Genomic DNA, 56106 nt, shown 5'->3' with positions numbered 1-56106 from the left:
CTAGGTGTGTTGCTCCTGAACATGCATGAACAGAAGGGGAACCTCTAGAGTGGAAAGTCAATGAGGCATCTTTTTTTGAACATGAAATCGGATTTTGGTGAAATTTGCTTGCCATTTTTCACTTCCTTTTCCAAAGCTGGCAAAACAGCTCTTCACACAGAGGCTCAGCGCCGTGCCACGCTCATCTGTCCTGGGACAACGACCAGGGCACCCCTACAAAAAAGCCTATGACTGGTGGCCGCCCCCTGGGCGCGCCTTTTTGGGCTGACCCTTCAGCCTCTTACCACCCTTTTACCTGTCTAACATGCCTGCGTGCATGCTTTTTTATGGAGGCCTATCCATGGCCAATGCCTCTCTTCGCTCTGACGAGTCCCTTGTTCACGTAATCTTTCCCGATGGTAGCAGCGCTGATTTTCCCTATATCTGGTTGCGCGACAATGATCCTGCCGGCTTTCACCCACAGACCCAAGAACGAATTGCAGATCTGACCGCTATCCCGCTGGATGTGACCCCTGACAAAATCGACACCACTGACACAACCCTCACAATTTGGTGGCAGGGGGAGAAAACCGTATCGACCTTTGATCTCAACTGGTTGAGCGCACACCGCCCGGGTCAGTATGCCGCCGATCCCGCCCGCACCGGTTTTACCCATTGGCGTAAAGATCTTGGCGCTGCGGGGGTGCCCCGTGCCCAGGCAGATGCAATCCTGAATTCAGACCAAGCCTTGCAAGACTGGCTTGTCCAGACCCAGAAATACGGGTTGTCCATTGTTGAAGGACTGGCTGACAGCACTGAGGCGGGCATGGAGGTCGCACGTCGTATCGGTTTTTTGCGGGAAACCAACTTTGGCCTTACCTTTGAGGTCCAATCCAAACCCAACCCAAACAATCTCGCCTATACGCCCATTGCCCTGCCCCTGCACACGGATCTGACCAACCAGGAACTGCCGCCCGGCTTTCAATTCCTGCACTGCCTGGCAAATGAGGCCATGGGCGGTGGCTCGTTGTTTTGCGACGGCTACGCCATCGCCGAAGACCTGCGCGGCGCGGACCCAGAGGCCTTCTCTCTGTTGTCCACCGTGTCGATCCCGTTCCGTTTCCACGATCAGGACACAGACATCCGCAACCGCAAACAGGTTATCAATCTAGACGAAGACGGCGAGATCATTGAGATCTGTTTCAACGCCCATCTGGCAGACATCCTCGACCTCGCACCCGATTTAATGACCCGCTACTACCGCGCCTATCGCCGGTTCATGGTCCTAACCCGCAGTGTCGACTATCTGGTCACGCTGAAACTCAAGGCTGGAGAGATGGTGGTCTTTGACAATCGCCGCGTCCTGCATGGGCGCGAAGCTTTTGATCCACAAACAGGGTTCCGGCATCTGCACGGCTGCTACATCGATCGCGGTGAATTTGAAAGCCGCCTGCGCCTGCTGGCCCGCTAAGGAAAAACGGCCGGGCGCAAAGCCCGGCCCAGTCCAACAGGGAGGTGCATGTCATGACCCGGACATGCGCGGGATGCGAACACCACTAAAGATGTGCAGAAAATGTGTCTTTGATCCATGTCAAAATGCACTTTTTAGTTGATTAATCGATATCCACCTGACTCCGTGACTAGAATTCTGGCATTTGATGGATCAGGCTCGATCTTCTGACGCAGGCGGTAGATATGGGTTTCCAATGTATGGGTTGTAACCCCTGCGTTATACCCCCAGACTTCATGTAGCAGCACATCCCGTGCAACCACACCATCAGTGGAGCGATAAAGGAACTTCAGGATATTGGTCTCTTTTTCGGTGAGACGAATCTTACGGTCATCCTCTGTCATCAACATCTTCATCGCAGGTTTGAACGTGTAGGGCCCAAGCACAAAAACCGCATCCTCGGATTGTTCGTGCTGGCGCAGCTGGGCACGGATACGGGCGAGAAGCACCGGGAATTTAAAGGGCTTTGACACATAGTCATTGGCGCCGGCATCCAGGCCCAAAATGGTGTCTGAATCGCTGTCATGTCCAGTAAGCATCAAGATCGGTGCCTTCACACCCTGCTTGCGCATCAGGCGGCACAGCTCACGGCCATCCGTGTCGGGCAGACCGACGTCCAAAATCACCAGATCATAAAGCGCCTCTTTGACACGCTCCATGGCGCCTTGGCCGTTCTCGGCCTCAAAGACATCAAAGTCTTCTGTCATGATAAGCTGTTCGCTCAGGGCCTCCCGCAGGTCCTCGTCGTCATCCACCAGTAGAATTTTCTTCAGTTGCGCCATATCTCTACTCTCCTGCCTCTGGTCTCCTGTTTCCGTGACTGACAGATGCGCCTCCCGCATGCAAAGGACAAGATATGCTGCAAAACATTCACGCCGACGTGTCCATAGCAAAGGATTTGTTTCACTTCCGTAGAAATTGGGCCTAGGAAAGGCCCGTTATTGTGTTCCAAACCGCTGGATCTGCCACATGAGCCTGATGCCCACCATGATCGAATTGTTAGCTCGCGCGCGGGTCGATCTGCGCATGGGATTGCCCGTTGTGTTGATCGAGGACGGTCAGGCCGCACTCGCCATCGCCGCCGAAAGCCTGTCCCAGGAACGGCTGGAGGACATGCAGGCACTGGGAGAGATCACGCTGGCCCTGACGGCACGGCGGGCCGAGACTCTGAAAGCCCGTGCTTATGATGGCGACATCGCTCGCATCCACCTGCCAGAAGCGGCGAGTCTCAGCTGGATTCAGGCCCTGGCCGATCCGGCAGATGACCTCAACTCCCCGATGAAAGGCCCACTGACCAGCCTCCGCGACGGCAATGCCGCGGCGCACCGCCTCGCCATCGCTCTGGTGAAATCCGCTCGGCTTCTGCCAGCGGCGCTCTTGGTGCCGTTGAAAGAGGCAGGCGCGCAATTCGCGGCCGATCACGGGCTAACCCTTTTGCCACAGGCCGCAGCAGAACCGTTGATGAGCCAAAGCTCACCGCTCCACGCGGTCGCCGCTGCACGTCTGCCAATACAGGCCGCCGAGGCCGGGCGACTACATATCTTCCGCCCCGAGGATGGCGCAGAAGAACACTATGCAATCGAAATAGGCCGCCCGGATCGCAGCGAGCCGGTTCTGGCACGACTGCATTCGGCCTGCTTCACAGGAGATGTGCTGGGCTCCCTGAAATGCGACTGCGGCCCGCAGCTCAACGCGGCCCTGGCACAGATGGGAGCAGAGGACAGCGGCGTCTTGCTCTACCTCAACCAGGAGGGCCGCGGCATTGGGCTTGCCAACAAAATGCGGGCCTATTCGCTTCAGGATCAGGGGTTTGACACCGTAGAGGCCAATCATCGCCTGGGATTCGAGGATGACGAACGGGATTTCCGCCTGGGCTCGGCCATCCTCAAAGAACTGGGTTTTTCTCAGGTGCGGCTGCTGACAAACAACCCCAACAAGATCGCGATGATGGAGAAGACAGGCATCAAGGTCACCGAGCGGGTCGAGCTGAAGGTGGGCGAGAACGCCTTTAACGCCCAGTACCTGGCCACCAAGGCGGCCAAATCCGGGCATATGCTGTGACCCCCCGGCCCTATTCCCCCGCGGATCTGGTGCTGACCAGGCAAGGTCTGCGCTTTGCCGGACGCCTGTTACCCTGCAGCATCGGCAAGGGTGGAATTTCGGATCACAAGCGTGAAGGCGATGGGGCAACCCCCACCGGTGTGCATCATATCGTCGGAATGCTCTATCGTCCCGACCGCATGCCCCCGCCCAATGCCTGGGCGCATCCCATCCGGCCCCGCGATCTGTGGTCCGATGACGGGCGAGACAGTCAGTACAACAGGAAGGTCACCGCCCCCTATGCCTATAGTCATGAACGCCTGCGCCGATCAGATCCGCTATATGATCTGGTGCTGATACTGGATTGGAACTGGCCCAATGCCGAACCTGGCAGGGGCTCAGCCATCTTTATCCATCAATGGCGTCGTCCGGGCTTTCCAACCGAAGGCTGCATCGCTTTTGCCCGGCAAGATCTGCATTGGCTGGCCGCCCGTGTCGCACTGGGCAGCCGGGTCATTGTGCCCAAGCTCGACTAGACCGCTTCAGGCCTGAGCATAGGCGCGGGCCCCAAAAATAGCAGAGCCAACCCGCACATGGGTGGCCCCATGGGCAATGGCCTGCTCAAAATCACTGCTCATCCCCATCGACAGACCGTCCAACCCATTGCGCGTAGCCATCTCCGCCAGCATGGTGAAATGTTTGGCTGCAACCTCGTCCACCGGCGGGATGCACATCAGGCCTTTGACAGGCAGATCCAGTGTTCGACATTCAGCGATGAAATCATCAGCCTCAGCTGGTAGGATCCCTGCCTTTTGCGGCTCTGCCCCAGTGTTGATCTGGATAAACAGATCGGGGCATTTACCCAGCTCCTGAGCCAGCCTTGCCAGGGTCTTGGCCAGTTTGGGGCGGTCCACTGTATGAATGGCGTTGAACAGCTCCATTGCCTGACGCGCCTTATTGGTTTGCAACGGGCCAATCAGATGCAGATCCAGATCGGTGTAGGTTTCGGCAAAATCAGGCCATTTGCCCAAAGCCTCCTGCACGCGGTTCTCACCAAAGCAGCGCTGGCCTTCGTCCAGCACCGCAGCAACCCGGTCGTTTGGCTGAACTTTGGAGACCGCGATCAGTGTTACTGATCCTGCGGGACGATCAGCAGCAGCCTCTGCCGCTGTGATACGGGTTTTGATTTCTTGCAGCGACATTTTGCATTCTCCGGTTTTAACGCCAGATCAACACTGTTTGGCAGCAAATGTTAAGAGCCAAACGAAAAGGGCGAGCTCTATTAAGAGCCCGCCCCCAATTCACGCTAAGCGTAGTTCAGCTTAGAAGCTGAAGTATACACCAGCCTGGAACTGGTTGTCGTTGTCTGCTTCGTCAACGTAGCCAGCAACGAAGGTAGCGCCGCCACCCAGGTCGTACTGGTAGTTGATGCCGAAGGAGGTGCCGTCAGCTGTGTCAGCTGCGGTAACAACACCGGAAACGTCGGTGGAGTTAACCCAAACCAGGATGTTGGAAGCAGCGCCGATGTCCATGTTACCTTCGAGGGTAACCGAGTCAGCCGCGTCAGTTGTACCGTAAGCGATTTTCGCGCCGAATGCACCGAAGTCACCGCCAGCAGCAACGAAAGTGATGTCGTTTGCAGCAACCGAAGAGGACTGAGCAGCAGCAGTTACATAGTAGTCCGAGAAGGAGTATGTAACCATGACGCCGGTACGGTCTTCACCGCCAGCTGTACCCAGAACGACACCGCCGTTACGCTGGGTGTAGGAAACGTGACCGGTGAAGCCGCCTACGGAGTACAGAGCTTCGATGCCGTTTACGCCGTTGCCGCCGGAGGAATATGCATCCCAGTTAAACGCGGTGCCGGTGCGGGATTTGATCGCCAGCGAGTGGAAACCCATGCCGTCGATGCCAGTGCCAGCGGAACGAGTACCGGTGGTGTACAGGCCAGGTGCGTTTTCAACAGCACCGATGATGTTGCCAACGTTGACAGCCAGGCCGCCGTAGGTCACGCCAAAACGTGCACCGTTAGCAGCGGTACCGCCAAATGCGCCACCGGATACAAGGCCATCACGGCTTTCGGACTGCAGACGGAAGCGAGCGTTGAAGCCAATGCCGCCGTCAGCTTCGGTGGACATGTCGAACTGCAGACGCAGACGGCTGGTGATGTTGGTTTCGGAAACACCAGCAACACGCTCGTTTGCGGAGTTATAGTCCAGGCCGAAACGGCCGTAGCCGGACATACGAACGTCGGCAGCTGCTACGGAAGCAGTGGCGATCAGCGCGGTAGTCGCGAAGAGAACTTTTTTCATCGATTTTTCCCTCGGTTTTCAATTCTGATGCCCAAACCGGGGAATCCGGTGTGGGTATGACAAGGGGTTTCGCTTTTTCACCCCCGTTTTGGCAAGAGCGCCCCATCCGCCAGCCAGCATTGCACTCGGGGATGGTGCAGCTTTGCCACAGTCTTATCCGCTGCCCCCCGCTTCGCAGGCTGAATCACGCAATTTCACGAACAAAGCCGCATTTTGCAGCCCAGTCCGCAGCCAGGCGCCCTCTTCCGTTTCTGCCCGCAATGGGTTGTGACCTATATATAACTGTCCGCCTGCACGATTCGCAGGAAGCTGCCTGCAGATGCTAAAGCCCTTGCTCCATAACCCGCCGATACGATAGGAGTTCCGCAAGATACTGGCGCCGGGAGCGACGATGACACTGCATAAGATAGTTAGGACGACCCTTGTTGGGGCTTTGTGCTTTGGTGTGGCAGCCTGTGGCGGGCGCGCAGACAGAACCGCCCCCCGCGGAACCGCACCACAGGAGTTCAACAACGACATTGATAGCGCGCAAAGCAGCAAGTCCTCGATCTGGGATCTGTTCGGCGGCACGCCGGATCAGAAGGTTCAGGTAAACCGCTACCTGTGGAATGCGTCCCTTGATGTTCTGGAATTCCTGCCCGTGCAATCTGTTGATCCATTCACTGGCGTCATCGTAACCGGCTATGGCACCCCGCCTGGCAGCGGCCGTTCCTATCGGGCTACCGTCCACATCAAGGATCCGGCACTGGATGCGCGCTCCCTGAATGTCTCGCTGCAAACAAAGGGTGGGCGCCCTGTCAGCGCATCGACAACCCGCGCTGTCGAGGATGCGATTCTATCCCGCGCACGCCAGCTGCGCATCGCTGACAAGAACCTCTGACACCCAAGCCACGAAGCTCTGGCACAGAGATCAAAACAACAGTATTACATGCGCCGGGTTACCACCCGGCGTTTTCATTCTTAAAGGACCAGTCGTGATGTCGCGCTACGCTGCCACCAAAATCGAAGAAAAATGGCAAAAGGCCTGGGATGAGGCTGGCATTTTTGAAGCCAAGCGTACGCCTGGCAAAGAGAAATACTATGTGCTCGAGATGTTCCCCTATCCATCGGGCAAGCTGCACATGGGCCACGTGCGCAACTACACCATGGGCGACGTGGTGGCGCGCTACAAGATGTCCACTGGCCACAACGTGCTGCATCCCATGGGCTGGGATGCCTTTGGCATGCCCGCAGAAAACGCAGCCATGGCGAGCGGCGGTCACCCCAAGGACTGGACCTACGCCAATATTGCCGCGATGAAAGAGCAGATGAAGCCTCTGGGCCTCTCGCTGGATTGGTCGCGCGAATTTGCCACCTGCGACGAAGATTACTACGGCCAGCAGCAGGCGCTGTTCCTCGATTTCCTCGACAAGGGGCTGGTCTACCGCAAGAACGCTGTGGTGAACTGGGATCCGGTCGATATGACCGTTTTGGCAAACGAACAGGTCGAAGCGGGGCGCGGCTGGCGCTCTGGTGCGCTGGTGGAACGGCGCGAGCTGACCCAGTGGTTCTTTAAGATCTCCGATTACTCAGAAGACCTGCTCTCGGCGCTGGAGGGGCTGCACGACTGGCCTGCCAAGGTGCGTTTGATGCAGGAAAACTGGATCGGCAAATCGCGCGGACTGCAATTCGGGTTTGAACGCTGCGATGGCGGTGCCCCGATTGATGTCTACACCACCCGCCCCGACACTCTGATGGGTGCCTCTTTTGTGGGTATCTCGCCAGATCACCCTATTGCCAAAGAACTCGAAACCAACTCAACTGAAGTGGCTGCATTTGTTGCGGAATGCCGCAAGGGTGGCACCACCGAAGAGGCCATCGAGACCGCAGAAAAGCTGGGCTACGACACTGGTATTCGGGTCAAACACCCGCTGAACCCGGATTGGGAACTGCCCGTCTGGATCGCCAATTTCATCCTGATGGATTACGGCACTGGCGCCATTTTTGCCTGCCCGGCGCATGACCAGCGTGACCTGGATTTCTGCCGCAAATATGACCTGCCGGTAAAGAATGCCTTTTACGCATTGGATGACGCCGTTCCTGTGGCGAATGAAGCCCTGGTCCCTGCCAAGTCAGAGAAGGTTCGCTGGGTCGATCACTTTGCCGGCCTGACCGAGGCCACCGGCGAAGAGGCGATCAACACCACCGTCGATTTCGCAGAAAAAGCGGGCTGGGGCGAAGGCGTCACCAAATACCGTCTGCGCGACTGGGGCCTGTCGCGTCAGCGCTATTGGGGCTGCCCGATTCCCGTCGTCCACTGTGAAGACTGTGGCGTGGTGCCGGAAAAGAAAGAAAACCTGCCGATTGCTCTGCCCTATGACGAAGACGGCAAGCCGATTGACTTCTCGGTGCCGGGGAATCCGCTGGATCGTCACCCCAGCTGGCGCAACTGCGCCTGCCCGGCCTGTGGCAAACCGGCCCAGCGCGAAACCGATACCATGGATACCTTTGTGGATTCGTCCTGGTATTTCAGCCGCTTTACTGCGCCACATGCCAAAACACCGACAATTCTACCTGAGGCTGAATACTGGATGAACGTAGACCAGTATATTGGCGGCGTGGAACATGCGATTCTGCACCTCCTCTATGCCCGTTTCTTCTCGCGGGCGATGAAGATCTGCGGTCACCTGCCGGATGGCTGTGAGGAGCCCTTTGACGCGCTGTTTACCCAAGGCATGGTGACCCATGCGATCTATCAAAGCACAGATGACACTGGCCGCCCGGTCTATCACTACCCAGAAGAGATTGAGCTGCGCGACGGTAAAGCCTTCCTCAAAGACAGTGGCGCCGAGGTCAAAACAATCCCCTCCGCCAAGATGTCGAAGTCCAAAAACAACGTGGTCAATCCGCTCTCGATCATCTCCTCCTATGGTGCCGATACAGCGCGCTGGTTTGTGCTGTCCGATTCTCCCCCCGAACGGGACGTGGAATGGACCGCCTCCGGTGCAGAGGCCGCCTATAAGCACCTCAACCGGGTTTGGAACCTCTGCGACAAAATCGGCCAGATGGAACCCGGAGCCACCGGACAGGGTGACGAAGAGTTGCTGCGTGAAATGCATAAAACTATTCGCGACGTGACCCTGGGTGTTGAAAGCTTTGGCTTTAACGCCTCCATTGCGCGGCTCTATGGGTTCACCAATACCCTGGCCAAATCCAAGGCCGGCCAGGCCGCGCAGAAACAGGCCATCATGACCCTGGCGCAGCTGATGTCGCCAATGGTGCCGCACCTGGCGGAAGATATCTGGGCCCATCAGGGTGGGACCGGCCTGATCACCACAGCCCCCTGGCCTGTCGCGGATGAGGCGATGCTGGTCGAAGACAGCGTCACCCTGCCGATCCAGATCAACGGCAAGCGCCGCGGCGAAATCACCGTGGCTGCCGATCTCGACAAAGCAGAGGTTGAAAAAATCGCCCTGGCACACGAAGCTGTACAAAAGGCGCTGAATGGCGGCGCCCCGAAAAAGGTCATCGTCGTGCCAGGTCGTATCGTCAATGTCGTTGCTTAAACAGCCCTTGCTTATCCTCACGCTGATCACCTCTTTGGTGGTCAGCGCCTGTGGATTTACGCCAGTGAATACACCTGGGGGCACCGGAGATGCGCTCTATGGAGAGGTCGTTATTGCCTTTCCCGACCTGCCCGATTCGACTGGTGACAGAAATGCCTATTTTTTAGTGCGGGATCTGGAACAACGTTTGGGACGGACCAGCAGTGGTAACTACCAGCTGGACCTGACACTCGCGACCAGAACGGAAGGCCAGGCGATTACCGCTGACAACTCAATCACCCGCTATTCGATTATCGGATCTGTCGGCTATAGCCTGACGCGCCAATCAGATGGCACGGTGATGGCCAGCGGAAGCGAGACCAATTTCACTGGCTACTCCGCCACCGGATCCACAGTGGAAACCCTGGCTGGTGAACGCGACGCTTTTGAACGCCTGATGCGTATCCTTGCGGATCAGATCGCCGCACGGCTGCTGGCAACAGCGGATCTGGCCACCCCAGCCGCCGAATGAAGCTTTCGCCGCGCGACACCGAGGCCTATTGCGCCAAGCCCGATCCCTCCAAGACCGGGCTGTTGATCTATGGCGCCGATGCCATGCGCGTGGCGCTGAAGCGGCAGCAGATGCTGGCAGCCCTGCTGGGCCCCGGCGCGGATGAGGAAATGCGCCTCAGCCGGATGCCCGGCTCCGATCTGCGCAAAGATCCCGCTCAGCTTTTGGATGCGGTCAAGGCCGTGGGCTTCTTTCCTGGCGCCCGCGCCGTCTTTGTGGAAGAGGCCAATGATACCGCAGCGCCTGCAATTCTTGCCGCCCTTGAGGAATGGCAGCCAGGGGATGCGCAGATCATCGTCACGGCAGGACAGCTCAAAGCCACCTCAAAACTGCGCAAAGGTTTTGAGGCACATAACAACGCCTATGCCACCGGTATCTATGATGATCCCCCATCGCGCGCGGAAATCGAACGTATTTTAAGCGGGGCGCAGATCCGCGATGTGCCAAGTGACAGCATGTCGGCGCTGACCGATATTGCAAACGACATTGGACCCGGTGATTTCTCGCGGATGATCGACAAGCTTTCGCTCTATAAACATGGCGATCGCGCCCCCCTATCTCTGGACGACATCCAGGCTGTGGCACCGCAGTCGACTGAGGCCGCCTTGGACGATGTGCTCAATGTGGTAGCAGAGGGACGCACCCCCGAGATCGGCCCTCTGATCAGCCGCTTGCAATCGCAAGGCACCAATGCGGTGACACTTTGTATTGGCGCCACCCGCCATTTTCGCACGCTTTACACTGTTGCCGCCGATCCTGGCGGCCCAGCCCAGGGCATCGGGCGGTTGCGGCCGCCCCTGTATGGAAAACGCCGCGACAGAGTGCTGCGACAGGCGCAGGGCTGGGGTGCTGATCGTCTGCAACGGGGCCTGACCATTTTGACCGACACCGATTTGGCGCTGCGATCCGCTGGCCAAACCGCACCCGCTTTGGCGCTGATGGAGCGTGCGCTTATCCGGTTGTCAATGCTGGGCCGCGCCCGTTAGAGCCGCAGATGCTCACTCCCAGACTATTGTGCCCTTGACCTATCGCCCGCAGACTTCATCTTAGCGGCAAGGAACAACAGGGAGAGATCATCATGTACACTGTCATCGGTACACCTATGTCGCGGAGTTTTCGGGTGCTGTGGACCCTTGAGGAGCTGGGCCAGCCTTATGAGCTGAACCCCGCTCCCCCCCAAAGCCCTGAGATCCTGCAGGTCAGTGCCTTGGGTAAAGTCCCGGCCTTGATTGAAGGCGACGAGGTGATCACCGATTCGACTGCGATCATCACTTATCTCGCTGATAAACATGGTGGCCTGACCGCCAAGGCCGGCACATTGGCCCGCGCCCATCAGGATGCCATGACACAGCGTTTTCTGGATGAGCTGGATGCCGTGTTGTGGACAGCGGCGCGCCACAGCTTTGCCCTGCCCAAGGATCAGCGCGTGCCCGAGGTGAAACCCAGCCTAAAATGGGAATTCAACCGAAACCTCGACCGGATCGAAGGTCAGATCAAAGGCCCCTATGTCATGGGAGAGGAGTTCACCATTGCAGACATCGTACTGACCCACTGTCTGAACTGGGCCTTTGGGGCCAAATTCCCGGTCGAGAACGAAGCTTTGCTGGCATATGGTAAGACGATGCGGGCGCGCCCTGGGCATCAACGGGTAGCTGCCCTCATGAAATAGCGGCAGACTCTGGCTCAAAGCGCAGCGAGATAACGTCTTGCGCCCTGCCCGGCCCAGCGTCCGGTGGCAAGACAAGCGGTCAAAAGATATCCGCCTGTCGGGGCCTCCCAATCCAGCATCTCTCCGGCACAAAACGTGCCGGGGCGTTTGACCAGCATCAGGTCCCTATCCAGCTCTGACCAGAGAATCCCTCCAGCGGTCGAAATTGCCTCATCCATGGGACGCAGACCTGCATGTTTCACCGGCAGCGCCTTGATCAAAGCAGCCAGGTCACCCGGTTCCTGCGGCAGCGGACGGCCAAATTCCTGTAGCAAAGCTGTCCGGCCCACCCCCAATTTCACGGCGCGGCGCAGATGCGTGGCGAGACTGGCCTTTCCACGGGGGCGCGCCAGGCGGGTCGCAACCTCCGCCTCCGAGAGATCAGGTAACAGGTCAACGCTCAGATCGGCCCCATCGCGCACAGCGGCACTCACCGTGTAGATACCTCCGCCCTCCAGCCTCCGCGCCGATATGACCGCCTCACCACGAGAGCAAATGTCGCCTGCCTGCCACTTCACGCCCTTTAGGGGCTGCCCCAACAGCGCCTGCATATGGGTTGACCAGTCGACGACCAGCCCCGCATTGGCAGGTTTGAACGGTGCCAGAGAAATCTCCTGCGCCGCCAAGATCTCGCTCCAGGCTCCATCCGAGCCCAGCCGCGCCCAGCTTGCGCCGCCCAGCGCCAGAACAGTACAGCGGGCCACGAGCTGCTGCGGGCCATGCGCTGTGTCAAAACACAAATCATCTCCCTGCCAGCCAGTCCAACGCCAGCGGGTTTCCCAGGTCACACCCTGGTTCTCCAGACGCGCCAACCAGGCGCGCAACAGGGGCGAGGCCTTCATCTTTTCCGGAAAAACCCGTCCGGTGGAGCCGGTAAACAGCGCCTCTCCCAAGCCCTGCGCCCACTCTTGTATCGCTGCGGCATCAAAGGCAGAGATGATTGGTGCGAGAGAGGTCGAGGCTCCCCTATACTGCGCGAGCAATCGCTCCAGGGGTTCGTCTTTGGTCAGGTTCAACCCGGATTTACCCGCCATCAGAAACTTGCGCCCCAGTGAGGGCTTGACCTCGACCAACAGCACGCTATGGCCAGCAGAGGCAAGCTCACCCGCCGCCATCAACCCCGCAGGCCCAGCGCCAATCACCACCGCATCCCATACCTGTCGCTGCTTCATAAGGCTCTCTTTCCTGACTGCTCTTCCAATCGCCTAGTCCAGGCATCTACGGCAAGTCGTAGCGAAAGACGAGGCTCCTATACCCCAGGAAACAGGCCTCAGCTCTGGCACATCTCAAGGATACCCCTGGCAATCTCAGGCTTGGCGGCCAGTGAATCAGACAGCAAGGCCTGCGCCTGTGCCATCAGTTCATCCGGTTCAATCAGGCGATCGACCAGCCCCCATGCGCAGGCCTCTGGTGCTTCGATCTTTTGCCCCGCTGCAAGTATCATCTTGGTCCGCGCCGGGCCAATCAACGCGCGCATCCGACCCGCATCGGAAGGCTGCGGCAGATAGCCGAGCTTCATCACCGGATAAAAGAACTTAGCCCCAGGCACCGCCAGACGGATATCACAGGCCAGCGCCATGCCATTGGCCCCCCCGGCCAAGGTGCCATTCAGGGCAGCGATCTTGAGGCAAGGCACAGCGGCCAACCCCGTTGACAGCCGTTCCCAAACGGTGGACGTCGCCAGCCCTGCGCGGGCTTCCTCCAGATCTGCCCCAGCGCTAAACACTTTACCGCTGCCTGTGAGGATCAGCCCCCGAGCCGCCTGCGCGCGGGTCACGATCTCGACGAGTTCTTCGAGCATCTGTGCTGTCAACGAATTGGCCTTTTCAGGCCGATTGATGGTAATGGTCCAGAGCCCCGCCTCGGATATATCCAGATCGATCATACCAAGCCAACCTTGCGACGGACCAAATCCAGACGCAAAGAGACCTCATCCCCTACAAATTCATCCGCATCTGGGCCACACATCCACAGTAGGGTCTTGGCTGGCCATTCCGCTGGAACGTGATCCTTCCAGTCAATTTGGCTCACCGGATTGATACCACTGGATTTAATCGCACGCTGCATGTCAGTGGCCACGGTGCCGGGCGACAGGCTGAGCACCCGAATGCCATTCTCTGCCTCTTCCAAATGCAGCGCCTTGGTCAGCATCAAAACCGCCGCCTTTGAGGCGCAATAAGCGCTCCAGCCCTCCAAGGCATTATAGGCCGCGCCAGAGCCGATATTGATGATGGTGCCCCCGGACCCAGACTTCATCAGAGGCAGGGCCGCATGGATACCGTTGAAGACGCCCTTGATGTTGACATCCATCAATTGACCCCAGGCTGCGGGATCGGCATCTTCGATGCGGGCGATCGGGTCGATCACCCCGGCATTGTTGATCAGCACATCCAGGCTACCAAAAGCCAGATGCGTCTGTTGCAGAGCCGCAGCCACCGCAGCAGGGTCCGAGACATCGCAAGCAAAGGCCAGCGTGTTTCCGCCGATCTCCTCAGCCAGGGCCGCCAGACTGTCGGCACTCCTTGCCAGCAAGGCCAGATTGGCGCCAGCCTGTGCAAATACACGCGCCGCATCCGCCCCAATGCCACGACTCGCACCAGTGATGACAACTGTTTTGCCCTTGATATCCATCAGGTAAATCTCCAAGTCCACTCATTCCAAATGTGGTAAACTGCTTAGGGGGAACGGTCCAGCCCCTGGCCCCTTGACGCCCTTCACGATGCGGTTGACCATAAGGACCATTGTATTTGCGTATAAGCAGAAAGGTTATCCTATGACAGTTTCCCTCGCGCGCGGCACGGGTGCTGCTGCGGTACTTATCATCTCAGCCCAAGGTGCATTTGCGGATGTCACTGCCCAGGATGTCTGGTCAGACTGGAAAGCCTATATGACCGGCACTGGCTACACTGTGACCGGCACCGAAAGCCAATCCGGTAATGTGCTGACGGTCAGCGACATTTCCATGACCATGCCTTTGCCCGATCAGGACGGCACCGGCGGGCTAACCATGCCCGAGATCCAGTTCATCGAGAACGGCGATGGCACTGTCAATGTGATGCTGCCGAAGGACTTCCCGATGACATTTGCCGGGGAAGGGGATGGCGAGATATTCTCAGCTGAAATCCTGTACTCCCATGACGGCAGCCCAATGGTTGTCTCAGGCGACACCTCTGCCATGACCTATGATTATGCCACCAGTCAGGCGACAATCACACTGGGTAAACTCATCGGTGACGGCGAAGAAATGCCTGAAGGCGCCCTAAAAGCCTCCGTTATGATTAGCGATTTCGCGGCCAATACCGTGATGCAGATCGCCGACCAGCGCAGCTATACCCAGACCTCCTCCATGGCCGAAGTCACCTACGACCTGGCGTTTCAGGACCCCGATTCTGACGATGCGGGCACTGTCACGGGCAGCCTGAAGAACGTAACAGGCACCGCCGTCAGCAGCATTCCTTCAGGATTGGACAGCCCTGAGATGCCTGCGCTGATCAAGGCCGGGCTAAGTGTCGATGCCAATGTGGCCTATACCGGTGGCAACAGCGCAATTTCCGTGACCGGCTCTGACAGCTTTGACATGCAAAGTACCTCTGCAGGGGGGAGTTTTGGCGTCACCATGAGCAAGGACGGATTGTCCTATGACATTGGTCAGAAAGATATCTCTGTAAATGTCTCCGGGTCGGAAATCCCCTTCCCACTGGCGCTCTCGATGGCGGAAACCGGGTTCAAACTGTTGATGCCCGTCAGCCAGTCCGATGAAGAACAAGACTTTGGTCTTGGTATCACACTGCGCGATTTTGCCGTCCCTGAAATGCTCTGGGGCATGGTCGACCCCACCGGCACCCTGCCACATGATCCGGCGACGATTGTGTTGGATCTGGCTGGTAAAGGCAAACTGCTGTTTGACATGTTCGACCCGGAATCGATGAAGGCCATGGAACGTGGTGCGCAAAAACCGGGTGAGTTCAACGCCGTCACCATCAGGCAACTGCTGGTAACCGCCGCTGGCGCCAAGCTGACCGGAACCGGTGACTTCACTTTCAATAACGAGGACCTGGTGACCTTTGACGGCATGCCTGCCCCTGATGGCTCCGCCAATATCGAACTGGTTGGTGCCAATGGGCTGATCGACAACCTGATCACAATGGGCTTGCTGAGCGACAGCGATGCCATGGGCGCGCGCATGATGATGGGCATGTTTGGTGTTCCTGGCGAGGGCGAAGACACCCTGACCTCGGAAATCAAGGTCTCCGAAGACGGCCAGATCCACGCCAATGGCCAGCGCATCAAATAAGCGACCGTTCTTTAAAAAAACCGCAATCAGGGCCGCCATGCGCGGCCCTTTTTTGTGCCACACCCTTGCGGCAAGTCTCGGGTCTGGCTAGCTCTTGTAGCAATCCAAATTCAGTAGGTGCCCATGACCCAGTCTCCCGAAGCGCTCTGCCACGCCCTGATTGACGCCGCCAAACGCGCTGGTGCCAATGCCGTAGATGCCATGGCCACCGAGGGCCGCTCCCTTAGCATTGAAGTCCGCGAAGGCAATCTGGAGCACGCCGAACGCTCAGAAGGTACCGATCTGGGGCTACGTGTCTTTATTGGCCAGCGTCAGGCGCAGGTCTCCTCTTCTGACAGTCGTCCCGAAACACTCCTGGCTATGGCCGAACGCGCCGTGGCCATGGCCCGCGAGGCCCCGGAAGATCCCTATAGCGGTTTGGCCAGCGCCGAACAGCTGGCCCAGAACTGGGATCTGGACGCGCTGCAACTTTGTGATCCCAGCCCAGAGCCCGCACCAGAGGCCCTGCAGCAGGACGCGCTTGCAGCCGAGGCCGCCTGTGCCGACATCGACGGTATCAGCCAGGTGCAGGCCGCTGGGGCCAGCTATGGCCATCATTCGGTCTATCTCGCCACCTCTAACGGGTTTGCCGGTGGCTACCAGCGCACAGGGCGTTCGCTGTCTTGTACTGGTATTGCAGGAACCGGCACCGGGATGGAGCGCGACTATGACGGTGATTCCCGCACCTTTCAAAGCGATCTGCGCAGCCCAGAGGATATTGGCCGTCTTGCAGGTGAACGCACCGTTGCGCGGCTCAATGCCCGGCGTCCACAAACCGGCAGCTACCCCGTTCTGTTTGACGAGCGCGTCTCCTCTTCGCTGATTGGTCATCTGCTTTCAGCCTCCAATGGTGCAGCTATCGCCCGTGGCTCATCCTGGCTGCAAGGCGCAGTGGGCGAACAGATCCTGCCGCAGAGCCTCTCGGTCATAGAGGACCCGCATCGCGCCCGGATTTCCGGCTCACGCCCCTTTGATGGCGAAGGCCTGGCAACACAGCAACGTTCGATCATTGAAAACGGCGTCCTAACCGGCTGGACTTTGGATCTGGCTTCGGCCCGGAAACTGGGCCTGCAAAGCACCGGAAATGCTGTGCGTGGTGTCGGATCGGTCCCCACCCCGTCAAACTGGAACGTCGCCCTGACCCAGGGTCACCAAAGCCGTGCAGAATTGATTGCAGAAATGGGCACCGGTCTTCTGGTAACCTCGCTGATCGGCTCGACCATTAACCCCAACACCGGAGATTACTCACGGGGGGCCTCAGGCTATTGGGTGGAAAACGGCGAAATCGCTTATCCGGTCAATGAGTGCACGATCGCGGGCAATCTGCGCGACATGCTCAAAACCCTTGTCCCGGCGAATGACGCCCGCACCTACCTGTCACGGGTGGTGCCCTCGCTCTTGGTCGAAGGAATGACCCTTGCCGGCAGCTGAAGACCTCACGCTCCTGATCCGGGCCGCCAAGGCCGCTGGAGACATAGCACTCAAATTTTCGGGCCCGACTGCGCAGCGGTGGGACAAGCCCGACGGCCAAGGTCCGGTGACCGAGGCCGATCTGGCGGTGAACGCCATGCTGGAAGACATGCTGCCAAAGGCGCGGCCCGCCTACGGCTGGCTGTCGGAGGAAAGCGAGGACAACGAGGCGCGATTGGGTAAGGACCACGTCTTTATCATTGATCCCATTGATGGCACCCGCAGTTTTGCCGAGGGCTCGGCCACCTGGGCCCATTCGCTGGCTGTGGCCAAACGGGGCGAAATCACTGCAGCAGTGATTTACCTGCCACAACGCGATCTGCTGTATACCGCTTCCAAAGGCGGGGGTGCCTTTTGCAACGGCGATAAAATCTCCGTCGCCGCCCCTTCGTCGCTCAGAGCCGCCCGGGTCCTGACTGCCAAACCTAACCTTGAGGCCCAGCACTGGCTGGGCAATGCCGCGCCAACTTTTCACCGCAGCTATCGCCCCTCACTGGCCTATCGGTTGGCCCGTGTCGCCGATGGTGGTTATAGCGCCATGCTGACACTACGGCGCAGCTGGGAATGGGATATTGCTGCCGGAGATCTGATCCTGCGCGAAGCCGGCGGGCTGATCAGCGACCGGCTCAATGCGCCCCTGTGTTTCAACAACCCCACACCCCTGCTGAACGGGGTTGTCGCGGCAACCCCCACAACCCATCTGGACCTGTTGCAAGCCCTGGATCCAAAGGGCCCCGGTATCGCCGGACAATGACTTGCGCAGATGACTGAGCCCCACTCCCTGTCCTCCCCCCCGCGCCCGCTAGGCGAAGTACTTTGGGTGCATGCCACCAGCATTGAACGCTTTATGGCGCTTTGCGATATTGGCCTGCGGCTCAAGGCGATGCGACCGGATCTGGTGGTACTCGCCACCTGGGAGGCCGAAATGGGAGAGGTTCCAGAGGCGGGCGGCTGCGACTTTTTGATCGGCCCCCTGCCTAGCGACCAATCCAGCGAGGCAAAGGCTTTCCTCGCTCAATGGCAGCCAGACCTGTGCCTCTGGGCTGGCGGCAACCTGCGCCGAGGTCTGTTGCGGCAAATGCGGGAACAGGGAATTTCTGCCCTGTTGGTGGATATTCTAGACCGTGAAATGCCCGCCCGAAAGCTGCGTTGGTTGCCGGATCAGCGCTATCGAATTTTTAGCGGCTTTGATGCCATTTTCACCCCGTCACAAACCGTGCGCAACCAGCTGTTGCGTGGGCCGTTGCCTGCTGACCAAGTGATGCTGACCAGTCGCTTGCGGCTCTCTACCGTGCCGCCCGGATGCGACCACGATGCACTCTCGACCCTCCAACAAGCCCTCGGCAGCCGTCCCGTCTGGCTGGCCGCACGCGCCCAATTGGAAGAACTGCCAACCCTGCTGGAGGCCCATCGCACGGCCCTCAGGATGTTGCACCGGATGCTGCTGGTTGTTGCCCTGGACGACCCCCAAAGCCGTGCCCGCGCCCGCAATCTCATTGTGGCCAGCGGGTTGCAATGCGCTGATTGGGACGCTGGGGAGGAGATGGATGACTACACCCAGATCCTGATTACAGACAGCACTAACCTTGGGCTCTGGTACCGACTGGCTCCTGTCTCTCTTCTGGCCTCCAGCCTGGCACCAGAGATGCCAGGACAAAATCCTCTGGATGCGCTTGCACTGGGATCGGTGGTGCTTCATGGGCCAGCCAGCGGCCACCACAGCGCAATCTATGATCAACTGGCGGCGCTGAAAGCCACTAAACAAGTGAGTAGCGCAGAGGAGTTGGCCGAAATGGTGATCCATCTGTCTGCCCCTGACATGGCAGCCAAGCGCGCCCTGGCCGGCTGGACCGTCGTGACCGAGGGCGCGGAAATGACCGATCAACTGATAGAGAGAGTTCAGGACATCCTGGACCTGCGCGAGGACCAAAATGCGACCTCCTGAGTTCTGGAACAAAGCCCCCAATCAGTTTGATCTGCGCCGCCTATTGCTGGCACCGCTGGGATGGATCTATGCCGCTGCAACTGCGAAGCGGTTACGTGCCCCAGGCTATCAGGCCTCTGTTTCGGTGATCTGCGTTGGCAATCTCAATGCCGGGGGGACCGGCAAAACTCCGACGGTAATATGGCTCCTGGAGGCCCTGCGCGCCCTAGGGCATGAGCCCCATGTGGTCACCCGCGGCTATGGGGGGCGTTTGCAGGGACCGATAGCCGTGGATCCCGGCAAACACCGCGCCCAGGACTGCGGCGACGAACCGCTACTGCTGGCGGCCTTTGGCGAGGTCTGGGTCGCTCGTGATCGGGCCGCAGGTGTCCAGGCGGCAGAAGCCGCAGGGGCCACGGTCATTCTGCTGGACGACGGATTCCAAAACCCCAGTGTGACCAAAGATCTGTCGCTTGTGGTAGTGGATGCCGCCCGCGGTTTTGGCAATGGTTCCTGCCTGCCTGCAGGCCCCCTGCGCGAACCTGTAGAGCCGGGTCTGCGCCGTGCCGATCTGGTGCTTTCCATCGGCGATGAGACGGCTCAGGAGAGCTTCTCCAGTATGTGGGGCAACAGCCTACAGGGCCTCCCCCATGCACAGGCCGCACTGGAACCGCTGCAAACGGGAATGCCCTGGAAAGGCACACCTGTGCTGGCCTTTGCCGGCATTGGGCACCCGCAAAAATTCTTTGATACCCTGCGGAGGCTGGGCGCCAAGATCATCCACGCCGAGGCACTGGATGATCACCAGCCGTTGTCTACGGCACTGATGACCCGGCTGGAGGCTGATGCCAAAATGCGGGGTGCTCAGCTGGTCACCACCGAAAAAGACGCCGTGCGCCTGCCTGCAAGTTTCCGTCATAAGGTGATCACCTTGCCTGTTCGCTTGCAGATCCCCGATGACCAGGCTCTCATCGAGCAGCTCAAGACTATTGCCCCAGCACCTTAACCATCCGTCCTGAGCCAGCCCCATGATCCCCAAAAACAAAGCCCGAGGTTTCCCCCGGGCTTTGGCATCCATGTGATCCAGTGGCTGGGTTAGCCTTCCAGTTCGGCGTCAATCAGGGCTTTGAAGTCTTCATAAGACTGATTGGAAATTCTGGTGCCGTTCAACACAAAAGAAGGAGTAGCTTCGACACCGTCCGCTGTTGCGTTTTCCTGATACCAAGCAACCAATGTCTGCGCCTTCGTGCCATCCTGCAAGCAGGCCTCGACCGTATCTTTGTCAAGCCCGGCAATACCACCGATTTTACGCAGCGCGTCGATGATCTCTGATGCGCCACCTGCGCGGCTCCAGTCGGACTGACCTTTGTAGATCAGGTCGCTGATACCAAAGAACTTTTCAGGTCCACCACAGCGCGCAATCATAGAGGCCCAGAGACCGTAGCGATCAAAGTAGACCTCACGGTAGATGAGTTTCATCTTGCCGGTGTCGATATACTCTTCCTTGAGCTGCTTCAAAACACCGGTGTGAAAATTGGCGCAATGGGGACAGGTGTAGGAGGCATATTCGATCAGGGTGACAGGCGCGTCTTCTGCTCCCATAACCATTTCGGTGATGGTGGAGGTGTCAACCTCGGCCTCTTGTGCAGAGGCAGCCCCCACCAGGGGCAGATCAGGCAGGCGGGTTTGGCTGTTGTAACCAGTGACCGCATAGGCTCCGGCAGCAAGCGCCACCGCAGCAAAAACACCAGACATAAGACGGGTCATTCATACCTCTTTCGTTCAGTTTTCTTCTTTGTCAGAACATTGCGCCCCAACCGCTCCAGCGCGGCGCGCAACTCTTCGTTTTCAACCCCTTGAGCAGCCTGCGCGGCCGCAGCCTGATCCTGCGGATCAACAGGCGCCAGTTTTTGCACTTTGGGGGCGTGTTTGAATTCTACCTGGCCATCGGAAAATCCGGTGGGCGCCGTCTGGGTGATCCATACCTTTGAGATCGCATTGTAGCCATAGACCGCGTTTACCTTTTCGCGCAGGCGTTCTTTTTGCATCTCCAGTATTGGCGCATTGGCGCCATTGGTCAGCACCGTCAGGGTGGCACCAAAGGAACTGCGCCCGTAGCCGACCTTGACGGGGCGGGCGATCGTCGCGATGTCGGGTCCAGCGATCTCTTCCCAATGGGTCAGCAGACGCGACACTGCAAAACCACGACTTTCGCCCGCCTTGCGGATCTGATCCGAAAGGAGTCGAGAGGTGCGAGAGAACCCGCGCGTGGTGCTGCGCCTAAATGCCATAGATATGGTTTTGCGTGACTGGTCCCCCTATTGTAAAGGGGCGACAAACAACCGTCAGCAAAACAACGCCATCGAGGGGTAAAGAATGCGTGATATGGACAAGTTTCCGGCCCCAGTTGCGACACCGCAAGCAGCAGAAACGGAGTTGAACCAACAGTTGCTCGGCTGGTATGACCGCAACGCCCGCACCATGCCCTGGCGGGTCTCTCCGGCGGATCGCGCCCGTGGGTTGCGCCCAGACCCCTATCGGGTCTGGCTCAGTGAGGTGATGTTGCAGCAGACCACGGTTGCCGCCGTAACAGAGTATTTCCAGCGGTTTACTCGGCGCTGGCCCTCAGTTCTGGATCTGGCCGCTGCACAGGATGCCGAGGTGATGGCCGAATGGGCCGGGCTAGGCTATTATGCCCGCGCTCGTAACCTGCTGAAATGTGCCCGTGTGGTGGCCCAGGAGCTGGAGGGCACTTTCCCGGACAGCTATGATGCACTGCTGAAACTGCCCGGCATCGGCCCCTATACCGCAGCCGCAGTTGCTTCGATCGCCTTTGACCGCGCCGAAACAGTGCTGGATGGCAATGTAGAGCGAGTGATGGCACGACTGCATGACATTCATGATCCGTTACCCGCCGTAAAACCGGTTCTAAAAGAGCACGCAGGCGTCCTGACACCGCAGCTCCGTCCCGGCGATTATGCCCAGGCGGTGATGGATCTGGGCGCGACCATCTGCACCCCCAAAAACCCTGCCTGTGGGATTTGCCCCTGGCGCAGCCCCTGTCAGGCGCGGATTGCAGGTACCGCCCCGGAGTTGCCGAAAAAGACCCCAAAACAGCCTAAACCCACACGGCTGGGTCTCGCCTATCTTGCCCGCCGTGCTGATGGCGCCTGGCTGTTGGAGCGCCGCCCTGACAAAGGGCTGCTGGGGGGTATGCTGGGCTGGCCTGGGTCCGAATGGAACGCGGCCCCAGACCCCCGCCCCCCGTTTGAGGCGAACTGGCAGGATCTAGGGGGAGAGGTGCGCCATACCTTCACTCATTTTCACCTGATTCTGCAGGTGAAGCTGGCCGAACTTCCCTCTGGGTATAATCTCAGCCCCGGGCAGGAGCTGCTGACGCGGCATGCGTTTCGCCCCCAAGACCTCCCTACCGTGATGCGCAAGGCGTTTGATCTTTGGGCTGGATCAGAATTCAACCCAGGTCCAAACGGTTAACCCCGGACAGAGAGCTGCCCACTGCAACCATTGGTCACCCTTCAGCCCCCTTGGGTTTCGCTCAGAACAGGCCTAGTCTCAGCCCCATCCCACATGGAGCCTGGTCTCAGGCCGCTGATTTTGGAGTCTGACCGATGATCGACGCTGATATCCTTCCGCGCTGGCAATCTGCCCTGCCCTTTTGGCTCTCCTTTTTGCTGCTGCCGCTGATCTGGATGGCCGCCCTGTTTGGCGGCTGGATCATCCTGCTGCCGCCGCTGGTAACCTGGTATCTGTTTGCCGTGTTGGATGGTATCCTGGGGCTCAACCTAGAAAATGCAGACCCGGCAACACCCGAAGACGATCTGGACTGGTACCGCAGGCTGACAACCGCCTGGGTGCCCTTGCAGTTCCTCACTTTGTTTGGCCTGATCTGGTATGTCAGCGATGCCAGCCACCTGTCCGGGTTAGAGAAATTCGGGGTGTTCTTTGGGACCGGCGTGATCACCGGAACCATTGGCATCAACTACAGTCACGAGTTGATGCACCAGCGCAACCGGCTGGAACGTAACCTGGCAGATCTCTTGCTGGCTATGGTGCTCTATTCCCATTTCCGCTCCGAGCACTTGCTGGTGCACCATCGCTATGTGGGCACCCCACGTGACCCGGTCACTGCGCGCTACAATGAAGGGTTTCACCGGTTCTACCCGCGGGTTCTGCAGCAATGCTGGCTATCAGCCTTTCGCGCCGAAAAGGAGAAACTCGCCAAAAAGAACCTGCCCTGGACCAATGGCAAGAACCCTTTCTTTCGTTACTGGGGATTGCAGGCAGCCATGCTGGTTCTGGCTGTGATTTTAGGGGGGCTATCGGGTTTGGTGCTGTTCTTGGTACAGGCCGGAGTGGCCATCTGGCAACTAGAACTGGTCAACTACGTGGAACACTACGGTCTGACCCGCAAACACATCGGCGAGGGTAAATACGAACATGTTCGCCCACACCATTCCTGGAATGCGGCCCATAAAGCCTCGAACTGGTTGCTGATCAACCTGCAACGCCACTCTGACCATCACTACCGCCCGGATCGGCGGTTTCCGCTGCTGCAGAACTATACAACGGCCGATGCCCCGCAGCTGCCCTATGGCTATCCAGTGATGACGGTGATGGCGATGATCCCACCACTGTGGCGACGCGTAATGAACCCAAGGGTTCGACGTTGGCGCCAGATGTATTACCCAGAGATCACTGACTGGAGCGGCTACAACAAGGCCAAAACCCCAATGCCACGCTCCTGAGTTGGAGTGCCATAGGCGCAGAAACGAAAAGAACACCGACCCGCCCAAGGGTCAGTGTTCTTTCGCAGCCCCTTGGCAAGAGACTTTAAGGAAGCACAGGTTGAAAGTGGACTTGGACGGACAACTCTCTCGCTGTACAGCAACAGGGGCATCCTGCAATCACAATCCTAACAGGATGATAACAAACAATATCAACCTAAGGGTGAATATGTAAGTGCTTGAATTTGATACACTAAATATTCAGCTCACCCATGACCCACAACTAACAACAGTGAGAATACCTTTGGGTTGTGGTAGAATCACCGTTTCGCCCAAACCTTCATAACATCATCCAGACCACGTACTTCCTGATCAGGGTGGCACTCAAAACCGTTGCCGATATCTGAGGTCGGCTGTTCATGCTCGGCTTGCAAGCGCAGCTCATCACTCATCACAATCGAAGTCTGCAACCGCCGGGTCATCTCCTCCAGCCGGGCAGCAACATTCACGGCGGTGCCAATTACTGCGTATTCTAAACGGTTGGCGCCAATATCCCCTAGCAGGGTCTCACCGTAGTGAATGCCAATCCCAGCCTGGATTTCCGGCTCCCCCAGACGGCGCCGTTCCCGGTTCCAGATCTCGAGTGACTTTTGCATCGCCAGCGCGCAGTCCAGCGCATTGCTGGCGTCGCGTTCGCCGGCCGAAGGGGTGCCAAAAGTCGCCATCAACCCATCGCCCAGATATTTGTCGAGCGTCCCATTATGACGGAACACTTCACGCTCCATCCGGCCATGGAATCCGCGCAACAAGGCAATCACCTGATGCGGGTCACGCCCGGCGGCAAGTCGGGTAAAGCCGATGATATCAATAAACAGAACCGCAACATTCTGGATCTTTACCTGTTTCAGCGGCTCATCATTTTGCGATAGTTGATCAACCACATTGGGCGAAAAGTAGCGAGACAGGTTTGCCCGCTCCCGTTCAAGCCCTGCGTTGTTCAACAGCAGGATATTGGTACGGCGCGCCGATATCGCCAGGGTGATGGCCACGATAAGGAAGACAATGACCTCCTGGATCCGCAACTGAAGGACGTAGCTGTTGGGATCCAGAAACTTCAACATACTGGAGTCAGCGCCAATGGCCTCAACCACTGCCTCAGTAAGTCCCGGCGTGGGTGTAGTAAACCACCACGACAGGGCCATAGCTCCCAGCCACATGACAAAGGTCCAGACCCCGATGGCAATAACTGTGCGCCAGGAATAGGCCATAGTGCCCACTGCCAGAATCACAAAGAAATAAAGGAAATTGTCAAACCGGTACTGCATCGCCAGCGGCATGGTATCGACGCTCAGCGGGTTCGGCCCAACCATCCCCAGAGTCATCAGGAAAAGATCGATAAAGATCAGCAACAGTTCCAGGCGTGACCGCCCGACGCGCCCGACACGCTGGATAAACCAGCCATTCAGGCACAACAGCGCCATAATGCCGATGTGGTAAATCACTTCAAAATACGGATGGACGATAACAACAAAGACGGCAAAAATTGCCATCGCGACCCAGCGCGCTCTCACCGCCAGCTCCAAACCTTCGCGTTTGTGATTTTCCAGCGCAGTCAAGACATATTGGGTCTCAGGCGTGTCTTCGACCTCCGCCGCCCGCGACAAATCGATCAATCTGGATTTGGTCGGTGTCATTGCGGTGTCAGTCATCAGGCGATCCCTATTGCTGCGCCCTAGATAGGCAGTCTGGCACCAGCATACATCCCCCAAGTGATCCACAACACGAAAAAACCCCGCCAGAGTGGCGGGGCAAGGTGCGGTCTGCGTGTTTCAAGCTGCGTCACGTTAGTGACACAGGCACGCAGACCGTCAGTTAACTTGGATGATTGTGAAAACAGTGGCAGGCCTAGTTCTGCATTTCGGCCCTGATCTGCTGGCGCAACACATCGATGGGCACAGTCTGGCCATCACGTTTGAAACACCAGTAGGTCCAACCATTGCAGGATGGCGCGTTTTCCAGATGGGCGCCGACCTGATGGATTGAGCCTTTGACATTGTCACCAATCAGCGTGCCATCGGCGCGCACCTTGGCTTTATGCCTTTGGTTCATCGAATAAAGCTCATCTCCAGGGCGCAGCATACCGCGTTCTACCAACTGGCCAAAGGGCACCCGCGGTTCGGCACGTTTGCTGGTCGAGACCTGCAATGCCTCGCGGTCGAACTTGCGCACGGACTTGATCCGCTCGGCTGCCACTTTGCGATAGCTCTCTTCCTGTTCGATACCGATGAATTCACGGCCCAGCATCTTGGCAACTGCGCCGGTGGTGCCGGTGCCAAAGAAGGGGTCAAGAACCACGTCACCGGGGTTGGTGGAGCCCACAAGGATGCGGTGCAACAGGGATTCTGGTTTTTGGGTCGGATGGGCTTTTTCGCCATCCTCGTTCTTTAGCCGTTCATGGCCGGTGCAGATCGGCAGCACCCAGTCCGAGCGCATCTGAATACCCTCGTTCAGGGCCTTCAGCGCTTCGTAGTTAAAGGTGTATTTGCCACCCTCAGATTTAGACGCCCAGATCATCGTCTCATGGGCGTTGGTGTAACGCTTGCCACGGAAGTTCGGCATCGGGTTCGACTTGCGCCAGACCACATCATTGAGGATCCAGAAGCCCTCGTCCTGCATCGCGGTACCGACGCGGAAAATGTTGTGATAGGAGCCGATCACCCAGATCGCACCATTGGGTTTCAAGATCCGACGAGCCTGATGCAGCCAGCGGCTGGTGAAATCATCATAGGCCGCAAAGCTGGAGAACTGATCCCAGTGATCATCCACCGCATCGACCTTGCTGTTGTCGGGGCGGTGCAGCTGGTTCTTCAATTGCAGGTTATAGGGGGGATCCGCGAAGATCAGATCGATGCAGTTGTCCGGCAACCCGGCCATCACGTCGATACAATCGCCGTCAATAATCGTGTTCAAAGGGAGCGCCGCGGCGCCCTTCGTCATTGTTTTAGTCATTTGCTCTGCCTCAAAACCATTCGGCGCATTTTTGCGCTCATTTTGGTTATCCACAGGATGAGTCATCCTGGATTCGAGGTCAATTTGTTTTTTAGATCAGCCCTCTGCGGTTCACTCTTGATACAATATCTTGTGTACCGGCTTAAAGGACCTGCGATGATGTGGTGTCACCCCCAATTCGACAAGCGCCTCTCGGTGTTGCTTTGAGGGATATCCGGCGTTCTTCTCCCATCCATATCGTGGAAACTGTTGCGCCAAATCCACCATGAGATTATCCCGCGCCTCTTTTGCCACGATCGAGGCTGCCGCTATTGAGACTGATTTGCCGTCTCCTTTGACCACTGCTTGCGCGTCAATTGTCAGGTCACGCGGGATCAAATTGCCATCAATCAGAAGGTAATCGGGCGGCGGATCCAAGGCCGCAACAGCACGTTCCATCGCCAGATGCGAAGCGCGGAGTATGTTAATGGAATCAATCTCTTCAACGCTGGCCTCAGCAATCGACACCTGCGCGCGGGCAAAGATCTCCTTTGCCAAAACCACGCGTTTTTTGGCGCTCAGTTTTTTGGAGTCATTCAACCCTTCGGGCAGGTCAGCCATATCCAGGACAACGGCTGCCGCCGTCACCGGTCCGGCAAGGGGGCCGCGGCCAACTTCGTCGACTCCGGCAACCCGCAGGTAGCCCTTTTCGTGGGCGGCGATCTCTAGGGAATTATCTGGCTGTTCCATGGTCTTGTCAGACCCAAATTTCGCAGACTTTGCAAGCGCCCCAACAGAAAACTGCACAAACAACCCACAAAAAGAAGGGGGCCAAGGCCCCCCAAGTCTGCTCGACATGTTGCGTTTGGGCCACTTATGGCCATGCCCCCTAGCGATTGACCATGCGATATCCATGCTTGTTCAGGCAGCGTGGCTTGTAAGCGGTGCGATTATTGTGGCCGTTCCAGAAGGTCACTTTGCAGCTTTGTGGCAATGAGCCCACGTGGTCATAATTGCGACGCAGGCAGCCCAGCGCCACCAGGGATTTACCGTTTCTGTAGTTGGGGGCAAACTTCATGCAATGCGCCGGCAGATCATAGCGACCAAAGCGGTGCGGCAAAGGGCGGGGTCTTGGCGTCGGGTGGGGGCGATGCGGGCGGGTAACGGTATCATGTCGCCGGTCACGCGTGTTGTGATCATGGAGTGCGGCCCCAAGAATACCCAGGACTGCCAGCCCCGCCACTACCTTGCCAAAGTCCTCTCCGGCCTGGGCCGGCCCGGAAGACACACCGGTAATGGCCAGCGCAGCGGCCAGAATGATGGCGATGAATTTGCGGTGCTGTTTAGGTTGGTGGCTCTGTGTCATCGGAGTGTTTCCTTGTTATCTTCTGTCTGTTGATGCCCCTTTCGAGGGCGACAAACCCGCTGTGCTTCAGCTGTTTTGGCGGGCTCAAATCCTATGCCCTCACAGTCGGCCAATGCCGTTCAGACAGGCAATAACAGCGCTATGATATCGAATAACCATGGGCTCAAAGAGCTGTTGTTATTGAATTTCACCGGTATTTCGGCGCAGGGTGACGATATGAAACACGCTCTTGCCATACCCATTATATGTGCCGCCCTGCTGATGGCGGCTGCGCCTGCACAGGCCGCCGATTGCTATGCCGATTACAAGGCCAAGCAGAACAATCCGTTGAAACTGCATTACGGGGTCATTCAGATCCGGGGCGCTTGTAACAAGGCCGCTGCCCAGGGGGAGATTCAGTCTCGAATCGCGGCCTCCGGCTGGACCCTGCTCAATGTTATGTCCGTCTTTGGTCCCGAAGGCCTGCAACGAAGGAAGGCCAATGCCGGACCTTACTATCTCCGTTTCTGAGGCCCGCTCCGCAGGCAGCCGTATCATTACCTTTGGTATCGTGTTCATCGCTGCGCTACTGGCTATCGCTGGGACAGTGCTGTTGCTGGCTTTGCCTGATGCGAATGCGTTTAACGCGCGGGTGGAACGGCTCTTTATCGAAAACGATCTGACCACCCAGGCCGAAATCAAGCTGCTGGAGATCCTAGCCCAATCTGGTACCGCCTTTGCCGATACCCTCGCCAGCTATCGGGTGGTGATCTTTGTCCTGCTGATCTTTGCAACCGCGATGATGATCGTCGCCCTGGTGGTGCTGGCGATGCTCGTCCTGCTCAATCGGCGTATGGCCCAGATTGAACGGGCCGGCATCCAGGTGACCGAGCTGCTGATCAGTCGCGAGGAACATACTGTCTACCTCAACAATATGGGCTTCAAACTCACGGCAGCCGCGATGGAGACCCTATCGGCCCTGGCTGAAGCCCGCATGGATGATGATGTGCTGTCGGGGGCCGAGATCGAGGCGGTGATTTCCGGCAAACACAGCAGCGATTGCGAAGAAGCCGCAGGCGCCACCCGTATCAAACGGCTGCGCGACACATTGGGGAACCAGATGGTGAGCGAATTATTGGTCAAAAACATTGCCAAACGTGGCTATGTGCTGGCGATCAGCAAGGATGTGATCCGCATGGTGTGACCAGAACTTCACCCTAACGGATACAGGTCGCTCTGGTCACATCTGTGCGAGGAGGGGCCGATTTGGCATCAAAACACAGGGCCTGTGCACAGATGATCCTTCCAGCCACTGGAAATTCATCTCTTTGGCCCCACATATAGGCCTGCCTCCCAAGGGGAGGCGCCTTGGGGAATCTGTCACTGCCCTGAGGCTCCCACAGGCCTCTCGGACAGCGGGGGGACAAGAGGATAGCTCTGATGAACGCCCATGTTCCCTCCCCCCCAAACAGTGCCGGCCCACAGAAACGTGGACCGCACAATCGTGGCTACGGCATCTTGGTTGAACCACTGCGCGGCGAGGTCCAGGTGCGACGCGGTGGTACTCTCTTAGCTCAAAGCCGCCGCGCAAGAGTGATGTATGAAACCCGGCTTCAGCCCACCATTTATGTTCCCCGTGACGATCTGGTGGTGGATATCTCCACCAAGGTGGGGTTGCAGACGTTCTGCCCTTTCAAAGGCACTGCATGCTATCATGATCTTAAACTGGAGGATGGCCGCGTCGACAATGCGGTATGGATCTATGAAAATGCCCTGCCAGAGGCGCGCCAGATCGAAGGACATGTGGGCTTTGTCGCAGACCCCAATACCGAAATAGACCTCGGCACCAACCAAATTGCGCCGCCCGAATATGGCAATATCTCTGGGCCATTGATCGACTGGCTGCTGCGCGAAGCCGCTTTTCTGCCAACCCCTGAGGACTTCACCAAGGCCTTTTCCCAAAAACTACTGGAGCAAGGGGTTTATCTCTCGCGGCTTTCTGTGCTGGCCTGGTCTTTGCACCCGCAGATCGCCGGCAAAAACTTTATCTGGGAAAAAGCCAGTGATGAGGTGACCATCTACGCCCCCAGCTATGAAATCTACGAACACCCCGCCTACAATGCCAGCCCCCTGCGCCATGTCTCCAAGGGATTGGGGGGCGTGCGCCACCGCATTGATGACGAAGACAGCGAGGATGCCTTTCCCATCCTCAGCGATCTGCGCGCAGCCGGAGCTACAGACTATGTCGCTATGCCGCTGCCCTTCTCTGATGGTCGGATCAACGTGCTCACCGTGGCATCTGATCATCCAGATGGGTTCTCCACTGCCAATCTTGGGCTGATCTTTGAATGTTCCGCCGTTGTCGCCCGCTATTACGAAGTTTTCATGCAGCGCGAAAACGCCCAGTCCCTGTTGGAGACCTATGTAGGTAAACGCACCGGTGAGCGCGTTCTGGGTGGCAAGATCCGTCGCGGTGAAGGCGATGAGATCGACGCCGCCATCATGTTCTGTGACCTGCGAGGTTCGACGCTGCTGGAGGAGCGGCTGGGGCGGAGGGCCTACATCAAGCTGCTGAATGCCTTTTTTGAAACCGCCTCGACCATTGTGCATGACAATGGGGGCGAGGTGCTGAAATTCATCGGTGACGCGGTGTTGGCGGTGTTTCCTGTCAGGACTGCAACCCGTGAGGAAACCGGCGTGGATGCAGATTTGGCGCGGACCCAAGCGCTACATTCTGCCCGCAGCATTGCTCCGGCTCTCACTCAGGTTGCGGCAGAGCACGACCTCGCGGAGCTCGCATGCGCCAGCGGCATCGCCTATGGAACCGTCACCTATGGCAATGTTGGCTCACGTGAACGGCTGGATTTCACCGTCATTGGCCAGGCCGCCAATATTGCCGCCCGTCTAGGGGACTACGGTAAGACAGTGGGACAACAGATCATTGTAAGCCGGAATTCCCTGCCCGGAAGCTGCCAGGATTCCACAGCCTTGGGTGCCCTGAACCTCCACAATGTCAGCCAACCAGTAGAAGCCTATGCTGTCAAACCGATGCGCGTGGCGCCCGCGGTGCAGCCTCAGGACGGTCCTAACGGACCACCACCTGCCCCGGAACCTGTCTCTCGGTGAGTATTGCGGGCCCCTGCAGGCCACAGCTAGCGACGGGGAAGCCCCGGCTTACCCTCGCGAGGGGGGCAGCAGTAGGGGGCCTTGCCCCCTCGCGTCATTAGACGCTCACCCCCAGGATATTTTTGGCCAAATGAATAGGTACTAGGCTCTTTAACCAGTTTTGGCTGATCGGTTTTCGGTGGTTACCAGGCTGCGCTGTACTGCGTCGCCCATGGAAATCAACACAGGCGAGGAGGCCTGACGCAGCTTGAAACCGGCCTTATCCGACATCCCCCGCCAGTCCTGATGCACCAGAGACTGCGCGACGGCCCCGCCCAAAGTGGTCCCGGGTCCTGTGACGATAAACAGATCCGGGGCAAACTCCTGTGCGGCCACCTGGACCGCGCGGGTAAAGTCATAGCTCTCCACCACCTGATGCCCGAGGGTATAGTCCCAAAGCGAGGCCAGATCGCTGGATTCCGGTTGCCAGATTGCACCGCGCCCATCCACCAGAGGCACCGCAGGCTGCGTCAGCATAGCCCCGTCTAGGCGGTCACGCCCTTCGGCCGCTACTGGTGCCTGCAAATGTGTGTGGAACCCAGCATGGTTGGCCAGCCGCATCGGAAAACGGTCTTCGATCTGGGGCACGACGCTTTCAAAGGCCGTCAAGCCGGCCTCATCCCCAGCCAGCACCAGCATGCCGCCGAGATCAATCGAGAGGGCCAGCGTGTGGGATTCGCGGGCATTGATCTGATCCACCAGCGCCAGGAGTTCTGCCTTGCGTGCCGCATCTGGGCGCCAGTCATCACCCGTAAAGGGATAGACCAGCTGCCCGCCAATCAGATGCTCCTGCATCAAGGTTCCCATGGTGTTCACCAACTCAAACCCATCCTGCGCCGACAGCGCCCCGGCGACCGCCAGTGCGATGTACCACCCCATAGAGTTTCCAGTCACTGCCACCACTTCAATATCATCCGCCAGGGACTGTGCATCCGCCAAAGCGCTGGCATAGATCAACGGCGAGGCGATATCGCCGCGCGAGTATTTGGAGACCGAGAACCGCGTCGCCCCATCCAGAGCAGTGACCTCTTCTTGGCCCGCAGCAGCCCGCGCCGCATCAAAACCCGCAAACAGGCCGGCTTTGTCGGCATGGTGGCGGTGCAGATAGCCCAACTCAGGCTTATTATAGGTGCCCCTGCCTGGGCAGATGAGAACAGCGGTACGGGTCATGCGGTCTCTCCTACCAGGTTGAGCGCGGCGGCCAGGATGCTTTCTTTGGAGGGCAGTGTGGCGGCATAGGCCGGGCCGGTGGCAATAAAGCAATCACCTGCCGCATGGCGGGCTAGCGAAGAGATGCCTTGCTCGACGAAGAGCGCCATCAGTGCTTCGGATTGGCTACCGGTAGTTCGGCATTCGTCAACGATGAGTACATGTTTGCAACCCTTGGCAGCAGCAATCAACGCCTCTGCCGGCAATGGAGCCAGCCAGCGCAGGTCTATGATGCGGGTCTTGATGCCCCGCGCCTCGAGATCCGCCTGTGCCTGGGTCGAGAGGTAGCGCCCATTGCCATAGGTCACGATGGCCAGATCACTGCCTTCCCCATGCTGACCGACCTCACCCAATGGGATGCTCTGGTCGGGCGCCGGATAGGGCCGCATCCAGCCGCCGTCCTTGGCTGCGTGAAGATCCCGCATCGGGTAGAGCGCGATGGGCTCAATAAAGACCACCACCCGCTGCTCTTCGCGCGCCAGGCGCACCGCCTCACGCATCATCAGTGCGGCTTCGGCTCCATCCGATGGGCAGGCAATGATAATCCCTGGGATATCGCGCAGCACCGCCAGGGAGTTATCGTTGTGAAAATGGCCGCCAAAGCCCTTTTGGTACCCCAACCCCGCGATGCGCAGCACCATCGGGTTGCTAAACTGACCATTGGAGAAAAACGGCAGCGTCGCCGCCTCGCCGCGCAGCTGGTCTTCGGCATTGTGCAGATAGGCCAGAAACTGGATTTCCGGCATCGGTACAAATCCATTGTGGCCCATGCCGATGGCGAGGCCCAGAATGGATTGCTCATCCAGCAGCGTATCGATCATCCGGTCTGGGCCAAATCGCTGATGCAGCTTTTGCGTGACGCCATAGACGCCGCCCTTGCGGCCCACGTCCTCGCCCATCATGACGATCTCGCCATGCTGCAGCATCAGATCGGTCAGTGCCCAATTGATCAGGCGCGACATCGGTTGCGGATCTGCCATGGCACGGATGTCGCTGCCAAAGGCCTCGGCCCGCGCTTCTTCGCTGGGGCCGTTGCTGGACGCGCAGGCACGTTTGGGCGGGATCAGGCTGGCCACCACATCCTCGCCGGTCTTCAGATGCGGCCGGGTCACGACCTCGGCGCGGATGCGTTCCACCCGGGCGCAGGTATCCATGTAGATCTTCAACGCCTCTTGCGGCTTGAGTGCCCCGGCCTCATCCAGCAAGCGCACGGTATGCAGCAGCGGATCGTTTGCCTCATCCGCCTCAACCTCGGATTTGGGCAGATAGGTGGTGGGCACATCGGCGCCCGCATGGCCATATAGGCGCACTGTGCGCAGATGCAGAAAGGCGGGTTTCTTACGGCGGCGCACATAGTTGGCGGCCTCCTGCGCCACGGCATGGGCGGCATAGATGTCCAACCCGTCGGCCTGGAAGTATTTGATGCCGGGGCGCGCCCGCATCGAGGCCTCAATCCAGCCCTGCGGAGTTTTGGTTGAAATGCCAATGCCGTTATCCTCGCAGACAAACAGCAGCGGCAGCGGTGTCGACTGTACCGAGGTCCAGCCTGCCGTGTTTATAGCCCCCTGAGCGGTGGAGTGGTTGGCCGAGGCATCGCCAAAGGAACACATAACAATGCTGTCGTCGCGCAGGACCCGATGTTCGGGCGCGTGGCGTTTGGCAGCACCGATGGAATAGGCCGCCCCAACGGCCTTGGGCAAATGGCTGGCAATGGTCGAAGTCTGCGGCGGGATCATCAGCGCCTTGGAGCCCAGCACCTTGTGACGTCCGCCGGAGGTAGGATCTTCGGAAGAGCATGCAAAGGACAAGAGCATATCCCAGGCGATCCGCTGCCCCGGCACCTGGTCGGCGCGGGCAATCTGGAAGGCCGCATCACGGTAGTGCAGAAAGGCCATATCATCGGGGCGCAGCGCCCGGGCCACTGCCGCCATACCCTCGTGCCCAGAAGAGCCGATCGTGTAGAAGCCCTGCCCTGCCTTTTGCATCGCTCGGCTGGTGATATCGAGCGCCCGGCTCAACACCTGCGCGCGATATATGCCCACGGCCTGTTCGGGTGGGAGGCCAGCCAATGGTGCTGTGCCCGGTGGCAGGTCACCGCGGCCAACTCGGTCCAGGAAGTTTTGATGCACGATCTGAGCACGATCCAATGGCAACCCCTTTGCTGTTCTGACCTGAGTTATCGGTCAGAACAGTCATGAATTCCAATGAGTTTAACGGCTCAACTCATGCCGTTTCCGCATGATTTGAGCCTAAATCTCTTAGAGCTGGGAATGCCAGTCCTTGATCGCCTGACCGATTTCATCCGGGGAATCCTCTTGAATGAAGTGCGAGCCCGCCACGGTGACCTCTTTGAGGTTGGGAAAGCTGCGCACAAAGTCCCGCACAGGTCCGGCGATCAGCGCGCCAGGCTCGGCATTGACAAAAAGCTTTGGCACCGATGTTTCGCGCAGCCAGGCGGAATAGGCCTCGACGATTTCTGCCACATCCGCCGGGTCGCCGCCAATCGGAATTTGCCGAGGCCAGGTCAGGGTGGGACGGCGATCTTCGCCTGCGTTGGCAAAGGGCCGACGATATTCAGCCATTTCCTCCTCATTCAGATCGCGCAGAATGGATCCCGGCAAGATGGCCTCAACAAAAAGATTCTTCTCTAGCACCATCTCTTCGCCCGCCTCAGAGCGCAGGCTTTGGAACATCGCACGCGGCGCTTCAGGGAAGCTGTCCCAGCCCGGTACAGGCGCCACGATCCCTTCCATAAAGGCGATGCCCTTTAACGCTTTGGGGTGCATATGCGCCCAGTGAAAGCCCAGACCAGAGCCCCAGTCATGGATCACCAGCGTGACATTTCCAGTCACGCCCAACTGCTCCAACAGGGCGAAAAGATATTTGCGGTGTTCGACAAAGGTATATCGATCAGGACCGCTCTCTTCGAGTTTTTCCGAATCACCCATACCGATCAAGTCCGGCGCAATCAGACGTCCGCGCCCGGCCAGATGCGGCAGGATATTGCGCCAAAGATATGAGGAGGTCGGATTGCCATGCAAAAAGACAATCGGATCCCCTTCGCCCTCTTCAATATAGGCCATCTGTTTGCCAAGCACGGTGGCGAATTTCTTTTTGTCTCGAAAATTCTGCACCATCTGTCATTCTCCACTCTTGATGATCTCCCTGGTAAAAAGTTATTGGAACGATCATTCCAAAACAAGGATGGATATGGCCCGCGCAAAATCTCCCTCACGTCACGCCCTGGTGGATTCGGCTCTCAAACTGTTTTGGAAACGAGGCTATCACAGGGTTTCCATGGGCGACCTGGTGCGTGAAACCGGCGTCAGCCGGGGCAGTCTCTACAGTGACTTTGCCGGCAAGGAAGCGCTGTTTCACGCCTGTCTGGACCGATATCAGGAAACGGTGGTGACCCCCGCCTTTGGGGTGGTTGAAACCAAGGGCGCTGGGCTTGCAGAAGTGGGGCAATATCTCGACAACCTGCTGGCCCGCAACGCCGCCCATCCTGATGCAAATACCGGCTGTCTGGTGCTCAACACCCTAGCCCAGATCACCCCGCAGGAGAGCGATACAATGACGCGCCTCAGCGCCCATGGAAGACGCCTGCACAAAGGGCTGCATCAGGCTCTCTGGCAGGAGAATCAAAAACATCAAAAGCTGGATGAGGCAGAAATAGAAGCCCTGGCCCGTTTTACTCTGATATCGATTCAGGGGCTCTGGGCCCAATCGCGCGGCAGCAGCGACAGCGCCGCCCTGCGCCAGTACTGCGAAACCTTGCTATCGCTGCTCGCCAGTCGGATGGGCGTTGAACCGCTGCACGGCACATGACGGATCATTCGGTTGCCGCAACCCTTCCCAGCGGCCCCTTTCGCTTTATCGCGCTGGATGTGGAAACCGCTAGCCGCGATAGCGCCAGCATCTGCCAGATCGGAATTGCCTGCGTCTGTCATGACAACCACATCAGGAGCTTTACCACCTATGTGAATCCTGAGCAGAGCTTTGCCCCCTTCAATACCGAGCTCCACGGGATCGACGCTCAAACCGTGGCCACTGCCCCGCGCTTCCCCGAGGCCTGGACGATGCTTAAACCCCTGTTGGAACTGCACCATTTGGTTCAACACAGCAGCTTTGACAGCAGAGCAGTTTCCGCCGCCTGTCGTGCCTATCGCATGCCCAATGCAGACCTGAGCTGGAGCGACAGCGTCAAAATAGCCCGCAAAGCCTGGCCCGAGTTCAAGGGCAATGGCGGCCACGGGTTGGCAAATCTAAAACAGGAGCTGGGCCTCAGCTTTCAGCACCACGACGCTGGCGAAGATGCCCGCGCTGCCGCCCAGGTAGTGCTCCTCGCTGAGAACCGTTTGGGGCAGAGCTTTGATCTGATCAGCGGCACCACCCGCAAAGCGCAATTTAATCTGCCGCTTGGGAGGAGCTAAGGAATTCTCGGTGTGAGCACAGTATGGATATCTGAACAGAGACTGGCCAGCTCCGCTCTAGAATTCACCCCAATTTGAAGAATTACCCACGACCAATCACGCAGAAAATTAACTCGATATTTCACCCCAGCAAATTACCGTTTTCGCACAATCTGATGCCTCAATAGGGCGATAAATCGAGGAATGTGAATGGAACTTAATGGTAAAGCGCGGGCCCTGGCAGCTGCAGTTATGTGCAGTGCTTCGTTTTTGGCCTCCGAATCGATGGCAGAATCAGTACAGCTCACCACTTTGGAATGGCCGCCCTATGTAAATGCAGATGGATCGGGCAATAGCACGGATAGGGTCCTGGAAATTCTTGCGGGTATCGGGATTGAAGGCACTGTGAAGGTCTTCCCTTGGAACCGCGCCGTAAACTTGGCTGCAAAGGATCCCGCCTGGTTGGGTGTCTACCCTGAATATTATTCTGAGGCAGATGATGCAGACAAAGGTGGGGAACGTTGCTTCTACTCCAAATCCTTTGGCACTAGCCCGGTCGGCTTCGTGCAGCGCACTGACGCACCTATCACCTGGTCCGACCATGCCGATCTGACAGGATACACCATTGGGGTTGTTGCAGGCTATCTAAACGAATCGCGTTTTGATGCCATGGTTGCCAGCGGTGAGATCCAAACCCAAGAGGTGACAGCAGATGATGCGAACCTCAAAAAGGTTGCAGCTGGACGTATTGATGCTGCTGTGATCGACCGCGAAGTCATGGCACACCTGCTTGCCGAAATGCCAGCAATCTCCGGTCAGTTGGAATTCAACGCCACTCCCTTGGCGGAACACGGCCTTCACATCTGTTTTGAAAACTCAGAAGCGGGCCGTGCCCTTCGGGATCGGTTCAACGCGGCTTTCTAAGCTGCTTGACGGCACAACCCAAGGCAAAGGGCTCAGATTCATCTGGGCCCTTTTTGCTATCCCACGTCAAACCAATTGGTCTTTTTCGGAAAATTGAGCCCCAAAACGACGAAAGCCTCAGGCGTTTCCGCCTAAGGCTTTGGTAAAGTGGTGAGCCGTGATGGGTTCGAACCATCGACCTACTGATTAAAAGTCAGTTGCTCTACCAGCTGAGCTAACGGCCCACTTTATAGTCGCGGTCTAAGTGATTTATCCAAGAGGATCAAGCGCTTAATTTGCTGCCGAGATGCAAGTCCGTATCGTTCTTGCCGCCTCGATTGGCGGCTGTCTACGGTTAGGACGGCGACTGGTCAACCCCTTTTTTGAACTTTATGCGTCACAGACTGGATTCATTTTCTCTGCAGGTCTATATGCCCGATATGAGCATGTATTCAGAACCACAGTTTCCCTTCATGAAGATGCACGGGCTTGGCAATGACTTTGTTGTTGTTGATGCGCGAAGCCATCCATTGGAAATCACCCCTGCCCTGGCGCGGGGAATCGCCCATCGCCAGTTTGGCGTTGGTTTTGATCAACTTGCGCTGATTGAACAGGGCAAGGGGGATGCGCATCTCACCTTTTTCAACGCAGATGGCTCGACCTCTGCGGCCTGCGGCAATGCCACCCGTTGCATTGCCCGCCACCTGATGGATGAGAGCGGCAAGTCAGAGCTGCATCTTACCACAGATCGCGGTGACCTGTTTGCCTGCGACGCCGGGAATGGCCTCACTTCCGTCAATATGGGGCATCCGCAGCTGGACTGGCGGGACATTCCCCTGCGCGAAGAGACGGACACGCTCGAGCTGCCCATTGAAGGCGGACCAACCGCCACCGGCATGGGCAATCCTCATTGCACTTTCTTTGTAGAGGATGCCGGCCTCATCCCGCTAACGGACTTTGGTCCACGATACGAGCACCATCCGCTCTACCCTGAGCGGACCAATGTGCAGGTGGCCCACCTGGTCGGCCCTGACCACATCCGCATGCGCGTCTGGGAGCGGGGGGTGGGTGTGACACTGGCCTCTGGCTCCTCTTCCTGCGCCACCGCCGTAGCCGCCGCGCGCCGGGGGCTCACCGGGCGCCGCGTACAGATCGACTTGGATGGTGGCACGCTCTGGATTGACTGGCGCGACGATGGCGTCTGGATGACTGGTCCGACCATGCATGTCTTTTCCGGCACGTTTACCGCCGCCTTTCTCGAAAGTCTCTGAGCCATGTCTGCGCCCAAGTTCACCACCCTCGGCTGTCGCCTGAATGCCTATGAGACCGAGGCTATGAAAGAGCTGTCCCAGGCCGCTGGCCTGGAGGATCTGGTGGTGGTGAACACCTGTGCGGTCACGGCAGAGGCTGTGCGCAAATCCCGACAGGAAATCCGCCGGTTGCGCCGCGACAATCCACAGGCCCGCATTGTGGTCACCGGCTGCGCCGCCCAGACCGAACCGGAAACCTTTGCCCAGATGGAAGAGGTCGATACCGTTTTGGGCAACACCGAAAAGATGCAGCCGGAAACATGGAACGGCATGGCCGCCAATTTCATCGGCGAGACCGAAAAGGTCCAGGTCGATGACATCATGTCGGTGACAGAGACCGCCGGCCATTTGATCGATGGTTTTGGCACCCGGAGCCGTGCCTATGTACAGGTGCAAAACGGCTGCGACCACCGTTGCACCTTTTGCATCATCCCCTATGGCCGCGGCAACTCCCGCTCGGTTCCGGCGGGCGTGGTTGTGGACCAGATCAAACGCCTGGTTGATCGCGGCTACAACGAGGTGGTGCTCACCGGCGTCGACCTCACCTCTTGGGGCGCCGACCTGCCCACCACGCCAAAACTCGGCGATCTGGTGATGCGGATCCTGAAGCTGGTTCCCGATCTGCCCCGGCTACGGATTTCATCCATTGATTCGATCGAAGTGGACGAAAACCTGATGCAGGCCATCGCAACCGAGCCCCGCCTGATGCCGCATCTGCACTTGTCGCTGCAACATGGCGACGACATGATCCTCAAACGCATGGCCCGCCGCCACCTGCGCGAGGATGCTATCCGCTTTACCGAAGAGGCGCTGAAGCTCCGCCCGGAAATGACCTTTGGCGCCGATATCATCGCTGGCTTCCCCACCGAAACCGAGGCGCATTTTGAAAACTCGCTCAAACTGGTCGAGGATTGTCAGCTGACCTGGCTGCATGTCTTCCCCTATTCCAAACGCGACGGCACCCCGGCCGCCAAAATCCCCAAACAGGTCAATGGTAATATTATCAAATCCCGCGCTGCCCGTCTGCGCGCAGCGGGCGAGGCCCGGGTGCAAAGCCATCTGGCAGCACAGATCGGCAAGACCCATCAGGTGCTGATGGAAAACCCGCATATGGGCCGAACCGAACAATTCACCGAAGTCAGCTTTGCCAGCCCACAACAGGAAGGTCAGATCGTCACCGCGATGATCCGCGGCCAGGACGGCAGCCAACTCACCACCTGACAGCCTGCTTTTTTCCTCATCATCTTTCCCCAAATATTCCGGGGTGAATGCGCGCCTTGCGCGCAGAGGGGCAGCGCCCCTTTGTTCCTGAGAACAAAACAAAAAGACCCCCGCAAGTCTCCTTGCGGGGGTCAATGATCATTTTGGGTCGTCAGCCTATCAGGCTGATTTTTTACCCTTATGAGGGGCCCAAAGCTGTTTGTTGGTCAGATAGAGCAGAACCGACAAAACAGTCAGGATCAGAACCCCAACAAAACCGGTTTGCTTACGCGCCATCATTTTAGGCTCAGCAGTCCACATCAGGAAGGCCGCAACATCCTGCGACATTGCCTTAACAGAATTGTCGTGCCCGTCGGCAAATTCGACCTGCTCATCCGACAGAGGCGGCGCCATTGAGATCCAGCCACCTGGGAAGGCGGTGTTCTCATAAAACAGGGTGCCTGCTTCTTCCTTTTCCTCACCAGTGTAACCGTCCAGCAGGGAGGCGATGTATTCCGCGCCACCAATGCCTTTGAACAGCTGGTTCATACCAGAGCCATAAGGGCCGTGGAAACCGGCGCGGGCCTTCGCCATCAGGCTCAGGTCAGGTGCACCAGCTGCGGTATTGGCAGGGAAGTGATCTACCGGCTTGGCAGGCACGTCCTCATCCAGTTCCGCGTCATAGACGGTGAAGTTTTCTGCCGCATAGGCCCGGACCTGATCGGCGGGCAGCGCAGGCCCCCCTTCATCAGCCAGGGTACGCAGAGGTACAAACTTCAGCCCGTGACAGGCCGCGCAGACTTCGGTGTAGATCTGCAATCCGCGCTGCAGCTGGTTTTGGTCATAGGCGCCGAAAGGTCCCTCGAACGAGAACTGGAAGTCCTCGACATGGCCGCTACCGCCTGCCGCATGGGATGCAGCAGGGATAAGGGCCAGAGCGAAGGCGGCACCGATTGCGAGTGTCTTCAACATTGGTAGCTGTCCTTCTCTCTTACTCAGCAGGCGTGGCTGCGTCGGATTTCTCGCCGTAGTGCGCGTCGAAATCTTCTTCGATTGTAGCAGGCTCTGCCAGGGGCTTCTCGATGACACCCAAGATCGGCAGGATCACCAGGAAGTACCCAAACCAATAGGCCGATGCGATCAGCGAGAAGGATGCATAGGGCTCTTCCGCCGGCATCGCGCCCAGCCACATCAGGGCAAAGAAGTCAAAGACCAAGAGGTAGAACCACCATTTGAACATTGGGCGATAGCGACCGGAACGCACACGCGAGGTGTCGAGCCATGGCACCAGAGCCATGATGGCAATCGCGCCAAACATCGCCAGAACCCCAAAGAACTTGGCGTCGATGATGCCACCAGTCACGAAGGAGGCAATCTGCACGACCCAGACTTCAGAGGTGAAGGCCCGCAGGATCGCGTAGAAGGGCAGGAAGTACCATTCAGGAACGATATGCGCCGGTGTCACCAGCGGGTTCGCCTCGATATAGTTATCGGGGTGGCCCAGGTAGTTTGGCATAAAGCCAACGATGGCCCAGAAGATCACCAGAACGACGGCCAGACCCAGGAAATCCTTGATCACAAAGTAGGGCCAGAACGGCAGGGTATCTTTTTCGACTTCTTCTTTTGACCCTTTGCGAACATCAACACCAGTTGGGTTGTTGTTGCCTGTGGTGTGGAAGGCCCAGATATGAACCACAACCAGCGCCGCGATAACAAAAGGCAGCAGATAGTGCAGAGAGAAGAAGCGGTTCAGCGTAGCGTTGTCCACCGCAGGTCCGCCCAGCAGGAATGTCTGCAGTGCTTCACCCACAAAAGGAATGGCGCCAAACAGGCCTGTAATCACGGTCGCACCCCAGAAGGACATCTGGCCCCAGGGCAGAACGTAGCCCATAAAGCCGGTTGCCATCATCAAGAGATAGATGATCATGCCGATAATCCAGGTGATCTCACGTGGGGCCTTATAGGAACCGTAGAAGAGACCGCGGAAAATGTGGATGTAAACAGCCACAAAGAACAGCGAGGCGCCGTTTGCATGAATGTAGCGCAGCATATAGCCGCCATTCACGTCGCGCATGATATGCTCAACGCTCGCAAAGGCCAGGTCAACATGCGGCGTGTAATGCATCACCAGGACGATGCCGGTGACAATTTGCAACACCAGACAGAACGCCAGAACGATGCCCCAGATCCACCACCAGTTCAGGTTCTTGGGAGTGGGGATCATGATTGTGTCGTAGATCAGGCCGACGATAGGCAGACGGCTATGCAGCCACTTTTCTGCGCCTGTCTTCGGCTCGTAATGGTCGTGCGGAATACCGGACATAGGTACGTCTCCTTATCCCAGCTTGATGGTTGTTGCGTCGGTGAACTCAGCGACGGGCACATGCAGGTTCTGCGGCGCAGGGCCTTTACGGATCCGGCCAGCGGTATCGTAGTGCGACCCGTGGCAGGGGCAGAACCAACCGTTGAATTCGCCTGCACCATCGCCCAGCGGCACACAGCCGAGGTGGGTACAAACGCCCATCATTACCAGCCATTCACCGTTTTCATCCATGGCGCGGTTTTGGTCCGCGGCATCGGTGCCAGGCTTGTTGGGGTTTTCCGAAGCGGTATCAATCAGGCCTGCGACGTCAACCGCGCGGGCTTCGTCGATCTCTGCCTGAGTACGACGGCGGATGAACACGGGTTTCCCCAGGAACATCACACTGATCTGCGTTCCAACTTCTACACCGCTAATATCCACGAGAATCGAGGACAAAGCTTTGACGTCGGCCGAGGGATTCATCTGATTGACCAGGGGCCATACAGCGGCACCCGCAGTCACTGCCCCGGCGCCGGCAGTGGCGTAGTAGAGGAAATCTCTCCGGGTTCCTTCGTGGTCTTCTGCGTGGGACACGAGGTTTTCTCCATTTCCAGCGCCCGTTTAGGGCAAACATGCGCATGCACCACGATAAACGCGGTGACTCATGGCGGGTCATAAACGGGTGAAGCGCTTTCGTCCAGCGGTCAAAGGCGCACATGCCACTCCAGTTTCAAGTTTCTTTGCAACGGCGCTCTGAAAGCCACAGAGGAAAGGCGTCTCCCCCCAGATTCATAAAGGAAAACTTAACCCTCTGGCGGCTGCGTCGCCTGCATCGCGTCACGCGATTCGAAGGTCTTGAACCAATCCGCCAGGGCCTCATTTCCAACCCGCCAACCTGCATCCGGGTGGCGAAAATCGACATAAGCCAGTGCGCAGCCCACGGCGATCTGACCCATGTCCAATGGCCCCTGCAAGTGACTCATCCAGCGCGCATTGAGCGCCGAGCAAGCCCCCAGTACCTTACCCAGCTGCGCCTTGATCCAATCAGGCGATTGCTGCGCTTCTGGACGCAGGCGCATCTCATAGGTCATCAAAACGGCCGCTTCCATGATGCCATCGGCCGTGGCCTCCAGTACCTTGCTGTCCCAACCGCCGCCATAAAGATCACTATCGGCGCGCGCGTTCAGGTATTCGCAGATTACCCGGCTGTCATACAGCGCCGGCCCATCCGCGCGTTCGAGCGCCGGGATTTTTGCCAAGGGGTTACTAGCCTGAACATCAGCACTGGGCGCATAGGGGGTGGTGGCAACATTGTGAAGCTCCACGCTGTCCAGCGTTTCGGTCTCATGCAGCAAGACCATCACTTTGCGCACAAAGGGGGAAGTCGGGGCATAGTGCAGTTTCATCGCGCTCTCCTCTTTCAATTGATCGCAGCCTAGCCACTCATGGGCAAATGGAAAGCCCAAGTCGCCTCACTTGCCCAAACAAACCCATGTCGCGCTGCGTCAGCCTGCCGTTCTTGTCTTGCACATTTCAGCTCTTCTTGGCAGGGTCGCGCTGTTCTCAGGGCGGGGCGAAATTCCCCACCGGCGGTATGCGAGGGGTCTCCCTTTGCAAGCCCGCGAGCGGCTTTTGCTGTGTCCACGATCCAAAAAGTGGGAACCGGTTTTTGGATGAATTGTGGAACACCAGCAAAAGTGTCAGCAGATCTGGTGTGATTCCAGAGCCGACGGTCATAGTCCGGATGGAAGAGAACGTGCGACAGGGATGCTTTTGGCTCAGGCCGGATGCAGTTTTGCCGTTCGTTATCGCCTTGGGTGACGTGTCAAACCTATAGGAGATAACCATGACACACACCCGCTACGCCTTTATCAAGGCACAATGGCATGCCGATATTGTTGATCAGGCCTTGCTTGGTTTCACCCAGCTTATCCCAGCCGAACAGGTGGATGTCTTTGACGTACCCGGCGCGTTTGAGATGCCACTCATGGCACAAGACCTAGCCAAGACAGGTGCCTATACCGCCGTCGCCTGCGCTGCATTTGTGGTCGATGGCGGCATCTACCGCCATGATTTTGTCGCCCAATCCGTCGTCGATGGTCTGATGCGCGTTGGGCTGGACACCGGCGTTCCTGTGCTATCGGTCTCGCTGACCCCGCACCAGTATCAGGAGACGGATCATCACAATGCCATCTACCGCGCCCATTTTGTCGACAAGGGCCGCGAAGCGGCTCAGGCTGCGCTGATGATCGCCAAGTCGCGTCAGAAACTGGCTGCTGTCGCATAAATACGCAAATGGCGGTGGGTTGATCGCCCACCGCCCTAGCCCAAATAGGCCCTCAGAGCTGGCGGTGGGTTATCCAACAAGACACTTGTGGGCTGCGGCGGCTGCGCCGTACCTTCGGCAACCAATACGACCTGATCCGCGATACGACGTGCATCTTTTGGATCATGGCTGACCATCAGAACAGTCGCACCGGTCTCATCCGCGATTTCCGCCACCAAATCCAACATTTCATCCTTCAGCGCCGGCCCAAGCGCCGCAAAGGGCTCATCCAATAGCAGGAGGTCTCGCCGCTGCAAAAGTACCCGCGCCAGAGCAACCCGGCTTTGTTGCCCTCCCGACAGCTCCGCCGGTTTACGCGCCGCCAGGGTGCCCAAACCCACCCTGCTTAAAGCCTGTCGAATCTGTGATTGCTCCTCGCGCGACAGGCGCAGATTCGCCCGCAAACCAAGGCCCGCATTCTGCGTCACGGTGAGATGCGGAAACAGATTACCGTCCTGAAACAGCATCGCCACGGGACGCTGGCCAGGTGGCATTTCGCTGAGATCTTCACCCTGCCAAAGGATGCGCCCCCTCTGCAGCGGCAAGAAACCGGCGATAGCCTCAATCAGCGTGGATTTCCCCGCTCCGGAGGGACCGATCACGGCCAGTTTGGCTCCGGCAGTTATCTGCAGATCCGCCCGAAGCCTAAAGCCGCCGTTTTCTATTTCGCAATTCTCAAGCTTCAGCATGCCAGCGACCTCCACGGTCCAGGATCCAAAATGCGCCCATCGATAGTATCAACAACACCAGCGCCGCCCCCGCCGCCGCCTCCATCTGGTAGGCCCCCATCAGGCGGTAAACCTGGAGCGGCAAAGTCGCGACCTCGGGATCGGCAAACAGGGTTATCACGCCGAGATCTCCCATCGACAGGGCCGCGGCCAGCCCCGCCGCAAACCCAATCTGCGCCCGCATGCGCGGCAGAAACACGCGCCACAGAAATGGCGTACCCGCCATGTCGAGCGAAAGGGACAACCGTCCGTAGCGCAACATCACCTCACGGGCGCGCGGCACCAGAATGCGCAGGGCAAAGGGCAGTGCCATCACCGCATTCACCAGGGCCGTCACCGGCAGTGCCAGTTCGAAAGGATCGGCAACGGGGTAGATCACGATGAACAGCCCAGTGCCAATCACGAGAGGCGAAGCAGCCAGCCCCAAGATGCCTGCGACCTCAATCAATGTGCTGCGCCCCATCGCCACAGCAGCCGCCATCGGCAAAGCCAAACTCAACAACAACACTGTGCTCAACCCTGCAACCAAGACCGAGGTCAGAGCAGCCACCCAAACGGAAGCGCCAAGCAGGACCAGCCCGGACAGTCCCGACACAACCACCGCAGACAGGGGCAGGATCAGAAACAGAGCAGCAAAGCCGATCCAGGCGAGATCAATGCAGCGCGCCAAGGGCGTCTCTCCATCCCAACGCCGTAGCACCCGGTCCAGCCCAGCGCCGACGCCATCCTTGTCGGAAACCCGCAGCGCCACAAAGCCCGCTATCCCCGTCAACCCAAGCTGCACCGCCGACAACAACGCCGCCCGACCTAGATCAAAATCAAACCGAAAGGCCTGATAGATTGCCAACTCAAGTGTGGTAGCGCGCGGCCCCCCTCCGAGAGTCAGCGCCACGGCAAAGCTCGACAGGCAAATGGCAAAGACCACCGCCAAGGCACCAGGTACCACCCGTCGCAACATCGGGGCCTCTAGCAATTGCCAGATGGCACCCGGACCTGCATTCACCTGCGCTGCCAAGCGAAAGCGCTCTGCTGGAATCTCCTGCCACCCTTGCAGAATCAACCGTGTCGCCAGCGGCAGGTTGAAGAAGACATGGGCCAGAACCACGCCATGCAGTCCATAAATCTGCAAGGGGTCCAGCCCGAAAATCATCAGTATCTGGCTAATCCACCCTGCGCGGCCAAAGACCGTGAGCAAACCAAGAATTGCAACGATCACTGGCAGGATAAACGGCGCCCCCAATAGCGCGATCAGCGCCGAGCGCCCCCAGAACCGACGCCGTGCCAAAGCCCGTGACAGCCCAATGGCCAGGCCAACACTCAACACGGCAGACAGGGTCGCCTGGGTAAGGGTAAAGCGCAACGCCGCCCAATCACTGGCGCCAAAGCCGCGCCCGGCCTCAGCCCGCAGGGCCACCGCCAGGAGCGTCCCGAGGATCAGCGCGGCCACAATCAAGGCCGCGCCTGCTCCGGGAAAAGCGCTTATTGGCTGAGCGCGTCGAGCCATTCGCCTAAGGCACCATCACGCAGGGCCGCTGCTTCATCCGCCGACAACAGCAGCGATTTGGCTGGAGTAATCAGGGTCTCAAACCCTTCAGGCAGACCAGCAGAAGGCGTCACAGCCGGATACATCCAGTTGGTCGTTGGAATGATTGATTGGAATTCTTCGGAGACCATGAAATTCATGAAGTCCTTCGCAAGCTCGGGCTGATCGCTCGCCGCCATAATGCCAGCAACCTCAACCTGCAGATAGTGCCCCTCAGCAAAAGCGGCCGCTGCTTTCGAGCCATCTTCCTCTGCTATCAGGTGATAGGCAGGCGAAGTGGTATAGGAGAGCACCATATCGGCCTCTCCTTCCAGGAACAGACCATAGGCCTCAGACCAGCCCTTGGTCACGGTAACCACATTATCCGCCAGATCAGCCCAGATCGCCGGGGCCTCATCTCCGTAGGCTGCCTTGACCCACATCAGCAGACCCAAACCGGGGGTCGATGAGCGCGGATCCTGAATGACAATCTTCACATCACTAGCGCCCAACGCTTTGAAGTCTGTCGGCACAGACACAGCATCGGCATTGTGGACAAAGGCAAAATACCCCCAATCATAAGGGGCAAAATACGCATCCTCCCAAGACACAGGCAGGCTGTACTCCGCCTGCACGCCATGTTCGGCGAACAGCCCGGTGGCAGCGGCGGCAGCCGTCAGATTGGTATCCAGACCCAGCACCACATCCGCCTGCGACCGCGCACCTTCCAGTTTGACACGGGCCAGCAGCGCGGCGCCATCGCCCGCCCCAATCAGCTTCAAATCACAGCCACACTGAGCCTCAAATGCTTTCTCAACCGCTGGGCCTGGGCCCCAATCGGAAACAAAACTGTCATAGGTGTAAACAGTCAGCTCAGGCGTTTCGGCATAGGCTGCCGATGCGCTCAAAATTGCTGCTGCAAAAACAGAATACTTCATGGCATCCTCCTTTGCGGCATCGGGCAAGGGTGGAGGAACTCCGAAACCTTCCCTCCGCCGGTTTTAGCCGGTTCAGGTTCAACGGGTTTACTCTCAGCCAATGTCGTCCTGGCACCCCGAGGTATCTCATCTCCTAGGCCGCTACCGCTTTAAAGGCAAGCCCAGCCCTCGCCAAAGCTGCCGGTTTCATTTGGCCCAAAATATCCCGGGGGAGCCGCCAAAGCGGCGGGGGCAACGCCGCCCTCTTCTCTCTCCTCCCCTTCGCGCGCTAGGTAGATCACACTGCAATACCTCTTGAGCCACAGGCCGAGCCTCGCTAAGCACGTCTCGCAAAGGAGATCCCAGCCCATGTCGATGAACAGCTTTGGCCATCTTTTCCGTGTCACCACCTGGGGCGAAAGCCACGGACCGGCGCTGGGGGCAACCGTGGATGGCTGCCCACCCAATGTTCCGCTGGAACCAGAAATGCTGCAACAGTGGCTTGATCGGCGCCGCCCTGGCCAGAACAAGAACACCACCCAACGCAATGAACCTGATGCCGTTAAAATCCTCTCTGGGGTTTTTGAGGGCAAAAGCACTGGGACACCGATCCAGCTGATGATCGAAAACACGGATCAGCGTTCCAAGGATTACGGCGATATCGCCCAGACCTTCCGCCCCGGCCATGCCGACATCACCTATTTCCAGAAATACGGCAATCGCGACTATCGCGGTGGTGGACGTTCCTCCGCCCGGGAAACCGCGGCCCGTGTCGCTGCCGGTGGTGTTGCACGTGAAGCCGTTAAAGCGCTGGTGCCGGGGCTGGAGATCACCGGCTACATGACCCAAATGGGCGAAATGGAGATCGACCGCTCCCGCTTTGACTGGGAGGCGATCGGACAAAATGATTTCTGGATCCCTGATGCTGGTGCCGTGCAGGACTGGGAGGATTACCTGCAGGGGTTGCGCAAAGCGCATGATTCCGTTGGCGCCGTAGTAGAAGTGGTCGCACGCGGCGTCCCGGCCGGAATTGGCGCGCCGGTCTACAACAAGCTCGACACCGATCTGGCGGCGGCGATGATGTCCATCAATGCCGTGAAGGCCGTGGAAATCGGCGAAGGCATGAATGCCGCCCGCCTCAAGGGATCTCAGAATGCTGATGAGATCTTCATGGGCAATGATGGCCAGCCGGTTTATTCCTCCAACCATGCCGGCGGCATCCTCGGGGGGATCTCGACCGGCCAGGATGTTGTGGTGCGCTTTGCGGTCAAGCCGACCTCTTCGATCCTGACTCCGCGCCAGTCGATCCGCAAGGATGGCACTGCTGCCGAGGTGATCACCAAGGGACGCCATGACCCTTGCGTTGGTATCCGCGCCGTGCCGGTAGCCGAGGCCATGATGGCCTGCGTCCTCCTGGATCACCTGCTGCTGCACCGGGGCCAGGTTGGCAGCAACCAGGGCCGTATCGGCGAATGAACCTGAAGCAGCTCCAGGTCAAACTGCGCCGTATTGCCGAAGTCCAAATGGCGCAGGACCCGGCCCATGATATTGCGCATCTGGACCGCGTCTGGGCCAATGCCCATCGGATCGCCCTGGATGAAAACAAAGACGACCCAGGTCGCGCCGATCTGCGGGTGCTGATCGCGGGCGCCTATCTGCACGATCTGGTCAACCTGCCCAAAGACCACCCTGAGCGCGAAACCGCCTCTAAGCTCTCGGCGGAGAAATCAGAGCCTATCCTGGAGGGTTTGGGCTACTCGGCGATTGAAATCGCCGCTGCCCAGCACGTGATCGAGGCCCATAGTTTCTCTGCCGGTTTGCCCGCCAATAGCCTAGAGGCTCTGATCCTGCGCGATGCCGACCGGTTGGATGCGCTGGGGGCTGTGGGCATAGCGCGCACCTTTATGGTTGCGGGCACCATTGATCGTCCTCTGTGTGATGCAGATGATCCTTTTGCGGCTAACCGGCCCTTGGATGATCAGACCTGGTCGATTGACCACTGGCATCTCAAACTGCTCAAATTGCCCGGCGACATGGCCACGGATAAGGGCCGCAAGATCGCCCGCAAACGCGCGCGGCTGATGCTGGCCTATCTGCGGCAGTTGGCCAAGGAAATGGACACCGAGCTGCCCGATCACTGGGCCGAGCTGCTGCAATGATCCAGATCCTGGCCATCACCTTTCCCATCTATGTGGCCCTGGCGCTGGGCTATCTGGTGGTCTGGAAAGGCTGGTTCAGCGCCGGTGACATGCGGGTTTTGGGGCGCTATGTGCTGAACATCGCCCTCCCCGCCTTGATCTTTTCTGCCGTTGCAGTGCGCAGCCCGGTGCAGGTTTTTCAACCCGGTTATGTGTTGGTCTATGCCCTTGGCGGGCTGGCAACGGTGGCGCTGTCCTATCTGCTGTTTACTCTGCGCGGAACAGACCCAAGGCGCCGCGCACTGGGGGTCATGGGCTCTACCTGTCCCAACAATGCCTTTGTCGGCTACCCCATCATGCTTCTCGCCTTTCCCGATCAGGCCGGCATCATCCTGGCGCTGAACCTGCTGGTAGAGAACCTGATATTGGTCCCGGTCTGCCTGATTCTGGTGGACCTCGCAGGCAAGGGTGTTGATCAACCGCTACTGCCGAGATTGGGACGAATCTTGCTGGATCTAGCCAAAATGCCCATGCTTATTGGCCTCGCCCTGGGGCTGGTGGTGTCGATCTTCAGCATACCGCTGCCTGGCCCCCTTATGCGGTCTATCGATATGTTTGCGGTTTCTGCTGGGGCTGTTGCCCTGATTGTCATTGGCGGGTCGCTTGTAGGGATGCCGCTGCATGGCAACCGCTCGCTGGCCGCGCAGATCAGTGTGTCAAAACTGATGCTGCACCCATCTCTGGTCGCTCTTGTTGCTGCCATCCTTCTGGGGCTGGGGCTGATCACACTACCGCCCGCGCTGCACAGCGCGGTTATCCTATCGGCAGCAATGCCCATGTTTGGCATCTATACCGTCCTGGCCCAGCGCCAAGGGCTGGAGGGGGCTGCCAGCCTCGCCATGCTCACCGGAACCAGCGGCGGCTTTGTGACGCTGACTTTATTGTTGTGGCTTCTAACCTGACGGATCACCCCAGGGCCTGATTTCCCCCCACTAGGCGAACAAATGCGCGTAGCCCTCACGCAGCGCCTTTTTCTGCACCTTGCCCATGGTGTTGCGTGGCAGGGCATCCAGCAGGATTACCTCTTTGGGTTGCTTGAACTTGGCCAGCTGCCCGGACAGAGCCGCCTTCACCGCTTCGGCACTGGTGCCTTCGCCCGCAGGCACGACCACGGCCACGACCGCCTCGCCAAAGTCGGGATGCGGCACGCCAATCACCGCGCTTTCCAGCACCCCAGGCAGATCGTCAATCAGGCTCTCGATCTCCTTGGGGTAGACGTTGAAGCCGCCGGTAATCACCAGATCCTTGGCCCGCCCGACGATGGTGATATAGCCATCCTCATCCATCCGGGCCATGTCGCCGGTGATGAACCAGCCATCCGGCAGCAATTCTTCGGCAGTCTTTTCCGGCATCTGCCAGTAGCCTTGAAAGACATTCGCTCCGCGCACATGCAAGACACCGATCTCGCCCTGCGGTACCTCTTTCCCATCCGCCATGATCCGCGCTTCGACGCCGGGCAAGGGGAAGCCGACGGTGCCCGCGCGACGCTCTCCGTCATAGGGGTTCGAGGTGCTCATATTGGTCTCGGTCATCCCGTAACGTTCCAGGATGCGATGGCCGGTGCGCGCCTCCCAGTCCTCATGCGTGTCCACCAGCAAGGGCGCCGAACCAGAGATGAACAGGCGCATGTTCGCAGCCCGCTCCCGCGTCAGCCGCTCATCCGCAAGAAGACGGGTGTAGAAGGTTGGCACCCCCATCATAGCCGTCGCGCGTGGCATCGCGTCAAGGATCTCATCGGCGTTGAAGCCTTTCAGGAACACCAGCCGCGCCCCGGCCAGCAGCGCCACATTGGTGGCCACAAACAGACCATGGGTGTGAAAGATCGGCAGCGCGTGGATCAGCACATCCTGGTCGGTGAACTGCCAGTAGTCGCGCAGCATCAGGGAGTTCGAGGCGAGGTTCTCATGGCTCAGCATCGCGCCCTTGGAGCGCCCCGTGGTGCCCGAGGTATATAGGATCGCCGCCAGATCATCCGGCCCGCGCGGCACAGGATCAAAGCCGCCGCGCCCCACGACGGCATCGGAAAGGCTGCCAAGCCCCTTGCCATCCAGCGTCACCACGCGGGCGTCTCCTGCCACCTCGGCAATGTCATCTTCGCGGGCGGGATCGCAGACCAGAACGCGCGGGCGGGCATCACCCAGAAAATAGGCCACCTCGGGCGTGGTATAGGCGGTGTTGAGCGGCAGAAAGACGCCGCCCGCCATCACCGTGCCAAGGTAAAGCTGGATCGCCTCGATGGTCTTTTCCACCTGTACCGCCACCCTGTCGCCGGGTTTGACGCCCATCGCCACGAGTGCTGCCGCGTTGCGCTCGGCTCCCGCGAACAACTCGCCAAAGGTCATGCTGGCCCGCGCTGGGAAGGTGGCGAAATTGCGCGTCTCATGAGCGATAGAGGCCACGCGCAGCCGGGAAATCAGGTGGTTGGCGTCATACATTGGCAGCATCCTTCGTGAAATGCCGCTATCTGCGCCAGAGCGAGGCGGGAAATCAAGCCATTGATATTGGCCGGGTCTGCTAATCGTGTGTCTGCAGTTGGAATAATACAAGGATATCAGTTGCGTGCCTGGACACGCCATTTTCTAGGGTTCTTTCTTCGCAACTGTGGGATAGATTCAGATCCATCACCCCTGTCAAAGAGCGTTTTATGTGGAAAAAGACATGTTCTCTTACCTGACCAACGATCATATTACTCAATTGGCCTCGGCACTGGATGTAGTGCCGGGAATGCGTGTGCTTGATTTGGGATCCGGTAGTGGAAGCTATTTGCCTGCGATCTTCGCGGAGTTGGACGGTGCGGGTAAGGTCACAGCTGTGGACAGAAGCGAACGGGCACTATCTGATATCCGAGAGCAATATCCCGAGGCCATTGAGCGCGGCAGTCTTGAATGCAAAGCGGCTGACATCGCTGCGCATCCATTGCCATTCGAAGACAATTTTTTTGATCGTATTCTTTGCCAAAACGTGATCGAGTGCGTTGCCGACAGAATGGGGCTGATCAACGAATGCTACCGGCTCCTCAAGCCGGGCGGTAAGTTACTGATATCTCACCATGATTTTGATACTGCGGTGTACAATAGCAGCGAAGTGGAACTAACACGTCAGTTAGTCCATGGGTTCGCGGATACCACGCAAGATTGGCAGGACAATTCGGATGGTCAGATCGGGCGAAAACTATCTGGGTTGATGGCAGCATCGTATTTCGGTGGGCCCGAGAAACGCGGGACTATATTGATTGAAGAGTACGAGTATAGCCCGAGGGCTTACGGGTACAATTATAGTAAGTGGGCGACAGATATTGCTATGAAGACCGGGGAATTACCGATCGGCGATCTTCGAAACTGGCTAAGGGATCTAGAAATCAAAGCGTCTGAGAGAAATTATTATTTCAGCATTTGTCTGATGGCAGCGCTCGGAACAAAATCGCGATAGAGCGTTCGCATCCTGAATGCTACGTTTCGCCAGCATCTATGGTTTTGCACTACGATGTCACAAAAGCCTTCCGGGCCTACTTTCTGAATTGCGGCCATGGGGTTTTCGTTGAGATACGTCCGCTTTGTCCGCAAAGCGGACCCTCGTCGACAGAGGGCGAACGGCAGCAAGGTCCGCAAAGCGGGCCAACACGATTTGCAGAGATGTCCTTGATCTTTGCCGCTCACAGGCGCAGGTTGCTCGCCATGACGAACCCCTTAACATCGCATCGACCTATGCTCGCCATCCTGCTAAAGGTTGCAGCTATAGGTCTGTTTACAGGGCTTTCTGCTCTGATCAAGGCAGTGTCTGATGTGGTGCCAGCGGGCGAAGCGGTTTTCTTTCGCTCGTTCTTCGCTATTCCCGTCATTGTGGTTTGGCTATCGATGCGGGGAGACCTTAAAAACGGTCTGAAGACACAGCGCCCCATGGGCCATATCCTGCGTGGGTTGGTTGGCACCTCTGCGATGGCCATGACCTTCATGGGGCTCGGTATGTTGCCTCTGCCCGAGGTAACGGCGATTGGCTATGCCACGCCCATTTTTACCCTGATCCTGGCCGCAGTGTTTCTTGGAGAGCGCATTCGTTTGGTCCGCATCAGTGCCGTTACCGTGGGGCTACTTGGGGTTTTGATCATGATCTACCCACGGCTGTCCGGCGGGATAGATATGTCCAGCACTGCCTTTGTCGGTGTCCTGCTGATCCTAGGGGCCACCGTGGCACGTGGGTTTGTACAGATCCATATCCGTCGCATGGTGATGACAGAGCACACCGCCGCTATTGTGTTCTACTTTTCTGTTACCGCTTCACTCCTCTCATTGCTGACGCTGCCCTTTGGCTGGGTCATCCCTGATATGCCGACCTTGCTCTTGCTGATTGGCGCCGGACTGGTGGGTGGAGTCGCGCAAATTCTCGTCACCTCCTCCTACCGTTTTGCCCCGGCCTCAATGTTGGCACCCTACGACTATGTGTCGATGCTCTTTGCAATCGCGATTGGTTATATCTGGTTTGCCGAGCTGCCAACGATTGTCATGTTGGCCGGAGCCTGCCTGGTGATTGCAGGGAATATTCTGGTGATCTGGCGTGAAAGCCGCCTAGGATTGGTACGGGGAAAGGCAAAATCCCTGACCGATCCCAAAGGCGGTTAGGCCAGCCCACGCCCGTGACCAGGCCTAGCCCTTGGCGTTCAACCGCTCCGTCAGATTCTGAATTTTATCACGTAATTCAATAAGTTCTGCAATATCATCACCCGCTGCATCCAAGATACAACGCGAAATTGGCGCTGCCTCCTTTTGTAGGGCAAGCCCCTTGGCGGCCAGAGAGACGATGACACTGCGTTCATCCTCCGGATTACGGCGACGCTGGATGAGATCTGATTTTTCCATACGTTTCAAAAGAGGGGTAAGCGTATTGGATTCCAGATTGAGAGCACCGCCAAGGTCACTCACTTTTTGACCGTCACACTGCCAAAGCGCAACAAGCACCAAATATTGGGGGTAAGTCAGCCCATGTTGTGACAATAGCGGCCGGTAGAGGCGCCCCATGGCATTATTGGCCGCATAAAGCGCAAAGCACAGCAGATCATCAAGGGAAAGAGGCCGGTTCAACATAGGCACAAGATAAATCGCACACGACCAAACCTCAAGCCCTTGCCAGTTCGATGTGGCTTCGCTATTTAAGTCGTGCACGATTATTTCCTATCCGATTAAAAGGGAGCCCACTATGACTATTTCTCCAATATATACCGCGCAAGGCACCGCTACCGGAGGCCGCAATGGCCGCGCCAAAGTTGCGGAATCCGGTCTTGATCTGGTGCTCGCCGCGCCACCGGCTCTGGGCGGAAACGGAAAAGGCAGCAATCCAGAACAGCTATTTGCCGCCGGTTACTCCGCCTGTTTTATTGGGGCCATGCAATTTGCCACCACGCAGGATGCCAGCCTGGCCAAAGTACCGGCTGAGGTCTCAGTTACTGCAAATGTAGGAATTGGCCCTAATGC

54 protein-coding genes, 1 tRNA gene and 2 riboswitches (1 of these 57 cut by a window edge) are annotated in these 56106 nt (G+C 58.2%); of the genes, 30 read left to right on the top strand and 25 right to left on the bottom strand.

Features of this window, described 5'->3' with window-relative positions; all coding sequences use genetic code 11:
* The first annotated feature begins 340 nt into the window (after positions 1-340).
* On the top strand, positions 341-1450 hold the full coding sequence (locus MED193_RS14225) for a TauD/TfdA family dioxygenase (protein ID WP_009810437.1): 1110 nt from the start codon (positions 341-343) through the stop codon (positions 1448-1450).
* A gap of 134 nt (positions 1451-1584) precedes the next feature.
* Here the strand turns inward: MED193_RS14225 and MED193_RS14220 are convergent, their stop codons facing one another.
* Positions 1585-2271: a response regulator transcription factor gene (locus MED193_RS14220; protein ID WP_009810436.1), complete on the bottom strand. Its 687-nt coding sequence runs from the start codon at positions 2269-2271 to the stop codon at positions 1585-1587.
* A gap of 187 nt (positions 2272-2458) precedes the next feature.
* Here MED193_RS14220 and ribA point away from each other — a divergent pair, with 187 nt between their 5' ends.
* Both ribA and MED193_RS14210 read left to right on the top strand, forming a co-directional pair.
* The gene (gene ribA / locus MED193_RS14215; protein ID WP_009810435.1) at positions 2459-3550 is read left to right on the top strand and encodes a GTP cyclohydrolase II; all 1092 of its coding nucleotides are present in this window, start codon (positions 2459-2461) and stop codon (positions 3548-3550) included.
* Positions 3547-4065 carry a L,D-transpeptidase gene (locus tag MED193_RS14210; protein ID WP_009810434.1) on the top strand — a complete coding sequence of 173 codons (519 nt, stop codon included), beginning with the start codon at positions 3547-3549 and terminating at the stop codon, positions 4063-4065. Before ribA ends, MED193_RS14210 begins: the two co-directional genes overlap by 4 nt.
* A 6-nt stretch (positions 4066-4071) precedes the next feature.
* Here MED193_RS14210 and MED193_RS14205 read toward each other — a convergent pair whose 3' ends face one another.
* The gene (locus MED193_RS14205; RefSeq protein ID WP_009810433.1) at positions 4072-4731 is read right to left on the bottom strand and encodes a YggS family pyridoxal phosphate-dependent enzyme; all 660 of its coding nucleotides are present in this window, start codon (positions 4729-4731) and stop codon (positions 4072-4074) included.
* Between the two features lie 120 nt (positions 4732-4851).
* Positions 4852-5841 carry a porin gene (locus MED193_RS14200; protein ID WP_009810432.1) on the bottom strand — a complete coding sequence of 330 codons (990 nt, stop codon included), beginning with the start codon at positions 5839-5841 and terminating at the stop codon, positions 4852-4854.
* A gap of 391 nt (positions 5842-6232) precedes the next feature.
* On the opposite strand from MED193_RS14200, the gene MED193_RS14195 reads away from it, so the two are divergent.
* The 5 genes from MED193_RS14195 to MED193_RS14175 all read left to right on the top strand — a co-directional run bounded on the left by MED193_RS14195 (position 6233) and on the right by MED193_RS14175 (position 11605).
* A complete protein-coding gene (locus MED193_RS14195; RefSeq protein ID WP_009810431.1) occupies positions 6233-6721 on the top strand; it encodes a DUF3576 domain-containing protein in 489 nt (162 codons plus the stop codon).
* Positions 6722-6818: 97 nt separating this feature from the next.
* Positions 6819-9386 (top strand): leucine--tRNA ligase, encoded by a 2568-nt coding sequence (gene leuS, locus MED193_RS14190; protein ID WP_009810430.1) that lies wholly within the window; start codon positions 6819-6821, stop codon positions 9384-9386.
* Positions 9373-9897 carry an LPS assembly lipoprotein LptE gene (gene lptE / locus MED193_RS14185; protein ID WP_009810429.1) on the top strand — a complete coding sequence of 175 codons (525 nt, stop codon included), beginning with the start codon at positions 9373-9375 and terminating at the stop codon, positions 9895-9897. Before leuS ends, lptE begins: the two co-directional genes overlap by 14 nt.
* Positions 9894-10922: a DNA polymerase III subunit delta gene (gene holA, locus MED193_RS14180; RefSeq protein ID WP_009810428.1), complete on the top strand. Its 1029-nt coding sequence runs from the start codon at positions 9894-9896 to the stop codon at positions 10920-10922. The genes lptE and holA overlap by 4 nt, the downstream gene beginning before the upstream one ends.
* Positions 10923-11014: 92 nt before the next feature.
* Positions 11015-11605, top strand: a complete 591-nt coding sequence (locus MED193_RS14175) for a glutathione S-transferase family protein (protein WP_039966205.1) — start codon at positions 11015-11017, stop codon at positions 11603-11605.
* Between the two features lie 14 nt (positions 11606-11619).
* Here the strand turns inward: MED193_RS14175 and MED193_RS14170 are convergent, their stop codons facing one another.
* The 3 genes from MED193_RS14170 to MED193_RS14160 all read right to left on the bottom strand — a co-directional run bounded on the left by MED193_RS14170 (position 11620) and on the right by MED193_RS14160 (position 14275).
* Positions 11620-12816 carry a TIGR03862 family flavoprotein gene (locus MED193_RS14170; RefSeq protein ID WP_009810426.1) on the bottom strand — a complete coding sequence of 399 codons (1197 nt, stop codon included), beginning with the start codon at positions 12814-12816 and terminating at the stop codon, positions 11620-11622.
* A gap of 98 nt (positions 12817-12914) precedes the next feature.
* Positions 12915-13529, bottom strand: coding sequence for an enoyl-CoA hydratase/isomerase family protein (locus MED193_RS14165; RefSeq protein ID WP_009810425.1), 615 nt, complete (start codon positions 13527-13529; stop codon positions 12915-12917).
* Positions 13526-14275, bottom strand: coding sequence for an SDR family oxidoreductase (locus MED193_RS14160; RefSeq protein WP_039966204.1), 750 nt, complete (start codon positions 14273-14275; stop codon positions 13526-13528). The genes MED193_RS14165 and MED193_RS14160 overlap by 4 nt, the downstream gene beginning before the upstream one ends.
* Before the next feature lie 142 nt (positions 14276-14417).
* Between MED193_RS14160 and MED193_RS14155 the strand changes: the two genes are divergently transcribed.
* The 5 genes from MED193_RS14155 (at position 14418) to lpxK (ending at position 20377) form a co-directional block, all read left to right on the top strand.
* A complete protein-coding gene (locus MED193_RS14155) occupies positions 14418-15938 on the top strand; it encodes a DUF2125 domain-containing protein (protein ID WP_009810423.1) in 1521 nt (506 codons plus the stop codon).
* A gap of 123 nt (positions 15939-16061) precedes the next feature.
* Positions 16062-17408 (top strand): TldD/PmbA family protein, encoded by a 1347-nt coding sequence (locus tag MED193_RS14150; protein WP_009810422.1) that lies wholly within the window; start codon positions 16062-16064, stop codon positions 17406-17408.
* Positions 17395-18201 (top strand): 3'(2'),5'-bisphosphate nucleotidase CysQ, encoded by an 807-nt coding sequence (locus tag MED193_RS14145; RefSeq protein ID WP_009810421.1) that lies wholly within the window; start codon positions 17395-17397, stop codon positions 18199-18201. Before MED193_RS14150 ends, MED193_RS14145 begins: the two co-directional genes overlap by 14 nt.
* A 9-nt stretch (positions 18202-18210) precedes the next feature.
* Positions 18211-19392: a 3-deoxy-D-manno-octulosonic acid transferase gene (locus tag MED193_RS14140; RefSeq protein ID WP_039966203.1), complete on the top strand. Its 1182-nt coding sequence runs from the start codon at positions 18211-18213 to the stop codon at positions 19390-19392.
* Positions 19379-20377 carry a tetraacyldisaccharide 4'-kinase gene (gene lpxK, locus MED193_RS14135; protein WP_009810419.1) on the top strand — a complete coding sequence of 333 codons (999 nt, stop codon included), beginning with the start codon at positions 19379-19381 and terminating at the stop codon, positions 20375-20377. Before MED193_RS14140 ends, lpxK begins: the two co-directional genes overlap by 14 nt.
* An 89-nt stretch (positions 20378-20466) precedes the next feature.
* On the opposite strand, the gene MED193_RS14130 is transcribed toward lpxK, so the two are convergent.
* Complete coding sequence (locus MED193_RS14130) at positions 20467-21138, bottom strand: DsbA family protein (RefSeq protein WP_009810418.1); 672 nt, start codon at positions 21136-21138, stop codon at positions 20467-20469.
* Positions 21135-21662 carry a DUF721 domain-containing protein gene (locus tag MED193_RS14125; RefSeq protein ID WP_009810417.1) on the bottom strand — a complete coding sequence of 176 codons (528 nt, stop codon included), beginning with the start codon at positions 21660-21662 and terminating at the stop codon, positions 21135-21137. The genes MED193_RS14130 and MED193_RS14125 overlap by 4 nt, the downstream gene beginning before the upstream one ends.
* Before the next feature lie 85 nt (positions 21663-21747).
* Between MED193_RS14125 and mutY the strand changes: the two genes are divergently transcribed.
* Both mutY and MED193_RS14115 read left to right on the top strand, forming a co-directional pair.
* Positions 21748-22866 (top strand): A/G-specific adenine glycosylase, encoded by a 1119-nt coding sequence (mutY, locus tag MED193_RS14120; RefSeq protein ID WP_009810416.1) that lies wholly within the window; start codon positions 21748-21750, stop codon positions 22864-22866.
* A gap of 134 nt (positions 22867-23000) precedes the next feature.
* Positions 23001-24137, top strand: coding sequence for an alkane 1-monooxygenase (locus tag MED193_RS14115; protein ID WP_009810415.1), 1137 nt, complete (start codon positions 23001-23003; stop codon positions 24135-24137).
* A gap of 299 nt (positions 24138-24436) precedes the next feature.
* On the opposite strand, the gene MED193_RS14110 is transcribed toward MED193_RS14115, so the two are convergent.
* The 4 genes from MED193_RS14110 to MED193_RS14095 form a co-directional block, all read right to left on the bottom strand.
* A complete protein-coding gene (locus tag MED193_RS14110) occupies positions 24437-25825 on the bottom strand; it encodes an adenylate/guanylate cyclase domain-containing protein (protein ID WP_009810414.1) in 1389 nt (462 codons plus the stop codon).
* Positions 25826-26021: 196 nt separating this feature from the next.
* Positions 26022-27125: a site-specific DNA-methyltransferase gene (locus MED193_RS14105; RefSeq protein WP_039966906.1), complete on the bottom strand. Its 1104-nt coding sequence runs from the start codon at positions 27123-27125 to the stop codon at positions 26022-26024.
* 111 nt (positions 27126-27236) lie between these two features.
* The gene (locus MED193_RS14100) at positions 27237-27854 is read right to left on the bottom strand and encodes a ribonuclease HII (RefSeq protein WP_039966904.1); all 618 of its coding nucleotides are present in this window, start codon (positions 27852-27854) and stop codon (positions 27237-27239) included.
* Positions 27855-27993: 139 nt separating this feature from the next.
* Complete coding sequence (locus tag MED193_RS14095; RefSeq protein WP_009810411.1) at positions 27994-28470, bottom strand: hypothetical protein; 477 nt, start codon at positions 28468-28470, stop codon at positions 27994-27996.
* Between the two features lie 216 nt (positions 28471-28686).
* On the opposite strand from MED193_RS14095, the gene MED193_RS14090 reads away from it, so the two are divergent.
* The 3 genes from MED193_RS14090 to MED193_RS14080 all read left to right on the top strand — a co-directional run bounded on the left by MED193_RS14090 (position 28687) and on the right by MED193_RS14080 (position 31575).
* On the top strand, positions 28687-28980 hold the full coding sequence (locus MED193_RS14090; protein WP_039966903.1) for a hypothetical protein: 294 nt from the start codon (positions 28687-28689) through the stop codon (positions 28978-28980).
* The gene (locus tag MED193_RS14085; protein WP_009810409.1) at positions 28952-29653 is read left to right on the top strand and encodes a hypothetical protein; all 702 of its coding nucleotides are present in this window, start codon (positions 28952-28954) and stop codon (positions 29651-29653) included. Before MED193_RS14090 ends, MED193_RS14085 begins: the two co-directional genes overlap by 29 nt.
* 236 nt (positions 29654-29889) lie before the next feature.
* Positions 29890-31575 carry a DUF427 domain-containing protein gene (locus MED193_RS14080; protein ID WP_009810408.1) on the top strand — a complete coding sequence of 562 codons (1686 nt, stop codon included), beginning with the start codon at positions 29890-29892 and terminating at the stop codon, positions 31573-31575.
* Between the two features lie 150 nt (positions 31576-31725).
* Here MED193_RS14080 and MED193_RS14075 read toward each other — a convergent pair whose 3' ends face one another.
* The 3 genes from MED193_RS14075 to MED193_RS14065 form a co-directional block, all read right to left on the bottom strand.
* Positions 31726-32784, bottom strand: coding sequence for an ACP S-malonyltransferase (locus MED193_RS14075; protein WP_009810407.1), 1059 nt, complete (start codon positions 32782-32784; stop codon positions 31726-31728).
* Positions 32781-34970, bottom strand: a complete 2190-nt coding sequence (locus tag MED193_RS14070) for a thiamine pyrophosphate-dependent enzyme (protein WP_039966202.1) — start codon at positions 34968-34970, stop codon at positions 32781-32783. The genes MED193_RS14075 and MED193_RS14070 overlap by 4 nt, the downstream gene beginning before the upstream one ends.
* 111 nt (positions 34971-35081) lie before the next feature.
* On the bottom strand, positions 35082-35960 hold the full coding sequence (locus tag MED193_RS14065) for a haloalkane dehalogenase (RefSeq protein ID WP_009810405.1): 879 nt from the start codon (positions 35958-35960) through the stop codon (positions 35082-35084).
* A gap of 73 nt (positions 35961-36033) precedes the next feature.
* On the opposite strand from MED193_RS14065, the gene MED193_RS14060 reads away from it, so the two are divergent.
* From MED193_RS14060 to MED193_RS14050, 3 genes are all read left to right on the top strand, one after another.
* Positions 36034-36651, top strand: a complete 618-nt coding sequence (locus MED193_RS14060) for a TetR/AcrR family transcriptional regulator (protein ID WP_039966900.1) — start codon at positions 36034-36036, stop codon at positions 36649-36651.
* Positions 36648-37256, top strand: coding sequence for a 3'-5' exonuclease (locus MED193_RS14055; protein ID WP_009810403.1), 609 nt, complete (start codon positions 36648-36650; stop codon positions 37254-37256). Before MED193_RS14060 ends, MED193_RS14055 begins: the two co-directional genes overlap by 4 nt.
* 189 nt (positions 37257-37445) lie before the next feature.
* Positions 37446-38159, top strand: coding sequence for an ABC transporter substrate-binding protein (locus MED193_RS14050; protein WP_009810402.1), 714 nt, complete (start codon positions 37446-37448; stop codon positions 38157-38159).
* 148 nt (positions 38160-38307) lie between these two features.
* Here MED193_RS14050 and MED193_RS14045 read toward each other — a convergent pair.
* Positions 38308-38383, bottom strand: a tRNA-Lys gene (locus tag MED193_RS14045).
* Positions 38384-38569: 186 nt separating this feature from the next.
* Here MED193_RS14045 and dapF point away from each other — a divergent pair.
* Positions 38570-39409, top strand: coding sequence for a diaminopimelate epimerase (dapF, locus tag MED193_RS14040; RefSeq protein WP_039966898.1), 840 nt, complete (start codon positions 38570-38572; stop codon positions 39407-39409).
* 3 nt (positions 39410-39412) lie between these two features.
* The gene (gene mtaB, locus MED193_RS14035) at positions 39413-40669 is read left to right on the top strand and encodes a tRNA (N(6)-L-threonylcarbamoyladenosine(37)-C(2))-methylthiotransferase MtaB (RefSeq protein ID WP_009810400.1); all 1257 of its coding nucleotides are present in this window, start codon (positions 39413-39415) and stop codon (positions 40667-40669) included.
* Positions 40670-40828: 159 nt separating this feature from the next.
* Here the strand turns inward: mtaB and MED193_RS14030 are convergent, their stop codons facing one another.
* The 4 genes from MED193_RS14030 to MED193_RS14015 all read right to left on the bottom strand — a co-directional run bounded on the left by MED193_RS14030 (position 40829) and on the right by MED193_RS14015 (position 44356).
* A complete protein-coding gene (locus tag MED193_RS14030; protein WP_009810399.1) occupies positions 40829-41620 on the bottom strand; it encodes a cytochrome c1 in 792 nt (263 codons plus the stop codon).
* 19 nt (positions 41621-41639) lie between these two features.
* Positions 41640-42971 carry a cytochrome b gene (gene petB, locus MED193_RS14025; protein ID WP_009810398.1) on the bottom strand — a complete coding sequence of 444 codons (1332 nt, stop codon included), beginning with the start codon at positions 42969-42971 and terminating at the stop codon, positions 41640-41642.
* 12 nt (positions 42972-42983) lie between these two features.
* Positions 42984-43544: a ubiquinol-cytochrome c reductase iron-sulfur subunit gene (gene petA / locus MED193_RS14020; protein ID WP_009810397.1), complete on the bottom strand. Its 561-nt coding sequence runs from the start codon at positions 43542-43544 to the stop codon at positions 42984-42986.
* 209 nt (positions 43545-43753) lie between these two features.
* Positions 43754-44356 carry a glutathione S-transferase gene (locus MED193_RS14015; RefSeq protein ID WP_009810396.1) on the bottom strand — a complete coding sequence of 201 codons (603 nt, stop codon included), beginning with the start codon at positions 44354-44356 and terminating at the stop codon, positions 43754-43756.
* A 149-nt stretch (positions 44357-44505) separates the two neighbouring features.
* A riboswitch (FMN riboswitch) is annotated at positions 44506-44710 on the top strand.
* Between the two features lie 86 nt (positions 44711-44796).
* Here MED193_RS14015 and MED193_RS14010 point away from each other — a divergent pair.
* A complete protein-coding gene (locus tag MED193_RS14010) occupies positions 44797-45237 on the top strand; it encodes a 6,7-dimethyl-8-ribityllumazine synthase (RefSeq protein WP_009810395.1) in 441 nt (146 codons plus the stop codon).
* A gap of 35 nt (positions 45238-45272) precedes the next feature.
* On the opposite strand, the gene MED193_RS14005 is transcribed toward MED193_RS14010, so the two are convergent.
* The 3 genes from MED193_RS14005 to thiB are packed head-to-tail and all read right to left on the bottom strand — an operon-like array spanning position 45273 to position 48464.
* Positions 45273-45965 carry an ATP-binding cassette domain-containing protein gene (locus MED193_RS14005; RefSeq protein WP_039966896.1) on the bottom strand — a complete coding sequence of 231 codons (693 nt, stop codon included), beginning with the start codon at positions 45963-45965 and terminating at the stop codon, positions 45273-45275.
* On the bottom strand, positions 45952-47508 hold the full coding sequence (locus MED193_RS14000) for a thiamine/thiamine pyrophosphate ABC transporter permease ThiP (RefSeq protein WP_039966199.1): 1557 nt from the start codon (positions 47506-47508) through the stop codon (positions 45952-45954). The genes MED193_RS14005 and MED193_RS14000 overlap by 14 nt, the downstream gene beginning before the upstream one ends.
* On the bottom strand, positions 47484-48464 hold the full coding sequence (gene thiB / locus MED193_RS13995; protein WP_009810392.1) for a thiamine ABC transporter substrate binding subunit: 981 nt from the start codon (positions 48462-48464) through the stop codon (positions 47484-47486). The genes MED193_RS14000 and thiB overlap by 25 nt, the downstream gene beginning before the upstream one ends.
* A gap of 32 nt (positions 48465-48496) precedes the next feature.
* A riboswitch (TPP riboswitch) is annotated at positions 48497-48593 on the bottom strand.
* A 219-nt stretch (positions 48594-48812) separates the two neighbouring features.
* Between thiB and aroC the strand changes: the two genes are divergently transcribed.
* The 3 genes from aroC to MED193_RS13975 are packed head-to-tail and all read left to right on the top strand — an operon-like array spanning position 48813 to position 51543.
* Positions 48813-49919, top strand: a complete 1107-nt coding sequence (gene aroC, locus MED193_RS13985; protein ID WP_009810390.1) for a chorismate synthase — start codon at positions 48813-48815, stop codon at positions 49917-49919.
* Positions 49916-50602: an HD domain-containing protein gene (locus MED193_RS13980; RefSeq protein ID WP_009810389.1), complete on the top strand. Its 687-nt coding sequence runs from the start codon at positions 49916-49918 to the stop codon at positions 50600-50602. Before aroC ends, MED193_RS13980 begins: the two co-directional genes overlap by 4 nt.
* Complete coding sequence (locus MED193_RS13975; protein ID WP_009810388.1) at positions 50599-51543, top strand: AEC family transporter; 945 nt, start codon at positions 50599-50601, stop codon at positions 51541-51543. Before MED193_RS13980 ends, MED193_RS13975 begins: the two co-directional genes overlap by 4 nt.
* Positions 51544-51573: 30 nt before the next feature.
* Here the strand turns inward: MED193_RS13975 and MED193_RS13970 are convergent, their stop codons facing one another.
* Complete coding sequence (locus MED193_RS13970; protein WP_009810387.1) at positions 51574-53076, bottom strand: malonyl-CoA synthase; 1503 nt, start codon at positions 53074-53076, stop codon at positions 51574-51576.
* Between the two features lie 211 nt (positions 53077-53287).
* Between MED193_RS13970 and MED193_RS13965 the strand changes: the two genes are divergently transcribed.
* Both MED193_RS13965 and MED193_RS13960 read left to right on the top strand, forming a co-directional pair.
* Positions 53288-54070 carry a methyltransferase domain-containing protein gene (locus MED193_RS13965; protein ID WP_157041357.1) on the top strand — a complete coding sequence of 261 codons (783 nt, stop codon included), beginning with the start codon at positions 53288-53290 and terminating at the stop codon, positions 54068-54070.
* 245 nt (positions 54071-54315) lie between these two features.
* Positions 54316-55257 (top strand): DMT family transporter, encoded by a 942-nt coding sequence (locus tag MED193_RS13960; protein ID WP_039966895.1) that lies wholly within the window; start codon positions 54316-54318, stop codon positions 55255-55257.
* 24 nt (positions 55258-55281) lie between these two features.
* Here MED193_RS13960 and MED193_RS13955 read toward each other — a convergent pair whose 3' ends face one another.
* Positions 55282-55797: a MarR family winged helix-turn-helix transcriptional regulator gene (locus MED193_RS13955; protein ID WP_368072270.1), complete on the bottom strand. Its 516-nt coding sequence runs from the start codon at positions 55795-55797 to the stop codon at positions 55282-55284.
* A gap of 34 nt (positions 55798-55831) precedes the next feature.
* Here MED193_RS13955 and MED193_RS13950 point away from each other — a divergent pair, with 34 nt between their 5' ends.
* Positions 55832-56106, top strand: the 5' portion of a protein-coding gene (locus MED193_RS13950; protein WP_009810383.1) for an organic hydroperoxide resistance protein. 154 nt of this gene lie beyond the right edge of the window; the window shows 275 of its 429 coding nt (coding positions 1-275); its start codon is at positions 55832-55834; the stop codon falls past the right edge of the window.

The sequence above is a fragment of the Roseobacter sp. MED193 genome (assembly GCF_000152965.1).
Classification (GTDB): Bacteria; Pseudomonadota; Alphaproteobacteria; order Rhodobacterales; family Rhodobacteraceae; genus Pseudophaeobacter.
The sequence above is the reverse complement of the archived record's forward strand: the minus strand, read 5'-3'. Positions and strand labels throughout refer to the sequence as shown.

What these genes read in the sequence shown, in the direction of transcription:
- MED193_RS14225 (WP_009810437.1), top strand. Translation starts at nt 341, where the DNA reads ATGGCCAATGCCTCTCTTCGCTCTGACGAGTCCCTTGTTCACGTAATC.
- MED193_RS14220 (WP_009810436.1), bottom strand. Translation starts at nt 2,271, where the DNA reads ATGGCGCAACTGAAGAAAATTCTACTGGTGGATGACGACGAGGACCTG.
- ribA (WP_009810435.1), top strand. Translation starts at nt 2,459, where the DNA reads ATGAGCCTGATGCCCACCATGATCGAATTGTTAGCTCGCGCGCGGGTC.
- MED193_RS14205 (WP_009810433.1), bottom strand. Translation starts at nt 4,731, where the DNA reads ATGTCGCTGCAAGAAATCAAAACCCGTATCACAGCGGCAGAGGCTGCT.
- MED193_RS14200 (WP_009810432.1), bottom strand. Translation starts at nt 5,841, where the DNA reads ATGAAAAAAGTTCTCTTCGCGACTACCGCGCTGATCGCCACTGCTTCC.
- MED193_RS14195 (WP_009810431.1), top strand. Translation starts at nt 6,233, where the DNA reads ATGACACTGCATAAGATAGTTAGGACGACCCTTGTTGGGGCTTTGTGC.
- leuS (WP_009810430.1), top strand. Translation starts at nt 6,819, where the DNA reads ATGTCGCGCTACGCTGCCACCAAAATCGAAGAAAAATGGCAAAAGGCC.
- lptE (WP_009810429.1), top strand. Translation starts at nt 9,373, where the DNA reads ATGTCGTTGCTTAAACAGCCCTTGCTTATCCTCACGCTGATCACCTCT.
- holA (WP_009810428.1), top strand. Translation starts at nt 9,894, where the DNA reads ATGAAGCTTTCGCCGCGCGACACCGAGGCCTATTGCGCCAAGCCCGAT.
- MED193_RS14175 (WP_039966205.1), top strand. Translation starts at nt 11,015, where the DNA reads ATGTACACTGTCATCGGTACACCTATGTCGCGGAGTTTTCGGGTGCTG.
- MED193_RS14170 (WP_009810426.1), bottom strand. Translation starts at nt 12,816, where the DNA reads ATGAAGCAGCGACAGGTATGGGATGCGGTGGTGATTGGCGCTGGGCCT.
- MED193_RS14165 (WP_009810425.1), bottom strand. Translation starts at nt 13,529, where the DNA reads ATGATCGATCTGGATATATCCGAGGCGGGGCTCTGGACCATTACCATC.
- MED193_RS14160 (WP_039966204.1), bottom strand. Translation starts at nt 14,275, where the DNA reads ATGGATATCAAGGGCAAAACAGTTGTCATCACTGGTGCGAGTCGTGGC.
- MED193_RS14155 (WP_009810423.1), top strand. Translation starts at nt 14,418, where the DNA reads ATGACAGTTTCCCTCGCGCGCGGCACGGGTGCTGCTGCGGTACTTATC.
- MED193_RS14150 (WP_009810422.1), top strand. Translation starts at nt 16,062, where the DNA reads ATGACCCAGTCTCCCGAAGCGCTCTGCCACGCCCTGATTGACGCCGCC.
- MED193_RS14140 (WP_039966203.1), top strand. Translation starts at nt 18,211, where the DNA reads ATGACTGAGCCCCACTCCCTGTCCTCCCCCCCGCGCCCGCTAGGCGAA.
- lpxK (WP_009810419.1), top strand. Translation starts at nt 19,379, where the DNA reads ATGCGACCTCCTGAGTTCTGGAACAAAGCCCCCAATCAGTTTGATCTG.
- MED193_RS14130 (WP_009810418.1), bottom strand. Translation starts at nt 21,138, where the DNA reads ATGACCCGTCTTATGTCTGGTGTTTTTGCTGCGGTGGCGCTTGCTGCC.
- MED193_RS14125 (WP_009810417.1), bottom strand. Translation starts at nt 21,662, where the DNA reads ATGGCATTTAGGCGCAGCACCACGCGCGGGTTCTCTCGCACCTCTCGA.
- mutY (WP_009810416.1), top strand. Translation starts at nt 21,748, where the DNA reads ATGCGTGATATGGACAAGTTTCCGGCCCCAGTTGCGACACCGCAAGCA.
- MED193_RS14115 (WP_009810415.1), top strand. Translation starts at nt 23,001, where the DNA reads ATGATCGACGCTGATATCCTTCCGCGCTGGCAATCTGCCCTGCCCTTT.
- MED193_RS14110 (WP_009810414.1), bottom strand. Translation starts at nt 25,825, where the DNA reads ATGACTGACACCGCAATGACACCGACCAAATCCAGATTGATCGATTTG.
- MED193_RS14105 (WP_039966906.1), bottom strand. Translation starts at nt 27,125, where the DNA reads ATGACTAAAACAATGACGAAGGGCGCCGCGGCGCTCCCTTTGAACACG.
- MED193_RS14100 (WP_039966904.1), bottom strand. Translation starts at nt 27,854, where the DNA reads ATGGAACAGCCAGATAATTCCCTAGAGATCGCCGCCCACGAAAAGGGC.
- MED193_RS14095 (WP_009810411.1), bottom strand. Translation starts at nt 28,470, where the DNA reads ATGACACAGAGCCACCAACCTAAACAGCACCGCAAATTCATCGCCATC.
- MED193_RS14090 (WP_039966903.1), top strand. Translation starts at nt 28,687, where the DNA reads ATGAAACACGCTCTTGCCATACCCATTATATGTGCCGCCCTGCTGATG.
- MED193_RS14085 (WP_009810409.1), top strand. Translation starts at nt 28,952, where the DNA reads ATGCCGGACCTTACTATCTCCGTTTCTGAGGCCCGCTCCGCAGGCAGC.
- MED193_RS14080 (WP_009810408.1), top strand. Translation starts at nt 29,890, where the DNA reads ATGAACGCCCATGTTCCCTCCCCCCCAAACAGTGCCGGCCCACAGAAA.
- MED193_RS14075 (WP_009810407.1), bottom strand. Translation starts at nt 32,784, where the DNA reads ATGACCCGTACCGCTGTTCTCATCTGCCCAGGCAGGGGCACCTATAAT.
- MED193_RS14065 (WP_009810405.1), bottom strand. Translation starts at nt 35,960, where the DNA reads ATGGTGCAGAATTTTCGAGACAAAAAGAAATTCGCCACCGTGCTTGGC.
- MED193_RS14060 (WP_039966900.1), top strand. Translation starts at nt 36,034, where the DNA reads ATGGCCCGCGCAAAATCTCCCTCACGTCACGCCCTGGTGGATTCGGCT.
- MED193_RS14055 (WP_009810403.1), top strand. Translation starts at nt 36,648, where the DNA reads ATGACGGATCATTCGGTTGCCGCAACCCTTCCCAGCGGCCCCTTTCGC.
- MED193_RS14050 (WP_009810402.1), top strand. Translation starts at nt 37,446, where the DNA reads ATGGAACTTAATGGTAAAGCGCGGGCCCTGGCAGCTGCAGTTATGTGC.
- dapF (WP_039966898.1), top strand. Translation starts at nt 38,570, where the DNA reads ATGCCCGATATGAGCATGTATTCAGAACCACAGTTTCCCTTCATGAAG.
- mtaB (WP_009810400.1), top strand. Translation starts at nt 39,413, where the DNA reads ATGTCTGCGCCCAAGTTCACCACCCTCGGCTGTCGCCTGAATGCCTAT.
- MED193_RS14030 (WP_009810399.1), bottom strand. Translation starts at nt 41,620, where the DNA reads ATGTTGAAGACACTCGCAATCGGTGCCGCCTTCGCTCTGGCCCTTATC.
- petB (WP_009810398.1), bottom strand. Translation starts at nt 42,971, where the DNA reads ATGTCCGGTATTCCGCACGACCATTACGAGCCGAAGACAGGCGCAGAA.
- MED193_RS14015 (WP_009810396.1), bottom strand. Translation starts at nt 44,356, where the DNA reads ATGAAACTGCACTATGCCCCGACTTCCCCCTTTGTGCGCAAAGTGATG.
- MED193_RS14010 (WP_009810395.1), top strand. Translation starts at nt 44,797, where the DNA reads ATGACACACACCCGCTACGCCTTTATCAAGGCACAATGGCATGCCGAT.
- MED193_RS14005 (WP_039966896.1), bottom strand. Translation starts at nt 45,965, where the DNA reads ATGCTGAAGCTTGAGAATTGCGAAATAGAAAACGGCGGCTTTAGGCTT.
- MED193_RS14000 (WP_039966199.1), bottom strand. Translation starts at nt 47,508, where the DNA reads ATGGCTCGACGCGCTCAGCCAATAAGCGCTTTTCCCGGAGCAGGCGCG.
- thiB (WP_009810392.1), bottom strand. Translation starts at nt 48,464, where the DNA reads ATGAAGTATTCTGTTTTTGCAGCAGCAATTTTGAGCGCATCGGCAGCC.
- aroC (WP_009810390.1), top strand. Translation starts at nt 48,813, where the DNA reads ATGTCGATGAACAGCTTTGGCCATCTTTTCCGTGTCACCACCTGGGGC.
- MED193_RS13980 (WP_009810389.1), top strand. Translation starts at nt 49,916, where the DNA reads ATGAACCTGAAGCAGCTCCAGGTCAAACTGCGCCGTATTGCCGAAGTC.
- MED193_RS13975 (WP_009810388.1), top strand. Translation starts at nt 50,599, where the DNA reads ATGATCCAGATCCTGGCCATCACCTTTCCCATCTATGTGGCCCTGGCG.
- MED193_RS13970 (WP_009810387.1), bottom strand. Translation starts at nt 53,076, where the DNA reads ATGTATGACGCCAACCACCTGATTTCCCGGCTGCGCGTGGCCTCTATC.
- MED193_RS13960 (WP_039966895.1), top strand. Translation starts at nt 54,316, where the DNA reads ATGACGAACCCCTTAACATCGCATCGACCTATGCTCGCCATCCTGCTA.